The 57,671-nt window shown below is 63.8% G+C and carries 46 protein-coding genes (1 of these 46 running past the window's edge); 17 read left to right on the top strand and 29 right to left on the bottom strand.

Going from position 1 to position 57,671, the window contains the following annotated elements; all coding sequences use genetic code 11:
- The 5 genes in view from ACX3OZ_RS15255 to ACX3OZ_RS15235 are tightly spaced (each overlapping or abutting the next) and all read right to left on the bottom strand, a layout consistent with a single transcriptional unit that may run on beyond the window.
- Positions 1 to 222 carry the 5' end (the start) of a RidA family protein gene (locus tag ACX3OZ_RS15255; protein ID WP_459104822.1) on the bottom strand. 237 nt of this gene lie to the left of the window's left edge, so 222 of the gene's 459 nt are visible here — the first part of the coding sequence; the start codon lies at positions 220 to 222; its stop codon lies off the left edge, out of view.
- Positions 219 to 1,190, bottom strand: coding sequence for an NAD-dependent epimerase/dehydratase family protein (locus ACX3OZ_RS15250; RefSeq protein WP_459104821.1), 972 nt, complete (start codon positions 1,188 to 1,190; stop codon positions 219 to 221). Before ACX3OZ_RS15250 ends, ACX3OZ_RS15255 begins: the two co-directional genes overlap by 4 nt.
- Positions 1,174 to 2,175, bottom strand: a complete 1,002-nt coding sequence (locus ACX3OZ_RS15245; RefSeq protein WP_459104828.1) for an ABC transporter ATP-binding protein — start codon at positions 2,173 to 2,175, stop codon at positions 1,174 to 1,176. The genes ACX3OZ_RS15250 and ACX3OZ_RS15245 overlap by 17 nt, the downstream gene beginning before the upstream one ends.
- A complete protein-coding gene (locus ACX3OZ_RS15240; protein WP_459095574.1) occupies positions 2,175 to 3,206 on the bottom strand; it encodes an ABC transporter ATP-binding protein in 1,032 nt (343 codons plus the stop codon). Before ACX3OZ_RS15240 ends, ACX3OZ_RS15245 begins: the two co-directional genes overlap by 1 nt.
- Complete coding sequence (locus ACX3OZ_RS15235; protein WP_459095573.1) at positions 3,193 to 4,326, bottom strand: mandelate racemase/muconate lactonizing enzyme family protein; 1,134 nt, start codon at positions 4,324 to 4,326, stop codon at positions 3,193 to 3,195. Before ACX3OZ_RS15235 ends, ACX3OZ_RS15240 begins: the two co-directional genes overlap by 14 nt.
- Before the next feature lie 143 nt (positions 4,327 to 4,469).
- On the opposite strand from ACX3OZ_RS15235, the gene ACX3OZ_RS15230 reads away from it, so the two are divergent.
- From ACX3OZ_RS15230 to dxs, 5 genes are all read left to right on the top strand, one after another.
- Complete coding sequence (locus ACX3OZ_RS15230) at positions 4,470 to 5,345, top strand: alpha/beta hydrolase (protein WP_459095572.1); 876 nt, start codon at positions 4,470 to 4,472, stop codon at positions 5,343 to 5,345.
- Between the two features lie 39 nt (positions 5,346 to 5,384).
- Entirely contained in the window at positions 5,385 to 6,041 is a 657-nt protein-coding gene (locus ACX3OZ_RS15225) for a hypothetical protein (RefSeq protein ID WP_459095571.1), read from the top strand.
- Positions 6,042 to 6,205: 164 nt separating this feature from the next.
- Positions 6,206 to 7,906 (top strand): L,D-transpeptidase family protein, encoded by a 1,701-nt coding sequence (locus ACX3OZ_RS15220; RefSeq protein ID WP_459095570.1) that lies wholly within the window; start codon positions 6,206 to 6,208, stop codon positions 7,904 to 7,906.
- 205 nt (positions 7,907 to 8,111) lie between these two features.
- On the top strand, positions 8,112 to 9,797 hold the full coding sequence (locus ACX3OZ_RS15215; RefSeq protein WP_459104820.1) for a DUF882 domain-containing protein: 1,686 nt from the start codon (positions 8,112 to 8,114) through the stop codon (positions 9,795 to 9,797).
- A gap of 141 nt (positions 9,798 to 9,938) precedes the next feature.
- Positions 9,939 to 11,870, top strand: coding sequence for a 1-deoxy-D-xylulose-5-phosphate synthase (gene dxs, locus ACX3OZ_RS15210; RefSeq protein WP_459095568.1), 1,932 nt, complete (start codon positions 9,939 to 9,941; stop codon positions 11,868 to 11,870).
- Positions 11,871 to 11,951: 81 nt separating this feature from the next.
- On the opposite strand, the gene ACX3OZ_RS15205 is transcribed toward dxs, so the two are convergent.
- Together ACX3OZ_RS15205 and ACX3OZ_RS15200 are read right to left on the bottom strand one after the other, a co-directional pair.
- Entirely contained in the window at positions 11,952 to 13,508 is a 1,557-nt protein-coding gene (locus ACX3OZ_RS15205; RefSeq protein ID WP_459095567.1) for a sensor histidine kinase, read from the bottom strand.
- 202 nt (positions 13,509 to 13,710) lie between these two features.
- The gene (locus tag ACX3OZ_RS15200) at positions 13,711 to 13,974 is read right to left on the bottom strand and encodes a DUF2312 domain-containing protein (protein WP_459095566.1); all 264 of its coding nucleotides are present in this window, start codon (positions 13,972 to 13,974) and stop codon (positions 13,711 to 13,713) included.
- Between the two features lie 209 nt (positions 13,975 to 14,183).
- Here ACX3OZ_RS15200 and ACX3OZ_RS15195 point away from each other — a divergent pair, with 209 nt between their 5' ends.
- A complete protein-coding gene (locus tag ACX3OZ_RS15195; protein ID WP_459104819.1) occupies positions 14,184 to 14,714 on the top strand; it encodes a DUF1036 domain-containing protein in 531 nt (176 codons plus the stop codon).
- Positions 14,711 to 16,147 carry a pyruvate kinase gene (pyk, locus tag ACX3OZ_RS15190; protein WP_459095564.1) on the top strand — a complete coding sequence of 479 codons (1,437 nt, stop codon included), beginning with the start codon at positions 14,711 to 14,713 and terminating at the stop codon, positions 16,145 to 16,147. Before ACX3OZ_RS15195 ends, pyk begins: the two co-directional genes overlap by 4 nt.
- A 76-nt stretch (positions 16,148 to 16,223) precedes the next feature.
- Here pyk and ACX3OZ_RS15185 read toward each other — a convergent pair whose 3' ends face one another.
- Both ACX3OZ_RS15185 and ykgO read right to left on the bottom strand, forming a co-directional pair.
- Entirely contained in the window at positions 16,224 to 16,910 is a 687-nt protein-coding gene (locus ACX3OZ_RS15185; protein WP_459104818.1) for an outer membrane protein, read from the bottom strand.
- A 151-nt stretch (positions 16,911 to 17,061) separates the two neighbouring features.
- Positions 17,062 to 17,187 carry a type B 50S ribosomal protein L36 gene (ykgO, locus tag ACX3OZ_RS15180; protein WP_046139985.1) on the bottom strand — a complete coding sequence of 42 codons (126 nt, stop codon included), beginning with the start codon at positions 17,185 to 17,187 and terminating at the stop codon, positions 17,062 to 17,064.
- A gap of 214 nt (positions 17,188 to 17,401) precedes the next feature.
- Between ykgO and ACX3OZ_RS15175 the strand changes: the two genes are divergently transcribed.
- The gene (locus ACX3OZ_RS15175; RefSeq protein WP_459104817.1) at positions 17,402 to 17,917 is read left to right on the top strand and encodes a response regulator; all 516 of its coding nucleotides are present in this window, start codon (positions 17,402 to 17,404) and stop codon (positions 17,915 to 17,917) included.
- A 31-nt stretch (positions 17,918 to 17,948) separates the two neighbouring features.
- Here the strand turns inward: ACX3OZ_RS15175 and ACX3OZ_RS15170 are convergent, their stop codons facing one another.
- From ACX3OZ_RS15170 to ACX3OZ_RS15130, 9 genes are all read right to left on the bottom strand, one after another.
- On the bottom strand, positions 17,949 to 18,971 hold the full coding sequence (locus ACX3OZ_RS15170) for an ABC transporter ATP-binding protein (protein ID WP_459104816.1): 1,023 nt from the start codon (positions 18,969 to 18,971) through the stop codon (positions 17,949 to 17,951).
- Positions 18,971 to 19,954 carry an ABC transporter ATP-binding protein gene (locus tag ACX3OZ_RS15165; RefSeq protein WP_459104815.1) on the bottom strand — a complete coding sequence of 328 codons (984 nt, stop codon included), beginning with the start codon at positions 19,952 to 19,954 and terminating at the stop codon, positions 18,971 to 18,973. Before ACX3OZ_RS15165 ends, ACX3OZ_RS15170 begins: the two co-directional genes overlap by 1 nt.
- Positions 19,955 to 20,875: an ABC transporter permease gene (locus ACX3OZ_RS15160; RefSeq protein WP_459095559.1), complete on the bottom strand. Its 921-nt coding sequence runs from the start codon at positions 20,873 to 20,875 to the stop codon at positions 19,955 to 19,957.
- Positions 20,875 to 21,798 (bottom strand): ABC transporter permease, encoded by a 924-nt coding sequence (locus tag ACX3OZ_RS15155; protein WP_459095558.1) that lies wholly within the window; start codon positions 21,796 to 21,798, stop codon positions 20,875 to 20,877. The genes ACX3OZ_RS15160 and ACX3OZ_RS15155 overlap by 1 nt, the downstream gene beginning before the upstream one ends.
- A 108-nt stretch (positions 21,799 to 21,906) precedes the next feature.
- Positions 21,907 to 23,523: a peptide ABC transporter substrate-binding protein gene (locus ACX3OZ_RS15150; protein WP_459095557.1), complete on the bottom strand. Its 1,617-nt coding sequence runs from the start codon at positions 23,521 to 23,523 to the stop codon at positions 21,907 to 21,909.
- Between the two features lie 345 nt (positions 23,524 to 23,868).
- The gene (locus tag ACX3OZ_RS15145) at positions 23,869 to 24,030 is read right to left on the bottom strand and encodes a hypothetical protein (protein ID WP_459095556.1); all 162 of its coding nucleotides are present in this window, start codon (positions 24,028 to 24,030) and stop codon (positions 23,869 to 23,871) included.
- A complete protein-coding gene (locus ACX3OZ_RS15140; RefSeq protein WP_459095555.1) occupies positions 24,027 to 25,310 on the bottom strand; it encodes an acetyl-CoA C-acetyltransferase in 1,284 nt (427 codons plus the stop codon). Before ACX3OZ_RS15140 ends, ACX3OZ_RS15145 begins: the two co-directional genes overlap by 4 nt.
- Positions 25,311 to 25,312: 2 nt before the next feature.
- Positions 25,313 to 27,274, bottom strand: coding sequence for a 3-hydroxyacyl-CoA dehydrogenase NAD-binding domain-containing protein (locus ACX3OZ_RS15135; protein ID WP_459104814.1), 1,962 nt, complete (start codon positions 27,272 to 27,274; stop codon positions 25,313 to 25,315).
- A gap of 64 nt (positions 27,275 to 27,338) precedes the next feature.
- On the bottom strand, positions 27,339 to 29,807 hold the full coding sequence (locus ACX3OZ_RS15130; protein WP_459095553.1) for an acyl-CoA dehydrogenase: 2,469 nt from the start codon (positions 29,805 to 29,807) through the stop codon (positions 27,339 to 27,341).
- A gap of 345 nt (positions 29,808 to 30,152) precedes the next feature.
- Here ACX3OZ_RS15130 and ACX3OZ_RS15125 point away from each other — a divergent pair, with 345 nt between their 5' ends.
- Both ACX3OZ_RS15125 and ACX3OZ_RS15120 read left to right on the top strand, forming a co-directional pair.
- Positions 30,153 to 31,868: a long-chain-fatty-acid--CoA ligase gene (locus tag ACX3OZ_RS15125; RefSeq protein WP_459104813.1), complete on the top strand. Its 1,716-nt coding sequence runs from the start codon at positions 30,153 to 30,155 to the stop codon at positions 31,866 to 31,868.
- Complete coding sequence (locus ACX3OZ_RS15120) at positions 31,865 to 32,257, top strand: MerR family DNA-binding protein (RefSeq protein ID WP_459095551.1); 393 nt, start codon at positions 31,865 to 31,867, stop codon at positions 32,255 to 32,257. Before ACX3OZ_RS15125 ends, ACX3OZ_RS15120 begins: the two co-directional genes overlap by 4 nt.
- Here ACX3OZ_RS15120 and ACX3OZ_RS15115 read toward each other — a convergent pair.
- The 8 genes from ACX3OZ_RS15115 to ACX3OZ_RS15080 form a co-directional block, all read right to left on the bottom strand.
- Complete coding sequence (locus ACX3OZ_RS15115; protein WP_459095550.1) at positions 32,254 to 32,535, bottom strand: UvrB/UvrC motif-containing protein; 282 nt, start codon at positions 32,533 to 32,535, stop codon at positions 32,254 to 32,256. The genes ACX3OZ_RS15120 and ACX3OZ_RS15115 overlap by 4 nt on opposite strands.
- Before the next feature lie 134 nt (positions 32,536 to 32,669).
- Entirely contained in the window at positions 32,670 to 34,247 is a 1,578-nt protein-coding gene (locus tag ACX3OZ_RS15110) for a cisplatin damage response ATP-dependent DNA ligase (RefSeq protein WP_459095549.1), read from the bottom strand.
- Complete coding sequence (locus tag ACX3OZ_RS15105) at positions 34,244 to 35,242, bottom strand: ligase-associated DNA damage response exonuclease (RefSeq protein WP_459104812.1); 999 nt, start codon at positions 35,240 to 35,242, stop codon at positions 34,244 to 34,246. The genes ACX3OZ_RS15110 and ACX3OZ_RS15105 overlap by 4 nt, the downstream gene beginning before the upstream one ends.
- A gap of 129 nt (positions 35,243 to 35,371) precedes the next feature.
- Positions 35,372 to 38,281 carry an insulinase family protein gene (locus tag ACX3OZ_RS15100; protein WP_459104811.1) on the bottom strand — a complete coding sequence of 970 codons (2,910 nt, stop codon included), beginning with the start codon at positions 38,279 to 38,281 and terminating at the stop codon, positions 35,372 to 35,374.
- A 130-nt stretch (positions 38,282 to 38,411) separates the two neighbouring features.
- The gene (locus ACX3OZ_RS15095; RefSeq protein ID WP_459104810.1) at positions 38,412 to 39,386 is read right to left on the bottom strand and encodes an aldo/keto reductase; all 975 of its coding nucleotides are present in this window, start codon (positions 39,384 to 39,386) and stop codon (positions 38,412 to 38,414) included.
- Positions 39,387 to 39,493: 107 nt separating this feature from the next.
- Positions 39,494 to 40,195 (bottom strand): GntR family transcriptional regulator, encoded by a 702-nt coding sequence (locus ACX3OZ_RS15090; RefSeq protein WP_459095545.1) that lies wholly within the window; start codon positions 40,193 to 40,195, stop codon positions 39,494 to 39,496.
- Positions 40,196 to 40,277: 82 nt separating this feature from the next.
- Positions 40,278 to 41,579, bottom strand: coding sequence for a Gfo/Idh/MocA family protein (locus ACX3OZ_RS15085; RefSeq protein WP_459104809.1), 1,302 nt, complete (start codon positions 41,577 to 41,579; stop codon positions 40,278 to 40,280).
- 160 nt (positions 41,580 to 41,739) lie between these two features.
- On the bottom strand, positions 41,740 to 42,252 hold the full coding sequence (locus ACX3OZ_RS15080) for a hypothetical protein (RefSeq protein ID WP_459095543.1): 513 nt from the start codon (positions 42,250 to 42,252) through the stop codon (positions 41,740 to 41,742).
- Positions 42,253 to 42,452: 200 nt separating this feature from the next.
- On the opposite strand from ACX3OZ_RS15080, the gene ACX3OZ_RS15075 reads away from it, so the two are divergent.
- The 3 genes from ACX3OZ_RS15075 (at position 42,453) to ACX3OZ_RS15065 (ending at position 47,371) form a co-directional block, all read left to right on the top strand.
- A complete protein-coding gene (locus tag ACX3OZ_RS15075; RefSeq protein ID WP_459095542.1) occupies positions 42,453 to 43,160 on the top strand; it encodes an ABC transporter ATP-binding protein in 708 nt (235 codons plus the stop codon).
- Positions 43,160 to 45,703 carry an ABC transporter permease gene (locus tag ACX3OZ_RS15070; protein ID WP_459104808.1) on the top strand — a complete coding sequence of 848 codons (2,544 nt, stop codon included), beginning with the start codon at positions 43,160 to 43,162 and terminating at the stop codon, positions 45,701 to 45,703. Before ACX3OZ_RS15075 ends, ACX3OZ_RS15070 begins: the two co-directional genes overlap by 1 nt.
- Before the next feature lie 156 nt (positions 45,704 to 45,859).
- The gene (locus ACX3OZ_RS15065; RefSeq protein WP_459104807.1) at positions 45,860 to 47,371 is read left to right on the top strand and encodes a helicase HerA domain-containing protein; all 1,512 of its coding nucleotides are present in this window, start codon (positions 45,860 to 45,862) and stop codon (positions 47,369 to 47,371) included.
- A 69-nt stretch (positions 47,372 to 47,440) separates the two neighbouring features.
- Here ACX3OZ_RS15065 and ACX3OZ_RS15060 read toward each other — a convergent pair whose 3' ends face one another.
- The 3 genes from ACX3OZ_RS15060 to ACX3OZ_RS15050 all read right to left on the bottom strand — a co-directional run bounded on the left by ACX3OZ_RS15060 (position 47,441) and on the right by ACX3OZ_RS15050 (position 50,523).
- Positions 47,441 to 48,946, bottom strand: coding sequence for a tripartite tricarboxylate transporter permease (locus ACX3OZ_RS15060; protein WP_459095539.1), 1,506 nt, complete (start codon positions 48,944 to 48,946; stop codon positions 47,441 to 47,443).
- A 9-nt stretch (positions 48,947 to 48,955) separates the two neighbouring features.
- A complete protein-coding gene (locus tag ACX3OZ_RS15055; RefSeq protein ID WP_459095538.1) occupies positions 48,956 to 49,417 on the bottom strand; it encodes a tripartite tricarboxylate transporter TctB family protein in 462 nt (153 codons plus the stop codon).
- 125 nt (positions 49,418 to 49,542) lie between these two features.
- Entirely contained in the window at positions 49,543 to 50,523 is a 981-nt protein-coding gene (locus tag ACX3OZ_RS15050; RefSeq protein WP_459095537.1) for a tripartite tricarboxylate transporter substrate-binding protein, read from the bottom strand.
- Between the two features lie 186 nt (positions 50,524 to 50,709).
- Here ACX3OZ_RS15050 and ACX3OZ_RS15045 point away from each other — a divergent pair, with 186 nt between their 5' ends.
- The 4 genes from ACX3OZ_RS15045 to ACX3OZ_RS15030 form a co-directional block, all read left to right on the top strand.
- Complete coding sequence (locus ACX3OZ_RS15045; protein WP_459095536.1) at positions 50,710 to 52,572, top strand: sensor histidine kinase; 1,863 nt, start codon at positions 50,710 to 50,712, stop codon at positions 52,570 to 52,572.
- Positions 52,569 to 53,918, top strand: a complete 1,350-nt coding sequence (locus tag ACX3OZ_RS15040; protein WP_459095535.1) for a sigma-54-dependent transcriptional regulator — start codon at positions 52,569 to 52,571, stop codon at positions 53,916 to 53,918. Before ACX3OZ_RS15045 ends, ACX3OZ_RS15040 begins: the two co-directional genes overlap by 4 nt.
- A gap of 40 nt (positions 53,919 to 53,958) precedes the next feature.
- Positions 53,959 to 56,409 (top strand): ATP-dependent helicase HrpB, encoded by a 2,451-nt coding sequence (gene hrpB, locus ACX3OZ_RS15035; RefSeq protein ID WP_459095534.1) that lies wholly within the window; start codon positions 53,959 to 53,961, stop codon positions 56,407 to 56,409.
- A 323-nt stretch (positions 56,410 to 56,732) separates the two neighbouring features.
- Positions 56,733 to 57,671 (top strand): DUF6538 domain-containing protein (locus ACX3OZ_RS15030; RefSeq protein ID WP_459104806.1); only part of this gene is annotated, 939 nt, incomplete at its 3' end.

Here is a 57,671-nt window from a genome sequence, read left to right as displayed (position 1 = left end):
AGCCAGCCCCTGCAAAATGCAGATGCGTGCCTCGCCGCGGGCGGTTTCCAGATCCACCTCGGCACCGACCTTGCCGAACACTCGGACCTCGCCATCGACCTTGGGCATCTGGCCGCTGACATAGGCGACGCCGCGATGCAGCACGACGGGAACATAGTTGAACGAGGGCGCTGCCGCGTCAGGCAGCACGATCCCCAATTGCTTCAAACGGGCGTCGATCATGGCGTATGGTCTCCGTCGATTTGAGCTTGCAGCAGACCCTTGAGGTCATAGCGCGGGGTAAAACCGAAGCGCTGGCGGAAGCGCGTATCGTCCATCATCGGGAAGGTGTTTGCCGGCGGCACGATTTGGTGCTCCACCGCATAGCCGGGAACCAATGCCATGGCGGCGGCGCTGATCTCGCTCAGTGGGGCACTGAAGCCATTGATGTGGTAGATCGCCTCGAGCGGGGTGGTCGCGGTGAGGGCCAGCACGATGGCATCGGCCACGTCACTGACATGCATCAGGTCGATGGGCAGATCGTGGAACCGCACCGCGTGACGCGTGCCGGACTTGGCCTCTGCGATCACGCTGGCAATGGCGCTGGCCGCGCCCTGATACCACAGCCCAGGACCCAGCACGATCGGCAGGCGGATCGAGCTGGCGTCGAGCCCATGCCGGTCGCGATAATATTGGATCAGATCTTCGGACAGCACCTTGGTCAGGCCATAGATCGTCCGTGGACGCTTGACCCCGTCCTCACCAACGCGCGCCGTGGCGTAGCTGTCGGCGGGGCCGAAGACCACGCTTGAGCCGGTGGTGATAACCCGGTTGATCCCGACGGCATGGGCAGCTTCCAGCACATGGCGCAGCCCATCGACATTGATGGCCATGGCGCGGTCGGCATCGGCCTCGCCACCCTGCATCAGGCCCTTCTGGCCTTCGCCAAACGCGGCAGTGGTGACCACGGCGGTGGCGCCGCTGGCGCGCAATACGTCGATGATAGCGGCACGATCCTCCACCGAACCGGCGGTTTCATCAAAGCGGCCGTTCAAATCGGCCAACAAATCGGTTGCCATGGGCGGGCCGAAAACGTGCACGGCAATGCCGCGCGCCACCAGCGCCCGCACGATATGGGAGCCGACGAAACCGCGGCCGCCGATAACCAGAACACGCGGCGCTGCCGCTACGGTGTCAGAGTGCAATGTCATCGCGGATACATGCCTTGAAGTGGCCGGCGCTGACTTCGCGCAGGGCCGGAATGGTCTGGGCGCATTCGGCCAGCGCAAAGGGGCAACGGGTGCGGAACACGCAGCCGGATGGTGGTGCGATCGGGCTGGGAATTTCGCCGCTGAGGATAGGCCGGCGCTCCCCGGCATAGCCCGGCGCCGCCTGGAGCAGCGCCGCCGTATAGGGGTGGGCCGGATTGTCGTAGAGTTCTTCGGTCTTGGCGACTTCCATCACCCGGCCGAGGTAGAGCACCATCACCCGGTCAGTGATCACCTCGACCACGGACAGGTCGTGGCTGATGAACAGCAGCGCCAGCCCCAGTTCCCGTTGCAAATTCTGCATCAGGTTGAGCACTTCGGCCTGGATCGACACGTCGAGCGCCGAAACCGGTTCGTCGGCGACGATGAAACGCGGCGCCGAGGCGAGCGCCCGCGCAATCGCGATGCGCTGGCGCTGACCGCCGGAAAAAGCCCGCGGATAGCGCTTGATATGATCGGCCGAGAGCCCGACCTTTTCCAGCAGGGCGACGGCCTGTTCATCGGCCTCCCGACCCTTGAGGCCGCGATGCAGCCTGAGCGGCTCGAGCAGCGCATCGCCCACCGTCATGCGCGCATTCAGGCTGGCAAACGGGTCCTGAAAGATCATCTGCATATGACGGCGGAAATGGCGCAGCGCACCCTGATCGAGCGCCCCCAGATCCTGGCCATCAAAGATCACCTGGCCCGCAGTGGGTTCGATCAGGCGCAGCAGTAACCGGCCGACGGTGGATTTGCCGGAGCCCGACTCGCCGACCACACCCAACACCTCGCCCGGCGCGACCGTCAAATCGACATCGCTGACGGCCCGCACGGCGCGGGCCGGCGCACCCCAGCCACCAGAATTCACCGGGAAATGCTTACTAAGCCCGGAGACCGCAACCAGCGGGCGTTGCTCGGCCTGCAGGGCCTTGGGGTCTGATGCCGGCATCACGGTGCGATGTCCTTCCAGCGAATGCAGCGGGTAACGTGCTGGCCGTCCACAACTTCAAGTTCGGGTTCGCTCGCGACACAAATCGGCAAGGCATGGGCGCAGCGGCCATGAAAGCGGCAGCCGGCAGGCGGCGCCAGCGGATTGGGCATGGTGCCGGGAATAGGCTGCAGCGAGCGGCGATTGCCGGCGCCGTCGCGGCGCGAGGGAATGCAGTTGAGCAGGGCACGGGTATAGGGGTGGCGCGGCTGGGCCAGCACCTCGCGCACAGGACCTTCCTCCACCACCTGGCTGGCATACATCACCGCCACGCGATCGGCGATTTCGCTGACCAGCTTGAGGTCATGGGTGACGAAAATCATCGCCATGCGCCGCTCATGCTGTAGCGTGCGCAACAACTCAATGATCTGAGCCTGGATGGTCACGTCGAGTGCCGTGGTCGGCTCATCGGCGATCAGCAGGCGCGGATCGCAAGCCAACGCCACCGCGATCATCACGCGCTGACGCATGCCGCCGGACAATTCATGCGGATAGGCATCGACCCGCTCTTCCGGATCGGAAATCCCCACCTGCCGCAGCAGTTCAATGGCTTGCAGCCGCGCCTCGCGCTTGCCCAGCCGCTTGTGCACGCGCAGCGGCTCGGCTACCTGGTCACCGACGGTGAACACGGGGTTGAGGCTCGACATCGGATCCTGGAAGATCATGGCGATGTCGTGCCCGCGAATCCGGCTCATCGCCCGCTCGCTCAGGTTCAACAGATCGATATCGGTATTGTCGCGGCCATGAAAATGGATCGATCCACCCACCACGCGCGCCGTGGTGCGGGCCAGCAGACGCATGACGGTGAGGCCGGTGACGGACTTGCCCGACCCGGACTCCCCGACAATGGCCAGCGTCTCGCCTTCGCCAACGCTGAGCGTGACGCCGTTGACCGCCTTGATCACGCCGGCATCGGTAAAGAAATGCGTCTTGAGGTCAGTGACGCTCAAGACCGGCGTTGCAACGGGACGGATCGGATCAGGCTGCGGCATAGCGGAGCAGCGCCTCCTCATCGACCTCGATACCGAGGCCCGGGCCCTGCGGCACGGCGATGAAACCATTCTCGACCACGATGGGTTCGAGCAGCAATTCGGTGCGCAGCGGGTTGGCGCCGAGGTCGTATTCGAGAAGCACCGGCTTGGGGATATTGTCGGAATGCGGATAGACCGAGAGCGAGGCGATAAAATGCAGCCCCGCCGCCAGCCCGATAGCACCGCCCCACACATGCGGCGACAGCCTCAGGTGATGGGCATGCGCCAGCTCGGCAATCTTGCGCCCCTGCCAGAAGCCGCCGCACAGGCTCAAATCTGGCTGCAAAACATCGACACCGCCGGCATCGACCAAATTCTTGAAATCGAACACTGTATAGAGTGCTTCACCCGCCGCGATCGGCATACGTGACCGCGTGCGCAGTCGGCCATAGCCCGAAATATCGGAAGGGCTCAGCGGCTCCTCGATCCAGCCGAGGCGGTAAGGCGCGAGTCGCTCGATGCTCTCCAGCGCCAGATCATAGGTATAGTTGGAATTGATGTCGGCCAGCAGATCGACATCGGCCCCCAGAATGTCGCGCGCCATGGCGACGCGCTCTTCGTCGCTGTCCGGGCTCAGCCCGATCTTGATCTTGACCGCCTTGTGGCCTGCTTCCGCCATGGCTTCGATCTGCGGGCGGAAATCCTCGCGCGGCGTTTCGGTGATATAGCCGCCCGACGCATAGATCGGCACGCTGTCGATGCGCTGGCCACCGATCAGCTTGCACACCGGCAGGCCGAGCAGCTTGCCCATCGCATCCTTGGCGGCAATGTCGATGCCACTGATGCAGGCCATCATCGCGCCCTGCATGCCGAAGTGGTAATGCCGCGCCAAAATGCGGGAATAAGCGTGTTCGATATTGAACACGTCGATGCCGACCAGATAGGAGGCAAGGAAAGCCTCGTAGCCGCGATTGAAGGCCGGCGCACCCCAGGCCTCGCCATAGCCGACAATGCCGTTTTCCAGCGTCAGCCGAACCACGGTGGACTGGCGACCAGTGGCCAGCGACTTGGACATTCCATACGGCTTGGCGGCGCCGAGCGGCGCGCTCAAAGCCACGAACTGGATCGCTGATATCTTCACGCCGGCCCTCGCAGCCAAAAAGGATCAATTCCAGATCATATGTGAACCATTTTGCACCAGAAGCGCAAGTGGGTACTTTAAATCGTGACCAATTGGGGGCTATGGTGCCGCCCAATCTCTCCTCATTCATGCATGGGATGGTCATGAACAGCGTCAAGAAAATCTGGGAAACGCTCACGCCGGAAGAGCACGAGCATCAGTATAATCCGCAGCAGGCATTCCCCAATTTTGGTGAGTACCGCGCTCTGCGCGAGCCGGCCAACCAGCAGGCGACGCTCGAACTGACGGTGCATCGCGATCTGGCCTATGGCCCGCACAAGCTGCACACGCTCGATATCTATCCCGGCGACGGCGACGGCCCCCGGCCGGTGCATATCTATTATCACGGCGGCTATTGGCGGGCGCAGGACAAGGCCAATTATGCCTTTATCGCCGGTATGCTGGTGCGCCACGGCATCACCGCTGTGATCATGAATTACGAGCTTTGCCCTGATTCCACGCTGGATCAGGTAGCAGAATCGGCGCTGGCCGGGGCCGCATGGGTCTGTCGCAACATTGCCCAATATGGTGGCGACCCGCAGGCCATCAGCCTGTCCGGCCATTCCGCCGGCGCGCATCTGGTGGCTGAAATCCTGGCCGCCGATTGGCCGGCGCTCGGCATCGACCCGGCCTGCTTCGTCGGCGCGGTGGCAGTCAGTGGCATCTATGATCCCGCTCCGGCGGTGCTGACCAGCGTCAATGAGCAGCTCCGGCTGACGCCCGAGACCGTCGCCAATCGCAATGTCGAAACCCGCCCACCGCTGGTGCAGTGTCCGGTCGCCGTGCTGGTCGGTGGCAATGAGCCCTGGCAGTGGATCGACCAGAGCTTCCGCTATTCCCATCACCTGCACCGTCACGGCAATCAGCCGGAAGTGCAAGTTCTACCCAATTACAACCATTTCGACATTCTAATGCAGTTCATGCAACCAGAAAGCCCGATTGGTTCGGCCATGCTGCGGCTGGCGCAACCGCGCCGCTAATCCCCTGCCCGCGATTTTTGTACTGAAAAGACCTTTGCCATGACCCAGCTCGATCTCAGCCAAACCCGTCTCAGTGTCTATGACCTCGCGCTGGGTCCGGACGCCAGTTCCATCGCCGTCACCGGCACGGCCTTCGTCTATATCGCGTCCGGCACGGCGCAATTGGCCGATCAGGCCGGCTCTGCCGCCATCGAGGCCGATAATGGCCAGTTCGTCACCGGCGCCTTCACCATTGCCGGCAGCGGCACCGCTTGGCTCTACGAATTCGCCCCGGCCAGCCAGCCGGTCCTCGACGGCGCCGGCATCTGCCTGGTGATCTCGCGCCGTCTGCCACAGGCCTTCGACGGCAACCGCATTTTCCGGGCCGACCGCGTCGAATCCAATCCCGGCGCGCAGACGCCGCTGCATGGCCATCGCGGTCCCGGCATCCGTCGGCTGCTCAAAGGTCGGCTGCACGCCTTTATCGGCGAGGATGCTATCGACCGGCTCGATGCCGGCCATGCCTGGTTTGAAACCGGCACCGACTGGGTCATCGGCAAGAATATCCATGACAGCGCCAGCGCCTTTGTGCGCGTGATGATCCTGCCGGCTGAGTTGGCCGGCGGCACCTCATCCTTCGTGCCGGCCACGCCCGAGGAAGCCAGCAAGCCGCGCTCGGTCACCTACCGACTATTCGGGGAGCGCCCGTGCGATTGAGGCAACGGACAACGTTGCCCCCACACCACAAAGCCTGCTCACAACTTTGCGAGCGATTGCTCCCGTTAAGATTTGCACGCTAATGATTTTTCGCGCGGATCGGCCGCCGATTCCGCCTCAAGCGGGGCGGATGACCGTCATAGCGTTGCGTGCATGGAGCTCAGATGAACAAGATCGTGGTCTGCCTGGTCGCCGTCCTTTTCGGCGCTGGTGGTGCTTTGCCTGCTCTGGCGCAGGATGCCGTGAGCCTCGCGGCCAGCCCGGTCATCATCGCTCCCGCCCAGACCCCGCTCGGGCAAGTCATCAAGTCCGATCTCGGCGCTGCCTATTACAGCGCCACCAAGGACAGCACGGCCTATGCCGAAGCGCAGAAGCTGTATTTCTTCTATGGCAGCCGCCATTTCGAGCCCATCTGGCTCGATGAAGCGCCCAATGGCGACGTTGCCTTTTCCGGGCCCGCCCAGAAAATCCTCAAGCTGTTCGAAGCCGCCGCCAGTGAAGGCCTGCGCCCGCAGGATTATCTGACCCCGGCGCTCGATCCGGCCGGCGCCAAGGGCGATCCGCAAAAGCTTGCTGCGCTCGAAACTGCCTTCTCCGGCGCCGCCTTGCGCTATGCCACCCATCTCTACAATGGCCGCATCCGGCCACAGTCGATCAGCGAAAATTTCGATATCGCCGCCAAGCCGCTCGATACTGCGGCGCTGCTGGTGCAACTGGCGTCCAGCCCCGATCCGGTCGCGGTCCTCGCGGCGTTGGAGCCGAGCCATCCCGAATTTCTCGCTCTCAAGGCGGCACTGGCCAGTTTTGATGATCGCGACACCACGCGCCCGCTGCAGGTCGCCGCAGGCCCCACCCTCAAGCCCGGCATGAGCGATCCGCGCGTGCCGACTTTGCGCACCAGGCTGGGGCTCACCGCCACTGACGGCCTCACCTATGACGACGCGCTGGTCGCGGCCATGAAGACCTTCCAGGGCACGCTCGATCTCGATGTCGATGGCGTCATGGGCCCCGCGACCCTGGCCGCGCTCAATGGCGGCGTGCCGGTCACCCGCGCTGATATCATCGCCAATATGGAACGCTGGCGCTGGATGCCGCGCGAGCTGGGCGCTTTCAATGTGCTGGTCAATATCCCTGAATTCCGGCTGGCCATCAGCCGCGACGGGCAGGAGGAATTTTCCACTCGCGTTGTGGTCGGCACCCTCAAAAACCAGACCCCGATCTTCTCCGACAATATCCGCCACATCGTGGTGAACCCCTATTGGAACGTCCCCAGCTCGATCATCAAGGGCGAAGTAGCGCCCGCCGTGCTGCGCAATCCGGCCTATACCGACAACCAGAATATGGACTTGCTGTATAACGGAACCCCGGTCAGCCCCTGGCAGGTCGACTGGACCCAGGTCAGCGCCACAAATTTCCCCTTTCGCGTGCGCCAACGCCCCGGTCCAGGCAACGCGCTGGGGCAGATCAAATTCCTGTTCCCCAACAAACATGACGTCTATCTGCACGACACCCCGTCGAAGGGGCTGTTTTCGCGCTCCGCCCGCGCGCTCAGCCATGGCTGCGTGCGCGTGCAGGACCCGATGGCCTTTGCCGATGCCCTGACCGCCAACGAGACCAAGATCAGCCGCAGCTCGCTCGAAGCCATGTTCGGCCCCTCCGAGCGCTGGGTAAATCCCGAGCGGCAGATTCCGGTCCACCTGACCTATTTCACCCTGCGGGTAGAGGCCGATGGCGCGCTGAAATCCTATGGCGACATCTATGGCCACAACGCCAAGCTGATCGCCGCCATGGGCCTCGACCGCCCTGCCCTCGCTCCCGAAATCATCGCCGACGCCGCCCCGGTGGTCGACGAGCTGGCGCCGTAAGCGTCTTCACCCCTCCCTCAGGGCGAGGTGAGCCCTTAACCTCCGGTTTACAATTTCGCCTTGGTTGCGCCCGCTTTTGTCCGTAATACTCTTAGGGTGAGGGCTCCGGCGAATGGCCGATTGAGATCTCGTTAGCGTTAATCAATTCGACGATTTTTCGCGCTAACGTCTGACGATAGCTGGCAACAACCGGGCAGAGTTTGGCGTGACGGGGACTTTCTATTTGATCAGGCACCATATCGCGCGGCTCATCGCGGCCGCCCTTGTGAGCATCATCGTCATCCTGCCGCTGGCCATCGGGCCGGCCGCCGCCGCCAGTGAGCGCGCGCTCTACCTCTATTACACCCACACCAAGGAGACGGCCCGCATCGTCTTCAAGCGTAATGGGCAATATGTGCAGTCGGGCCTCAACGAACTGAACGTCTTCCTGCGCGATTGGCGCCGCAACGAACCCGCCAAGATGGACCCGCGCCTGTTTGACCTGATCTGGGAAGTCTACCAGGAGGTTGGCGGCAGCCAGCCGGTCAACGTCGTTTCGGCCTATCGCTCCCCCGCCACCAACGCCATGCTGGCCAAGACGTCGTCCGGTGTCGCCGACAATTCCCAGCATATGCGCGGCACCGCGATGGACTTCTTCATTCCGGGCGTATCGCTGCCCAAGCTGCGCGCTGCCGCCATGCGCCGGCAGGTCGGCGGCGTCGGCTATTACCCGACCTCGGGTAGCCCCTTCGTGCATCTGGACGTCGGTTCGGTCCGCGCCTGGCCGCGCATGACCCGCGCCCAGCTCAAGGATTTGTTCCCCGACGGCCGGACCATGCATGTTCCCACTGACGGCAAGCCGCTGTCGCAGGAAGGCTATCAGATCGCCATGGCCGAGTGGAAACGCTGCCACGCCTATCCCTGCAATGGCAGCACCAGCAGCTCGGGCACGCAGGTCGCCGATAGCAGCGGCAGCGGCAGCGGCCGCACGCTGATGGACATGTTCTTCGGCGGCGATGGCAAGCCTGCCGCCAAGCCGGCCGCCACCCCTGCGCCGGTGCAGATGGCCGCGATTGCCCCGCAGCAGGCCACTGCAATTGCCGCGCCCGTTCCGGCGCCGCGCCCCGCCTCATTGCTCGGCGACGCTCCGGCCGCCGTCGCGCCCATGCCTGTCGCCATTCCGTTTTCCACCACCGGCAGCGCGCCGCTCGATCCGTCCGAGCTGACCCCGGCAGCCCTGGTTCCCATGCCGGCTATGAAGTCGGCGGCGCTGCAGGATGCCACGGCCAAGGCCTTGCCCTCCGGCGACGCCGTCACCGCCATCGCCGCGCTCACGGCGCCAGTGCCGCAGCCGCGCCTGATCATGAGCGCGCCACCGCGTCCCGAAACCATGACTGCCTATCTGGCGCAGAACCCAGAGGCCCAGCGCGCGCTCGAAACCATCATCGACCGCGAGACCACCGCCGCCACCACGACACCCGCGCCATCCACGCGCAAGCTCGCTTTGCCGCCGCTCGTCGCTGCAACGGGCCTTCGCACCGCTTCGCTCGGCAATCAGCCGCCGGTCGGGGCCATGGCCAATCTGTTCAGCGGCACGTTTGGCGCCGCCCAACAGGACGCACCGGTTGCCGCCGCCCTGGCCGAGCATATTGCCCGCCGGCCGGTGCCCGGCACCATGCGCAGCCCGGATCTGATCGCGCCCGACCTCGAACATGTGGCCGACGTCTTTACCGACCCGGCTAATCTGAGTTCAGCGCATTTCGCCAACATCTGGGACCATGACGAGGCCGATTTCGACCCCACCGCAGAAATGGGCCGCTATGTGACCGTCATGGGCGTGGGCGACTTCCCCGCTAGCCTGTCCCACACGAGCTTCGTCACCACCGCGCCCGTCGCGTTGGCCTCGAACTAACACCTTCCCTAATTCGGGCGAGATGCTCGCCTAGCACGACCCCTGCCGCAGTTTGGCGCAGGGGTCCCGCCATTCTTGCAAAGCACTGGCAGCAAGCCTAAAGAATTGAGCTAGCGCCGTTTTTGGCAAAGGACCGCCCGCTTGGCCGACAAGCCTTCCACGCCCCTACTGGACACCATCCAGTCACCCGCCGATCTGCGCGCCCTGCCGCGTGAAAACCTGCGGCAGGTGGCCGATGAATTGCGCGCCGAAATGATCGACGCTGTCTCCGTCACCGGCGGCCATCTGGGCGCCGGCCTCGGCGTCGTCGAACTGACCGTGGCGCTGCATGCCGTGTTCGACACCCCGTATGACCGCATCATCTGGGATGTCGGCCACCAGGCCTATCCGCACAAGATTTTGACCGGCCGTCGCGACCGCATTCGCACCCTGCGCCAGAAGGATGGGCTCTCGGGCTTCACCCGCCGCGCCGAAAGCGAATATGACCCGTTCGGCGCCGGCCACTCCTCCACCTCGATTTCGGCCGGCCTGGGCATGGCCGTGGCCAGCGAGTTGCAAGACCAGCGCCGCAATGTCGTTGCCGTGATTGGCGATGGCGCCATGTCGGCCGGCATGGCCTATGAGGCGATGAACAATGCCGGCGCCATGGATGCGCGGCTGATCGTCATTCTCAACGATAACGACATGTCGATTGCCCCGCCCACCGGCGCGCTGTCGACCTATCTGGCGCATCTGGTTTCCAGCCCGGTCTATCGCGGCATGCGCGAAACCGCCAAGACGGTGACCAAGAAGCTGCCGGCGATCTTCTACGAACCGGCGCGCCGCACCGAAGAATTCGCCCGCTCCTTCTTCACTGGCGGTACGCTGTTCGAAGAGCTGGGCTTTTATTATGTCGGCCCCATTGATGGGCACAATCTCGATAGCCTGCTGCCCATCCTCGACAATGTGCGCGACGCCACCGAAGGCCCGATCCTGGTCCATGTCGTCACCAAAAAGGGCAAGGGCTATGGCCCGGCCGAGCACTCGGCCGACAAATATCATGGCGTGTCGAAATTCAACGTCATCACCGGGGCCCAGGCCAAGGCCGTCTCCAACGCGCCATCCTATACCAGCGTGTTTGCTGACAGCCTGATCGCCGAAGCCAATGACGATCCGCGCATCGTCGCCATCAACGCCGCCATGCCCTCGGGCACCGGGCTCGACAAATTCGCCGAAATTCACCCCAGCCGGGTGTTCGATGTCGGCATTGCCGAACAGCACGCCGTGACCTTTGCCGCGGGCCTGGCCAGCGAAGGCATGAAGCCGTTCGTCGCCATCTACTCCACCTTTCTGCAGCGCGCCTATGATCAGGTGGTGCATGACGTGGCCATCCAGCATCTGCCGGTGCGGTTCGCCATCGACCGCGCAGGCTATGTCGGCGCCGACGGCCCCACCCATGCCGGCAATTATGACAGCGCCTATCTCGGCGCCATTCCCGGCCTGGTACAGATGGCCGCCGCCGACGAAGCCGAATTGCGCCACATGGTGGCTACCGCCGCCGCCTATGATGACGGTCCCATCGCCTTCCGCTATCCTCGTGGCGACGGCATGGGCGTCGACCTGCCGGCGCGCGGCGAAAAACTCGCCATCGGCAAGGGCCGCATCGTCCGGCAGGGTTCTACTATCGCCATCCTCAGCTATGGCACGCGGCTGGGAGAAGTGCTCGCTGCTGCCGACCGGCTGGCCGCTCTGGGGCTCAACCCCACCGTCGCCGATGCCCGCTTCCTTAAACCGCTCGACGAGGAATTGATCGCCCGGCTGGCCAGCACCCATGACGTACTGCTGACCACCGAGGAAGGCTCCATCGGCGGCTTCGGCAGCCATGTCGCCACCTTCCTCGCCAGCAACGGCCTGCTCGACGGAAAACTGCGCTTCCGCCCGCTGATGATCCCCGATCGTTTCGTCGAACATGCCAGCCAGGCCGACATGTATGCCGATGCCGGCCTCGACCGCGCCGGCATTGTGGCGACGGCGCTGACGACGCTGGGTTATGACGAAGCCGCCATGGCGGCGGCCTTGGGTCGCAGCAGCTAAGACCCTAGTCTTCACAAAAACGCGATGTCATCCCGGTCTTTAGCCGGGGTGACATCGTCGGTGGGACTGGATGCGCGCCCCCTACCGATTCCGCGCCCCAGTCGACAGTGCGATATCCGCCTCGAACACCGTCCCCCCATCGTTGCGAAACGCATAGGTGCCGTCGATCTGGGCCACCACGCCCCGGATCAGCCGCATCCCCATGCTGTTCCCTTTGGCGCGCGCCGCATCCATGCCCTGGCCATTATCGCGCACCGCTAGCGCGGCACGGCCATTCTTGCTGTGACTGAGCGTAACGGTAATGACCGCATCCGCCCCGTCGCCGGGAAAGGCATATTTGCAGGCATTGGTCACCAGCTCGCTCAGCAGCAGCGCCAGTGGCGTCGCATGGTCGCGATCCACCGCGATATGCTCCAGCGCATAGCGCACGCTGGCCTGCGAGCCATAGGCGGCCATCACCTGCCCCACCACGGCGGGGATGAAATCATGGGCGTCGATGTCCTGATAGCGGTCATGCTGATAGATATGCTCATGCATCGCCGCCATCGCCGCGAACCGCCCCTGCAGATCGCGCTTGGCCGCGTCGGGCAAGTCCTGCATCCGCACCAGCGACTGCACCGACTGCAGATTATTCTTCACCCGGTGGTGGATTTCGCGGAACAGCATGGTGTTGGTCTCCACCGACGCCTGCAATTCCTTGGCCTGTCGCGCATCGCGATACAGCAGCCGCATGATCCAGGCGCAGCCCAGCAGCAGCGCCAGCATGATCGGGGTGACCATGAACAGCACGGCGCGGATCGCCCCATTGAAATTCGCCCAGGCCGCCTCCGAGCCGACAGCCGCCAGTGCGATGATATTGGTGCCGGGAATCCGGCGATAGCTTACGGTCCGCGCAACGCCATCGATGGGCGAGCTGGCCGACACATAGGTGCCGGTTTCGGCCCGCGCGAGATGCTCGGTGAACAGCGGCAATTGGCTGAGATCGATCGGTCCGTCCGATGGCGGATAGCGGGCAATCAGCTGGCCGTCATTGCGGATCAGGCTCACCGTCGAGGCCTGCTCGAAATCCAGCGTGCCCCACAGATCGCGCAACAAGGCTTCGGGGAACGACACCATGATCGCTCCGGCAAACATCCCGTTGCGCTCCACGCGCTTGCTGAACACGAAGATGCGGTCGCCGGTCAGCCGGCTGGTCAACAGGCTCGAGGTGTAAAACGGCGCGCCATCGCGCAATGCGGTGAAATAGCTGCGGTCGGCGACCGAGACCGACTGCGCCCCCGCCACCGTCGAATAGATCGTATTGGCGTCGGCATCGATAATGTAGACTTCCGTCAGCGACGGCAGCCCCTCCAGCACCGGCGCCAGGGAATCGGCGTCGCCCACCATGGTCGGCCCCAGCGCGGCATCGACCCGGCGCAGCGTCTGCTGCCCCACTTCGGCGATCCACATGGCATTGGTGGCCACGACCTGGGCGGCGGCGCTCGAACGCTCCACCAGCCGCTCTTCGGTCTGCTGCATGCCCACGGCCAGGAAATAACCACAGGTGCCGGTGAAGACCGCCAGGAACACCAGCATGAGCCCGATGGCTGCCGGAATAGCGGACACGGTCCGGCGCGCGCTCTTGGTCTGGTGCAGCATTTGACTCCCGACATGAGGACCGACACCGCCTGGTCCTCAGGCACAACGCAGTCGGGTCGCGCCAGTTGCACTCCAGACTCAGCCTAGGTCACGTAATGCGCCGGCACCCCTGACAAACAGTTCCGCCCGGCAGCGCAATGGCGGCCGGGCGGGACGAAGTGGAGTTCAACATTTCGTGGTCGCCGGCTAGACCGGCATAACCTCAATCGTCGGAGGGAGCGGCGACCATGCCGAGCGCGGCCATATAGAGCTCCAGAATCGCTTCCTGCTCGGCGCGCTCGTTGGCATCCTGCTTGCGGATCGTCACGATCTTGCGCAGGATTTTGGTGTCGAACCCATTGCCCTTGGCTTCGGCATAGATTTCCTTGATGTCGGCAGCGATGGCTGCCTTCTCTTCTTCCATGCGCTCGATGCGTTCGATGAACGCCCGCAACTGATCCTGGGCAACGCTATCTTCGACGGCCATGGCACATCCTTTCGTTTCGTGGCCCCGTTCAATCGCACTAGGCCCTGTGGTTCAAGCTCTTTGTCGGTCAATCCACATTGCGAAAAGCCGCATACCCGCAATTCCGTCAAATCGCGCCATTAGCCATTGACCATTGCGCGTCCATGGGCTCAAAGAAGGCACGTTTTCCGATGTTTCCCGGCACTAGATTGCATATAACCCGTCTCGGCATGACCCTGATCGGCGCGATGCTCGCAAGCCTCGCTTTTTTTGCCACGCCCGCTCGCGCCGACCTTCGCATCTGTAACGAAACGAGCAACCTCGTTTCGGTGTCGCTTGGCTATCGCGCCGAGCGCGGCTGGATGAGTGAAGGCTGGTGGCAGACCCCGCCGGGCGATTGCCGCGTGCTGTATCAGGGTGATCTGGAGCGTCGTTTTTATTACATCTTCGCGGTGGATGATATCGGCGGCGGGGCCTGGGACGGCTCAGTGTTCATGTGCACCCGCGACGAGACCTTCACCATATTCGGGGTTGAGGATTGCCTTGCACGCGGATATGAGCGCACCGGTTTCTTTGAAATCGATACCCAGAACCGCACCGACTGGACGCTGCAGCTGACCGATGGCGTCGGCGGCCCCGCCGTGGTGGGTCCCAATGGCAGTGAAGACCTTGAAGACCCCACCTTCCTTGTCGATCCCGACGACGTCACCATTGACGCCCCGCAGGACGACATAAATACGCAAGAAACGGACACACCATGAGACGGATGAGACGCGCAAAGATCATCGCCACCCTCGGGCCTGCGAGCCATGAGGAAAAGATGATCGAGGAACTGGCCAAGGCCGGCGCGGACGTGTTCCGCATCAATATGAGCCATGCCAGCCACGAAGTGATGCGCACCACGGTCGAGCGCATTCGCAATGTGGAGAAGCGCCTCAATCATCCGCTCGGCATTCTGGTCGATTTGCAGGGCCCCAAGCTGCGCGTGTGGAAATTTGCCGATGGCGCGGTCAATCTGGTCGCCGGGCAGAAATTCACCCTCGACAGCAATGATGCGCCGGGAACCGCCGAGCGGGTTTACCTGCCGCACCCCGAAATCATCGAAAGCGTCTCGGTCGGCGACCGGCTGCTGCTCGATGACGGCAAGCTGGCCCTCAAGGCCACCAAGGTCGGCAATGGCGCCATCGAGACCGAAGTGGTCTATGGCGGCAAGCTCAGCGACAAGAAGGGCGTGTCCCTGCCCGACACGTTGCTGCCCACCGGCGCGCTGACTGAAAAGGACCATGCCGACCTGCTGGCCGGCCTCGCCGCCGAAGCCGACTGGATTGCTCTGAGCTTCGTGCAGCGCCCCGAAGACATCATCGACGTCCGCAAGATCGTCCAGGGTCGCGCTGGCGTCATGGCCAAGATCGAAAAGCCGCAGGCCATCGATCGTCTCGAAGAAATCATCAAGCTGTGTGACGCCATCATGGTCGCCCGTGGCGATCTGGGCGTCGAACTGCCGCTCGAAACCGTGCCGGGCCTGCAGAAGCGCATGATCCGCATGGCGCGCCGCTATGGCAAGCCGGTGGTGGTCGCCACCCAGATGCTCGAATCGATGATCACTGCGCCGGTCCCGACTCGCGCCGAGGTCTCGGACGTCTCCATCGCCGTGTTCGAAGGCGCCGACGCCATCATGCTGTCGGCCGAATCGGCTTCCGGACAGTATCCGGTCGAAGCCGTCGCCACCATGAACAAGGTGGCCGTGGCCGTCGAAGGCGATGCCAACTATCGCGGCATCATTCGCGCCGCGCAGACCGAGCCGGAGGCCACCGCCGCTGACGCCATTTCGGCTGCCACCCGTCAGGTCGCCGAGACACTCGATCTGGCCGCCATCGTCACCTACACCGCCTCGGGCTCCACCGGCATCCGCGCCGCCCGCGAGCGCCCGAGCAAGCCGATTATCGTGCTGTCGCCCAATATGCGCACCATCCGCCGCATGTCGGTGGTCTGGGGCGTGCACTGCGTGCAGACCGAGGACGCCGTATCGCTGGAAGACATGGTCGATCGCGCCTGTGTCATCGCCTATCAGGAAGGCTTTGCCCGCCCCGGCGACCGCATCGCCATCACTGCCGGCATTCCGCTGGGCACGCCCGGCGCCACCAATATGCTGCGCATCGCCTTCGTCCGCCAGGACGGCGCCGGCTCCAGCTGAGCCGCCTCAGAGCGCAAAAACCAAAAAGCCCACGGCATTGCGCCGTGGGCTTTTTCTTTGAGTAGTGCCCTGCCGCCTAGAAGTGGAAGTTCACGCCCACTTTGACCGCATGCACCACCGGCGACACGGTGTAGCTCTGGATGGTCCCCAGCGTCCCGATCGGGGCGGTGCGGCTGCCCAAATTGGCAAAGCTGTATTCGGCCTTGACCGAGATCGCCTCGGTAACGGCCATTTCAACGCCGCCGCCGAGCGTCCAGCCAACGAAAGTATCGCTGAACGTGCTGGTCGTGCCTGGGAAAGTCGGGGTGATGGTCCCCTTGCCGCCGGCGATAGCCAGGCCGCCGGTGGCGAAGAGCAGCACATTGTCCATGGCAAAGCCGGCCCGCCCGCGCAAGCTGCCCATCCAGTCCACGCTGGCATTGCAGCTATAGGCTGGCGCCCCGATACAGGCTGCAGTGCCGCTCATTCCCGACCAGAGCACATCGCCTTCAAGGCCGAGCACGAAGGCGTCATACTGCACATTACCGCCCAGCGTGATGCCGAGCAGGCCGCCACTGACCGGCGTATCGGTGATCACCCCGGTGACATCGCCAACCGAGCGGGTCGTGCCACTGCCATAGCCGCCCGCCAGACCGGCATAAAAGCCATTCCAGTCAAAGCCGGCATCGGTGTAACTATACGGCGTATCAATTATTAGATCGGCAGCGAGTGCCGGAGTAACCAGCGTTGCTATTGTCGCCACCACGCCCAAAGTCTTGCGCATCCCCAATCCCTTTCATCTGCAATAGAATGACGATGAAGAATTATGGTTAACGACCCGCTAAGCCGTTATGGCCTCACCGTCGTCCTGGCGCGAGCAGGCACAAAAAAGCCCGCTGACGCGGGCTTTTTCAGATTAGCAGGTGCAGGCACTCTTAGCCCTGGCGGGCTTTGAAGCGCTTGTCGACCTTGTTGATGATGTAAACCCGGCCGCGACGGCGGACGAGCTTGTTCGCGCGGTGGCGAGTCATCAGCGCCTTCAGCGAGTTGCGGACTTTCATCTATGTATCCTCGGATCGAACAAAAGAGGCGCCAAGCGCCCGGAAACTTGGGGGCATACATAGGGAAAACGGCTTTGCCTGTCAACGCGCAACACCCAGTGAATTTGCCTTCCGACGTCGCTTTTCCCCGGTCTCGGTGCCGCGCCGCCATTAACGCCCTATACGCAAAGCTAAGCTACTGTGCCTATTGCCGATTATGAGGCAGGCAAACGCCATGGCCAACGAAGAAATCACCAAACACGGCGTGCTGGTCGCCGACCATTCCGCGCATATGGCCGCTCTCGTCGCCGTAATGCTACGCGGCCTGGGCCGCCGCGACATCCGCGAGGCCTATGATGCCAACCGGGCCATGGCCGAGCTCAATCGCCGAGTCTTTGACGTGCTGGTCATCGACGATGCCCTTGATGGCCTCGACGGCGTCGCCTTCACCAAAAAGCTGCGCGCCAATACCGACAGCCAGAATCGCCACATCCCTATCATCATGATGAGCGCCGCACCCGACGCGAAGCGCATTGCCGAGGCCCGCGACGCCGGCGTCACCGAATTCCTGCGCAAACCTTTCGCCGCCAACCACCTGCAGACCCGCCTGCTCAGCATCGAGGCCCATCCGCGCGACTTCATCGACGCCGCCGCTTACCAAGGCCCCGACCGCCGCCGTAAGGTGTTGGATGTGGGGGACAACGATCGGCGCGAAGTGATGGCGCCCCCCCTCCCCCGAGGGGAAAGGTGACGCAGACTGCAAGCACCCGAGGCGAAGCCTCCTAGCCGCCGAGCACTGCCTCGCCCGGCACCTCGATTTCGCGCCAGCGGTGGCAGGCTACCAGCCGACCATCTTCGATCATTTCCAGCGGTGGACGCTTTTCGGCACAATAGGGTTTGGCGAAACGGCAGCGGGTGCGGAAGGTGCAGCCCGAGGGCGGGTTGATCGGCGAGGGAATTTCCCCCTTCAGCGCATCGATATTGCGCTGCCGCGCCAGCTTGGGGTCGGGAATCGGCACCGCCGTCAGCAGTGCCCGCGTATAGGGATGCTTGGGATCGTCGTAGATCTCGTCGCCTATCGCCAGTTCGACGATGCGCCCGAGATACAGCACCAGAATACGGTCCGACACATGCCGCACGACCGAGAGATTGTGCGAGATGAAGATCAGCGTCAGCCCGAACTCATCCTTGAGTTCAGCCAGCAGGTTCAGAATCTGCGCCTGGATCGACACGTCCAGCGCCGAGACCGGCTCGTCGCAGACGATCAGCTTGGGTTCGGTGATCAGCGCCCGGGCAATGCCGATGCGCTGCGCCTGCCCGCCCGAAAATTCGTGCGGATAGCGGTTGATCATCTCGGGCAGCAGCCCGACCGATTCCATGGTCTTGAGCACGCGCGCGCGCCGCTCTTCGCCATTCATTTCCGGCCGCAGCGCCCGCAGCGGATCGGCAATGATCTCCCCCACCGTCAGCCGTGGATTGAGCGAGGCCAGCGGATCCTGAAAAATGATCTGCAGATCGGCGCGGCGTAGCCGCATTTCCTCGGCCGGCAGGCGGGTCAGATCCTGCCCCAGCCACAGCACCTGTCCCTCATCGGGCGCCAGCAATTGCAGGATGCAGCGGCCGAGCGTGGACTTGCCACAGCCGCTTTCCCCCACAATGCCCAGCGTCTCGCCCTGGCGGATGGTGAAGTTGATATTCTCCAGCGCCGTCAGCGTCAGCCGGCGGCTGAACAAGCCAGCCCCGGCGAGCGAGAAGGTCTTCTTGAGGTCCTTGATTTCGAGCAGATTGATCGGGGTCTGGTCCATCAGGCGACCTTTCCATAGGCCATCGGCCCTTCGTAGAAACAGGCCTTTTCCCGGTCGCCGCCGATAGTGGTCAGCGGCGGCCGCTCCACCAGGCACCGGTCAAAGGCAAAGGCGCAGCGCGGATTGAAGGCGCAGCCCTTGGGCAGGTTTTCCAAGCTGGGGGGCAGGCCCTGGATCGGATCGAGCCGCGCCTGGCGCTTGGCGATGTGCGGGGTCGAATGCAGCAGGCCCAGCGTATAGGGATGGCGCGGATCGTAGAACAGATCGTCGACCGCCCCCTTCTCCACCGCGCGCCCGCCATACATCACCATCATCCGGTCGGCGACGCCGGCCACCACGCCCAGATCGTGGGTGATCAGCACCAGAGACGTCCCGAAATCCTCGGTCAGCGTCTTGAACAGATCGAGCATCTGCGCCTGCACCGTCACGTCGAGTGCCGTGGTCGGCTCGTCGGCGATCAGGATTTTGGGCTGGCACAGCAGCGCCATGGCAATCATCACGCGCTGCCGCATGCCCCCCGAAAGCTCGTGCGGATAGGCATTGGCGCGCTTGACCGGTTCGGGGATCCCGACCCGCTCCAGCATCTCGATCGAGGTCTTGACCGCCTTGGCCTTGTCGAATCCACGATGCTTGACCAGCACTTCGGCCAACTGCGTCTTGACCTTCAGCGTCGGGTTCAGCGACGTCATCGGGTCCTGGAAAATCATCGCGATATCCTTGCCGCGATACTTATCCAATTGCCCCGTCGGCATGCCGATGAGGTTGATGTCGCCCATCATGGCGCGACCCGCGGCCCGGCCATTCTTGGCCAGCAGGCCCATGATGGCGAGGAAAGCCTGGCTCTTGCCCGAGCCTGATTCGCCAACCACCGCCAGGGTCTCGCCTTCGGCGAGGGTGAAGTTCATTTCGCGCACGGCATGCACTTCGCTCTGGTGCAGCTCGAACGTGACCGACATGTCTTCGACTTTGAGGACTTGTTTCATCTATCGATCCTTGGGGTCCAGCGCGTCACGCAACCCGTCACCAATATAGGTCAGGCAGAGCAAGAGGCTCACCAGAACCACGGCCGGCCCGATCAGCATCCAGGGCAGTGTTTCAGCCACCGGCGAACCGAACGAGATCAGCGTGCCCAGCGAGGTCTGCGGCTCCTGCACACCCAGGCCTAGATAGGACAGGAAGCTCTCGGTCAGGATGATTTCGGGAACCGTCAGCGTGGCATAGATCACCACCGGCCCAGTCAGATTGGGCACGATGTGGCGGAAGATGATGGTCAGCGGCTTGGCGCCTCCGGCCTTGGCCGCCTCGACGAATTCGCGCTGCTTGATCGACAGCGTCTGCCCGCGCACGATACGCGCCATGGTCAGCCATTCGAGGCACCCGATGCCGACAAACAGCAGCACCGGATTGCGCCCGAAAATCACCACCAGGATGATGACGAACAGGATGTAGGGCAGCGCATACATGATGTCGACGAAGCGCATCATCATGGCGTCGACCTTGCCGCCGAAATAGCCGGCGATCGCGCCATAGATGACGCCGATGATCACCGAGACCAGCGTGGCGACGCCGGCCACGATCAGGCTCATCTGCGTGCCCTGCATGATGCGGGCCAGCATGTCGCGGCCATTCTGGTCGGTGCCGGCAAAGTGCCCGGCCTCGAAATTGGGCGGCTTGCGGATGCCGCTCCAGTCGATCTTGTCATAGGTCCAGGGCAGCAGATATGGCCCCACAAACGCAAACAGGATGATGAAGCCGACCACGAAGATCGACAGCACCGCCGCCTTATTGCGGCGCAGGCGCCGCACCGCGTCCTGGGTCAGCGAACGCCCCTTGGGGGCGTCGAGCGTTTCGAGCTTGCGCGCATACTCGGTGAGGAGCGCGTCCTTGCCAGTAATACCGGCCATCAGCTGTACCTCACCTTGGGATCGAGCCATGCATAGATGATATCGACCAGTAGGTTCACCGCCAGGATGACGAACATGTAGAGAATGGTCGTTCCCAGCACGAGACCGTAGTCGCGGTTGAGCGCAGCGCTGATGAAATAGCGACCGATGCCCGGCAGCGCGAAGATCTGTTCCACCACCAGCGAGCCGGTAAGCAGATAGCTGAGGCCCGGTCCGAGATAGGACACCACCGGCAGCAGCGCCGGTTTGATGGCGTGGCGCGCCAGGATCAGGCGTTGGCCGAGGCCCTTGGATTTGGCGGTGCGCACATAATTGGTGCTCAGCACCTCGATCATCGAGCCGCGCATCAGCCGTGCCGTCCGCCCCGCATGGGGCAGCACCAGCACGGTGATCGGCAACACCAGATGGGGGATCGAGCCGTGCAACCAGCCACCGGCCGGCAGCCAGCCGAGATAGACGCCAAAGAGCAGTTGCAACACCGAGGCCATCAGGAAGTTGGGCACCACCAGCCCCACCACCACGATCATCACCAGCACATAGTCCGGCCAGGTGTTCTGGTTGACCGCCGACAGCGCGCCGGCCACCAGCCCCACCACCGTGCCGATGACGAAGGCCGACAGGCCCAGTGTCAGCGTGAAGGGCAGGCCAATCCACAGCATCTCAGCCACGGTGAAGTCGTTATAGACCATCGACGGCCCGAAATCGCCCTGCAGCAGCCGACCGACATAGATGAAATATTGCTGGATCAGCGGCAGGTCGAGATTGTAGTGCGCCCGTAGATTGGCCAGCGTGATCGGTGGCAGCGCGCGTTCCCCGTCAAAGGGACCGCCGGGCGCCAGCCGCAGAATGAAGAAACAGGCAGTCACGGCAATCAGCGCGATCGGGATGGCCGACAGCACGCGCCGCGTAACATATCCAAACATGGGTCCGGACCTTTCACATCCACCGCGCTGCGGCATCGCGCGTCGACTGGCGGATAAATAAACGGCGTCGCCCCTCCCAAGGGGCGACGCCGCGTGGTTTTACAAAGACTACTCGGCCTTGGTCAGCCAACGCGTGCGGTGAACGTCCGACGCATTGTTGACGAAGCCGGTGACCTTGGGGGACACGACGTTCTGGGCGATGTACCAGTAGATCGGGAACGCGGCAGTTTCATCCATCGCGATCTTTTCGGCACTGCCGAGCATCTGGGCGCGAGCGGCCAGATCCTGTTCGGTGGTGGCCTGATCCATCAGCGCATCGAACTCGGGGTTGGAGTAACGACCGTAGTTGTTGCCCCAGTTCATGGCGCCGTCCTGCGTGATGCCGGTGCGCAGCAGGTCGAGCGTGTTGGACGGGTCCGAATAGTCGAGCAGCCAGCCAGCGCGGCCAACCTCGAAGTCGCCGGCGCGCAGGCTATCGTAGTGCACGGCGGTTTCGGAGTTGAACAGCTCGGTCTTCACGCCAATCTGCTCCCACATCGAGCTGATCGCCACGGCGATGCGCTGGTGGTTATCATTGGTGTTGTACTTGAGCTGAACCGGCAGCGGGTTAGCCGAGGTATAGCCAAGGCCTTCCATGATCGTCTTGGCTTCGGCAACGCGCTCCTCATAGGAGAGGCCGATCCAGGACGGCTGATAAACCGGCACGCCTTCGTAGTTGGCAGTGCCTTCCGGCACCCAGCCATAGGCCGGCAGTTCGCCAGTGCCCAGCACGTCGGGGCCGATCACGTCGCGATTGATCGACATCGACAGCGCCTTGCGCACGTCGGCATTGTCGAACGGCGCCTTTTCCTGGTTGATCACGTAGTAGTAGATGCCCAGGAACGGGGCGAAGTAATCCTGGCCAGGCAGGTTGGTCTTGATCCACTCGGCCTGGTCGGACGGAATGTCGGTCAGGATGTCATATTCACCGGCGCGATAGCGCGACAGGGCGGCGGCCAGATCTTCCTGCACGAAGTAGTTCACTTCGTCGATCTGCACATTGGCGGCATCCCAGTAGGTCTCGGACTTGACCGACTTGATGACGCTGCCCGGCACCCATTCCACCGGAGTGTAGGGACCGTTGGAGACGATATTGGCGACCTTGGTCCATTCCGTGCCGACCTTGTCGATCACATGCTTGGGAACCGGATAGGCGGTGTAGTGGGTCAGCGCCTGCAGGAAGAACGGGGTCGGGCCTTCCAGCGTGATTTCGACAGTCTTGTCGTCGAGCGCCTTGACGCCCAGTTCGCTGAAATCGGTCACGGTGCCTTCGGCGATTTCCGAAGCATTCAGGATCGGGAACTGCAGATAGGCATAGTCCGAAGCGGTCTTGGGATCGAACAGGCGCTGGAAGGCGAACACGAAGTCGCCGGCCGTTACCGGAACGCCATCCGACCACTGAATGCCGTCGCGCAGCTTGAAGGTGTAAACCAGGCCATCATCGGAGATGGTGTAGCTCTCGGCCTGGCCGGGAATGAACTGGGCGTCGGCGTCTTCAGCCATCAGCCCTTCGATATAGTCGCCGATGATGCGGTTTTCCCAGTCACCCGATGCCTGATGCGGATCGATCGAGCCGGGTTCGGAGCCATTCATCACGTTGAGCGTCACTGCCGAGGCCGTGCTGCTCATCAGCAGCGCCATTGCGCCGGCGGTCGCTACCGCGGTCAGGGTTTGCTTGAGTTTCATTATCGTCCCATCTCCTTGTGGAAGTCCTGAAATTCGTCTTTTTTCCCGCAGTCATACTGCTGCGGATTTTATGGTCTCGTGGCCGGCGGTTTGACCGCTCGATCAAGATTGCTGGACGGTATTACGCTATTCCGTCCACTGACAAGCAAAACATTGACCTAAGCGTCAAGGTCCGCCCAATTATTAACACACTGTACACCCCGCCAGCGCGGCGCGGCGGCGACGATATGGATAGCGAGGTACTGACGTACCCCATCTCGAGACGAATCCCGGCTCAAGTCCGTGATGACACCGCATTTTGGATACTGGAGTTAAGCAACAGGCCCCGGAGGGAGCGCGCCGCTGTCAAGCGCCGAGCATCCCGGCCTGTTGCAACCCGTAGATCACCACCCCAACCACGACCAGCCCCACCCACGGCACCCAGCCGGGCACGCCTGGTTCTTTCTTCGGCTGTTGCGGGTCCGGCTTTTTCTCGATCGGGCGGAATTTGACGACGTTATCGCTCATGCGGCACTTTCAACCAATGCAGCGACACCCATGCCGCCGGCAGTACAGACGCTGAGCAAAGCGCGTTTTCCCGGCTCCGTCGAGAGCAGTTTGGCGGTGAGCCCCAGAATACGCGCGCCAGTGGCGGCAAACGGGTGCCCATAGGCCAGGCTCGAGCCCTTGACGTTGATCCTGGCCGGGTCGACCGGGCCCAGCACAGCATCGCGCCCCAGCACATTTCTGCAGTATTCCGCATCATTCCAGGCTTTCAGCGTGCACAGGACCTGCGCCGCAAACGCCTCATGCAGCTCGAAATAGTCGATATCGGCAAAGCCCAGATTGCGTCGCGCCAGCATTTCGCTGACGGCAATGGTCGGGGCCATCAGTAGCCCCTCGCCATGGGCGAAATCATTGCCCGCCACCCGGCCAGTGGTGAGATAGGCCAGGATCGGCAGGCCGCGCGCCCGCGCCCAGTCTTCGCTCGCCAGCAGCACCGAGGATGCGCCATCGGTCAGCGGCGTCGAATTGCCCGCCGTCAACGTGCCGCGGCCGCTCGCCTTGTCGAAAGCCGGCTTCAGCGTCGCCATCTTTTCGATATTGGCGTCGGCCCGCACATTGTTGTCGCGCACCAGACCGGCGCATTGCACCAGCAGATCGTCATGGAAGCCCTCATCATAGGCTGCTGCCGCATTGCGGTGACTAGCCACCGCCAGCGCATCCTGCGCCTCGCGACCAATGCCCCATTCGCGCGCCATCAACTCGCAATGCTGGCCCATCGACATGCCCGTGCGCGGCTCGTTGACCGAGGGCGCCACCGGGGTCAGTTCGCCAAATGAGAAGCCCTTGAACGCCTTGAATTTCTCGCCGGCGCTGCGCGCCTTGTTCACCTCCAGCAGCCGGTGCTGAAACTTGTTGCCGAACACGATCGGGCTATCGCTGACCGTGTCCGACCCCGCCGCAATGCCGCTGTCAATCTCGCCCGAGGCGATCTTGCCGGCCAGCATCAGCGCCGCCTGCAGGCTGGTGCCACAGGCGATCTGCATGGTCGTGCCGGGCGTGCGCGGAGAAAACCCCGCATCCAGCACCGCCTCGCGCGCCAGATTGAAGTCGCGGCTATGGTTGATCACCGCGCCCGCCACCACCTCGTCGATCTTTTCGCCCTTGAGGCCAAATTTGTCCGCCAGCCCGCCCAGCACGGTGCCGAGCAGCGACAGATTGGTTTCCTCGACATAGGCGGTATTGCCCCGCGCAAACGGAATGCGCGCCGACCCGACAATGGCGACCCTGCGAAGTTCAGTCATCTCTATGCCTTCCCATCCTTGCGCGCCTTGAGCGGTCCGCCGAGGAACGGCGCAAATCCGGTGCCCAAAATCACCCCGATATCGGCCAACCCATCATTGGCGACCACGCCCTCGGCCAATACCACCTCAGTCATATCCACCAGCGGCTTCACCAGTTCCCGGCCCAGCCCGCCCAGATCAGCATGCGCCGGGGTCTCGCCCTTTTGCGCCTTACCATCGACCCATTTGTAAAAGCCCTCGCCAGTCTTGCGGCCGAGCTTTCCGTCCTTGACCAGCATGGCGAATTTGCTCTCGATCGGCACCGCATGGCCCAGCTCGGTCGCCACCGATTTTCCGACATCGAGCCCAACCGTATCCATCAGCTCGATCGGCCCCATCGGCATGCCGAACGCCACTGCCGCCGCGTCGAGCAGTTCCTTGCTTTCGCCGGCTTCCACCCGCTGCACCGCGCCCAGCATGTAGGGCATCAGCACCCGGTTCACGAGGAAACCCGGCGCCGATTTCACCACCACCGGCGACTTGCCGATGGCCAGCGCAAAAGCTGCGCCCTTGCCGATCTGCTCGTCAGTATTGAAGCTCGAGCGGATCACCTCCACCAGCGGCAGCTGCGCCACGGGATTGAAGAAATGCAGCCCGATCAGCCGCGCCGGATCTTTCAGCACCTCGGCAATCCGCTCCAGTTCGATGGAGCTGGTATTGGTGGCCAGGATCGCACCCGGCTTGAGCTGGTCTTCCAGCCCGCCAAAGATCGATTGCTTGACCTCGAGCTTTTCCACCACCGCTTCGATGATCACATCGGCACGGCCGACGCCCTTGCCACTCGGGTCGGCTTCCAGCCGCAGCACGGCCGCATCGACCAGATGCTTTTTCTTCAGCCATTTCTTGAACAGCTTCTTGGCGCGATCCAGCGCCGGCTGGATGCGCTCCACGTCGAGATCCTGCAGCGTTACGCTCATGCCGCGCAGCGCGCACCAGGCGGCGATATCGCCGCCCATCACCCCGGCCCCGATCACATGCACCCGGGCAAATTTTTGCCCCTTGGCGCCCTGCTTTTTCAACGCCTCCGAAGCAAAGAACACCCGGCGCAGATTGGTCGCAGTGTCGCTACCCATCAGCGGCACGAAGCCGGCAATCTCGCCGCGGATCATCGCCTGCCAGTCATTGCCATGCTGCTCGAACAGATCGATCAGCGCGAACGGCGCCGGGTAATGCTCGGGCCTCGCCTTCTTTTTGGTCTCGTCGCGCATCTTGTTGGCGACATAACTCCGCAACGGCCCCATCGCCATCACCCGCTTGACCATCGGCGCCGGCACCGACTTGCGCTTCTGCAACACCGCCTTGCGCGCTTCCCAATGCAGCATGTCGCGGTGGCGCACCAGCTTGTCGATGAGGTTCAGGCCGCGCGCCGCCCCGGCCTTGAGCATCCGCCCGGTCAGCATGATTTGCATGGCATCGACCGGTCCGGCCTGGCGGATGCTCCGCCCGGTGCCGCCAAAGCCCGGGAACAGCCCCAGATTGACCTCGGGAAAGCCGATGCGGATCTTGTCGTTGTTGACGGCGATCCGGTAGTGGCACGCCAGCGCCAGCTCCAGCCCGCCACCAAGGCAGAAGCCATGGATGCCGGCCACCATCGGAATTTTCAACTTTTCTATGCGGGCGAACAGCGCATGGGTGCGCTTCAGCGCTTCCGGCAGCACCGAGAAATCGCTCATCGCATCGAATTCGCTGACATCGGCCCCGGCGATAAAGCCGCTATCCTTGCCGCTAAGCAGCACCACGCCGATCAGTTCACCGGTCTGCGCCAGTTCCTCGACGCGTCCGATCAGGGTTTCCAGCTCCATGATCGCTTCGCGGCTCAGCACATTCACCGGGGCGCCCGGCGTGTTGATGGTGAGCCAGCCGATATTCTCGATATCGCGGTGGAAGCTCCAATGCTTGGTTTCAGGCATTTGCGGCTGGATCATGCTTGCTCCTCGAATTCCTCATCACCGGACCGCCTCCCTCCCCGCGAGAGGGAGGGCTGGCGGGCTACTCCGCCGCCGCCCGGTCCTTACCCTCGACCAGTTCATCCATGGCGAAATCATCCACCTTCACCACGCGGTCGGTCGCCTCGTCGGCCGCCCGCATGATGCCGCCTTCATTGGCATTGAGCACCCCCGCCGCCACCGCGTCGTCAATCGCATCGCGATCCAGCCGACGCTCGATGACGCCCTTGCGGGCCGCCTTGACGAAGCGTGCCTCGATTTCCTCGGCCTCGGTCACCTTGATGAAGGCATCTTCCAGCACGCCGGTAATGTCATTGGGGTCAAACGAGATATAGGCCCCCGTGGTCAGCCGGTCGCGGAACGCGCCGGGCCGCAGCACCGCGCGCACGAAGCGGTAATTCACCCGATCGCTGGCCGGTTGGGCATGCCGCCCCAGCGGGAAGCACAGCACCCGCATCGCCCAGGCAAACACCGGATTGGGGAAATTGGCGAACACCTCGCCAAAGCTCTTTTCCATCGCGGCGATCCGGTCGGCCATGATGGCGTCGACCAGTTCCTTGTCCTCGGCCAGCTGGCCCTCATCTTCAAACCGCCGCAGCGTCGCCGACATCAGATAGAGGTCGCTCAGGATATCGGCCATGCGGCCCGAAATCTTCTGCTTGCGCTTGAGCGCCCCGCCCAGGAACACCGTGGTCCAATCCGCCACCAGCGCGAAATCCTGCGCATAGCGGTGCAGCCGGCGATACCACTGGGCCATCGGCCCCTGATTGGGCGTGCTGGCAAACGCACCATTGCTCAGCCCATGCAGCAGGCTAGCCACGATATTGCGCAGCATGAATTTGGTGTGCCCGCCGAAGGCCAGGTCGAACTGGTCGAGCCCTTGCTTGCGATCCTTGTTCTGCGCCGCGTCCACTTCCTTGAGCAGATAGGGATGTGCCCGCAGCACGCCCTGGGCAAAGGTCATCAGCGTACGGGTCAGGATATTGGCCCCTTCCACCGTGATCGCCACCGGCAGCGCCATATAGGCGCCGAACAGATAATTGCCCGGGCCGTCCTGAATGGCGCGGCCGCCATGAATGTCGAAAGCGTCGTCCATACTGTCGCGCATGGCTTCGGTCGTGGTGTATTTTAGCAGGCCGGCAATCACTGCCGGGCGCTGGCCTTCATCCACCATCGAGGCGGTCAGGCTACGCGCGGCTTCAAAGGTGTAAGCGCGCTTGACCATCTCGCCCAGCGGCTCGGCCACGCCTTCCATGATACCGACCGGAATGCCGAACTGCCGCCGCACCCGCGCATAGGCCGAGGTGGTGCGCAGCGTCTGCTTGATCGAAATGGAACCGATAGCCGGCAGCGAAATGGCGCGCCCAGTGGACAGGCATTCCATCAGCATGCGCCAGCCCTGGCCGGCAAATTCGGTGCCGCCGATGAGAAATTCCATCGGAATAAACACATCCGTGCCGCGCACCGGGCCATTCATAAAGGCCTGCCGCGCCGGATAGTGCCGGCGGCCGATTTCCATGCCGGGATGGTCATGTGGCACCAACGCCAGCGTGATGCCGATTTCCTTGCCGCGACCCAGCAGATTATCCGGGTCCTGCAGAATGAAGGCCAGCCCCACCAGCGTGGCGATCGGCGCCAGGGTGATGTAGCGCTTGTCAAAACTCAGCTTCACGCCGAGCACTTCGGCGCCCTGATACATCCCCTTGGTCACGGTGCCATAGTCGCGCATGCCGCCGGCGTCCGACCCTGAATGCACGCCCGTCAGTGCAAAGCAGGGCACTTCCTGCCCGCGCGCCAACCGGCCCAGATATTTTTCCTTTTGGCTCGGCGTGCCATAGCGCTCCAGCAATTCGCCCGGCCCGAGCGAATTGGGCACCATCACGGTGATGCCGGTCGCCACCGAACGGCTGGCGATCTTGGAGACGATCATCGACTGCGCCTGCGCCGAAAAGCCCAGGCCGCCATGCTCCTTGGCAATCAGCATGCCGAGGAAGCCTTCGTCCTTGAGGTACTGCCACAGCTCAGGCGAGAGGTCCGCGCGATTATTGCGGATGTCCCAGTCGTCGATCATCTGGCAGGCAGTTTCGGTCTGGTTGTCCAGAAACGCCTGCTCCTCCGCTGTCAGCGTCAGCGGGCGGATCGAGGTCAGCTTGGTCCAGTCCGGACGACCCGAAAACAGCTCGGCGTCCCAGCCAACCGTGCCGGCGTCCAGCGCTTCCTGCTCGGTGCGGCTGACCTTGGGCAGGATGGTTTTGACCGCACCATAGATCGGCGTGGTCAGCAGCGGCTTGCGGATGGCGGTAACACTGAGCAACAGCAAGATCGCGCCGGGCAGCAGCGCCAGCACCCAACCCACAATGTCGGTGGCCATGGCAAAGCCGGCGTCATTGGTGCCGAAGCGCGACAGGATGCCGATGACCAGCACCACCACGCCCCAGTCGCGCAGCGAGGATTCCCGCATCGCCAACACGGCAAACGCCACCAGTGCAATCAAGATCAGCGCAAAGGTCACTTCATGCCCTCCTTGGTGTCGCTCATGCCACCACGGGCCGAGCGCCTCATCCCAGAACCTGTGACCAGAGGCCGAATCGTTCGACTTGATCGCTGGGCCGCCGCGCCGGGATCATAGCGCGACCCGCCCATATTTGTTGAGCGCAGTCTAGCAAGCTTTACCTATACGTCAACCAACTGTCCATTACGTCGGATTCACCGATCTCCGTGATGTGCTGTCCCCTCAACGCATCAGTTGCTCGGAAGTTCGGGCAGTCGTTTGACGCTAACGTAAAGCCATGAAATATTCGTCACAGACAAAGGGCGACAAAGCCCGCACGCCGAACCCGGCACCCCGGAGGAATCCATGGCCACGACGCTCGACACCGCCGCCGCTCCGCTCCGCCCCTGGATCGCCAGCTATCCCGACGGCATTGTCTGGGACACCCCGATCGATACGCGGCCGGTGCATGAGCAGGTGCTGGCCGCCTGCGCCCGCAATCCCTCCGCCGTGGCGCTGGATTTTCTTGGGCACACCACCAGTTTCGGCGACCTCGCCAAGAAGATCATCGCCTTTGCCGGCGCGCTGCAGCGCCAGTTTGGCGTCAAGAAGGGCACGCGGGTCGCCATCATGCTGCCCAATACGCCCTTCTATCCCATCGCCTATTACGCCGTGCTCCGCGCCGGCGGCATCGTCGTCAACTGCAACCCGCTCTATACCGTGCACGAGTTGAGCCACATCACCTCCAATGCCGGCGCCGATGTGATGATCACGCTCGATCTGCAGTCGATCTACGAAAAGGCCGAAAAACTGGTCGAGGCCGGCCACATCAAATCCCTGGTGGTGTGTCACTTCCCCGACGCGCTGCCGCTGCTGAAGAAATTCCTGTTTTCGGTGGCCAAGCGCAAGGATCTGGCCCGCCTCGGCGCCTCGCCGGTCCGCAGCCAGGTGACCCTGTTTCACGACATGATCGCGCGCCATGAAACGCCCGACGCCGTGGTCATCGACTCGCTCAACGATATCGCCGTGCAGCAATATACCGGCGGCACCACCGGTGTGCCCAAGGGCGCCTTGCTCTCTCACGCCAATATCGCCGCCAATATGAGCCAGATCGACAAATGGGGTGATGGGCTGTTCTACCCGCCTTCCAAGGTCATCACCGTGCTGCCGTTTTTCCACATCTTCGCCATGACGGTGTGCATGAATGTGCCGCTCTGCAACGGCACCCAGGTGGTGATGCTGCCGCGCTTCGAGCTCAAGGCCTTGCTCAACGTCTTCGCCCGCACCCGCGCCAACGTGCTGCCCGCCGTGCCCACCTTGCTCAATGCGGTTGCCCGCGCCGGCCATGTCACCGCCGAGCAGTTGGCGAGTCTGGAAGTCGCCATTTCCGGCGGCGCCGCCCTGCCCGATGAAGTGCGCAACGCCTTCGCCCACAAATCCAAGGCCATCCTGGCCGAGGGCTATGGCCTGACCGAAGCCTCCCCGGTGGTCTGCTGCGCCTCGCTACGCTCCCCCTCCAAGCCGATGTCCATCGGCCTGCCGCTCCCCGCCACCGATATCCGCTTTGTCGATATCGACAGCGGCAAGGTGGTCAGCATCGGCGAAGATGGCGAATTGCAGGTCAAGGGCCCCCAGGTCATGGTTGGCTATTTCGACGACGCCGCCGCCACTGAGGCCGCCTTCATGGATGGCTGGCTGCGCACCGGCGACGTCGGCCATATGGACGAAGACGGCTATGTCTTCCTCGTTGACCGCATCAAGGATCTGATCATCTGCTCGGGCTTTAACGTCTATCCGCGCACCATCGAGGAAGCGCTGATGACCCATGAGGCGGTCGAGGAAACCAACGTCATCGGCGTGCCAGACGAATATCGCGGCGAGGCGCCCGTCGCCTATGTCAAACTCAAGCCCGGCCAGTCCGTGACCGAGGAGGCGCTGAAGAAATTCCTCGCCGAGCGCCTCAACAAGATTGAAATGCCCAAGGAAATCATCTTCAAGGACGCCCTCCCCAAGACGCTGATCGGCAAGCTCTCCAAGAAAGAGCTGCGCGAGGAATACGCCCAGACAAGAGCCAAACCGTGAACCGCCCCGAAGCCGAAAACCGCGACCTGTTCGCCATTGCCGACCTCGCCAAGGAGTTCGGCATCTCGACGCGCGCCATCCGCTTCTACGAAGCCAAGGGCCTGCTGTCGCCCGAACGAGTCGGCGCCACCCGCGTCTTTCGCCGGCGCGACCGCGCCCGGCTGATCCTGATCCTGCGCGGCAAGCGCCTCGGCTTTTCGCTGCGCGACATCTCCGACTATCTCAGCCTCTACGACGCCAACCGCAGCCAGCAGGTCCACCTGCTGATCGGCAAGGTCGACGAGCGCCTGGCCTCCCTCGAAGCCCAGCTCGAAGACCTCCAGACCACCATTTCGGAATTGAAAGAGATCAAGAAGCTGGCCGATGAGCGGCTGGTGAAAGCGGGCTAGCGCTTCCGCCCTTTTGTCATAAAATCCGGCTTTTTCGGCTTCACCCAGCCCTTGGGCGGCTGCCGCACCGGCACCTGCGTGCCCAGCCCCATCGCCCCCGGCGGCGGCTGGCTGACGGTCACGGTATCCGGATCACCCTCCTGCACCGGGGCCTCGCCCCGGATCCGCGCTATCTCGTTGCGCAGACGCGTGGCCTCCTCAAAATCCATGGCGTCGGCCGCAGCCTGCATCTGCTTGTCCAGCGTCAGCAGCCGCTCATGAATGCTCCGTGATGACATCATGCCTCCTGTATTTGGTGGGATTCTCGATCTCACCCCACCGTCATCACCGGGCTTGTCCCGGTGATCCAACCTGCGGGTTGACCAAAGCACCGCATGGATTGCCGGGACAAGCCCGCAATGACGTGGGGGCGTTAAGTGGCCGCCACAAACACCGCCATATCCTCCAGCGTCGCCGCCTCGCTCGCCGGCTTGTCCCATCTTATCCGGCTAATCCGCGGAAACCGCAGCGCCACCCCCGACTTATGCCGTGCACTCACCTGCGCCGAGTCAAACGCCACCTCGAATACCAATTCCTTTTTCACCTCGCGCACCGGCCCAAAGGCCTGCACCGTATTGGCCCGGATCCACTTATCCAGCAGCTTTAGTTCCTCATCGGTAAAGCCGAAATACGCCTTGCCGATGGGCACGATCTCGTTGCCCTTCCACACACCGAATGTGTAGTCCGAATAGAACGAGCTGCGCTTGCCGTGCCCGCGCTGCGCATACATCAGCACCGCATCCACCACATTCGGATCGCGCTTCCATTTGAACCAGAACCCCTTGGGCCGCCCCGGCACATAGGGCGAGGTCTTGAGCTTGAGCATCACCCCCTCATGCCCATGCTCATCCGCCCCTTGCCGCCGCAACCGCGCCAACGCGTCCCAATCGGCAAACGGCAGCACCTCGGACAGATCCAGCCGCGTCTGGGGATTGGCCAACAGCCACGCCTCCAGCCGCGCCCGCCGCTCGGTCCAGGGCAACACCCGCACATCCTCGCGCCCGTCAAACAGCATGTCATAGAGCCGGATAAAGGCCGGGCTCTCCTTGAGATGTTTTGCCGACGCCACCTTCTTGTTCAGCCGCTGCTGCAAATCATTGAACGAGCCCGGCTCAAAATCTTTGCCCACCAGCAATTCGCCATCCAGCACCGCAATGCCCTGCACATTGTCCACAATGTCGGGAAACGCCGCCGCGATATCATCCCCCGTCCGCGAAAACAGCGACACCGTCCCCCCGCCCAGCACCAGCTGCACCCGGATGCCGTCCCATTTCCACTCCGCCGAAAAATCCCCGGGATTGAGCCGACTCAGATCTTTTTCCTCATCAATCGGATTGCTCAGCATCAGTGGATGAAACCGCGCCGACTGATCGATATCGGGCCGCGCGGCCTTCCCATCCAGCCAGGCAAACAGCTCCAAATAGGGCAGTTTGATGCCGTGCCAGACCTCCTCGATTTCCTGCACCGGCACGCCACTCATCTCGCTCAGCGCCGTCTTGGCCAGCCGCGCTGACACCCCGATGCGCAGCGCTCCCGTTGCCAGCTTCACCAGCGCCCAACGCTCATTGATCCCCGCCTGCGTCAGCAGCCCGGCGATCAGCTTCGGCAATTCGCTCTTGGAGGTGGTGTTGAACAGCTCGATCAGATCGGTCAGCGACGGCAGATCGCCCATCGCGCCATGATGCGGCCAGATCAGCGCGATGGTCTCGCCCAGATCGCCGACATAGTCGTAGCTCATGGCGAACAGCGTCTCGTCCACCTCGGCCAGCACAATCTCCTTGAGCAGCGCCGGCTTCACATTGCGGAAACTCAGCGCCCCGGTGAGCACCGCCAGCGCATAACCACGATCGGGGTCCGGCACCTCGCGAAAATACTGCGTCAGCGCCGTCAGCTTGCGGGTGCGCGATGGCGTCAGCGCCAGCAGCTCCAGCAATTGGGCAAAGCGCTTCATGCCTCCTCCCCGCCGTCGTCCTCGAAGCCCTGGATATTGAGCGGCTCAGCTTGAAGCCCCTGCGTCCGGCACCAGTAGACCAGCGCATCCTCACGGCCATGCGTCACCCACACGGTTTCCGCCTGGGTTTCCTTGACGGTCTGCAGCAGTTCGCCCCAGTCGCAATGGTCCGAAATTACCAGTGGCAATTCCACCAGCGCCTGCCTGGCCCGTTGCTTGACGCTCATCCAGCCCGACGCCTGGCAGGTCACCGGATCGGGAAAGCGTCGGCTCCAGCGGTCGCGAATGGCCGAGGGCGGCGCGATGACGATCTGCCCGGCAAACGCCGCCTTGGGCACATCCAGCGCCGGCCGCAACTCGCCGAGCGACACGCCGAGTTCCTCATACAGCGCACAGAGCCGCAGCATCGCCCCATGCAGATAAATCGGCTGGTCCCACCCGACGTCGCGCAGCAGCGCGATCACCCGCTGCGCCTTGCCCAGCGCATAGCACCCCACCAGATGCGCCCGCTCCGGCTGGTCGGCCACCGACTGCAACAGCCGCGCAATTTCGACGCTGGGATGGGGATGCTGGAACACCGGCAAGCCAAATGTCGCCTCGGTCACCAGCAGGTCGCATTGCACCAATTGATAGGGCTGCGCCGCGCGGTCGGCGAGCCGCTTATAGTCGCCGGTGACCACCACGCGCTGCCCGGCCTGCTCCACCAGCACCTGTGCCGAACCCAGAATATGCCCGGCCGGCACCAGCGTTATGGTGACATCATCAATGCGCAGCGGCACGCCAAATTCCAGCGGCTCGAACCGCCCGGCGCAATCCGCGCCATAGCGTGTCTGCATGATGGCAATGGTATCCGGCGTCGCCAGCACTGCCCCATGCCCGGCCCGCGCATGATCGGCATGGCCATGGGTAATAATCGCCCGCTCCCGCGGCACCGCCGGATCGATATAGGCATCAATCGCCCGAATATGCAGCTGATGATCAAGGATCTGGGCCATGGCCCAGACTAACGCAGTTCAGCGCAAGTGGTTCGAAAATGGATCACCAAAACAAGCCCGGTGATGACGCTGGGGAGAGATCGTGCCACAGCGTCATTGCCCGGCCTGTCCGGGCAATCCATCTTTCCCTCACATCACCTTGGTCACATCCAGCAGCCCCGGCCGCTCCGCATTGGCCGCCGTGATCGCCGCCTCGCCGCCCAGCACCACTACATGCCCCTGCCGCGCCACCGCGTCCACGGCCTCGGCCAGCCGCTTGAAATCGGCCTCGGTGGTGCTCAAAATCTCGTCGCGCCGCTGCTGGCGGATCGCGTCTGTCGTCCCGGTCAGCTGCCGCCACATCGAGGAATAGCCCTTGGCATCGGGGAATTCATAACCATCCACATCCCCGATCACCCCGATGATCGAGCGCGTCAGATCATTGGCGCCGATCCCGGCATTGAGCGCCTTGCTAGCCCCGTCATAGGCATCCAGCGTCTTGAGCAAATTCGGATCGCGGTACGACAGGAACGAGAAATTCCCGCTGGTCAGGTCAAACCGGCTCGAGCCGCCATAGGCCCCGCCCTGCACCCGGATTTTGTCCCACAGATAGGTGGTATTCAAAAACTTCAGCACCACGCTCGATGCCCCGGTCAGCTCAAACCCGAGCGCCCGCAAATTGGCGCCCTTGCCGACATAATTGACCTGCGCCGGAATGATCAGCCCCTCCGACTTCGGCGCAAATTTCACGCTCCAGTCGGCCAGCCCCACCTCCGCATTCGGCAGCCGCCCAAGGAACCCGGCAAGCTCCCCCTGTGCCCGCTCCCGCAGCGCCCCATCGGCGGTCACATTGACCACCATTCGCCCACGATTGAACAGCCGGTCGCGGATGGTTTTCAGCGTCGCCGCCACCCCGTCCCAATCGCTATCGATCCGCGTCACCAACCCGCGCAGGAATTGCAGATAGCTCACCCCGCCCAATTGCTCGGCAATCCAGCTCGCCTCGGTCAGCCCGGATTTCAGCCGCATATCTACAATGGCATTGCCGCTTGGCACCAGCCGCGCTTCGAAGCCGGCCTTTTCTTCCAGCGCCATCTGGCGGAAGCGCTCGCGATTATCCAGCTGCGCATCGAGCAACACGTCGCCCATGATGGCGAGCATTTCCTCAAGCTTGTCCGGCACCGCCTTGCCCGAGAGGAAGAACCACGCAGCACTCCCCTCGCCGCCCTGCAGCGTCGACAGGCCCCGATGCTGGGCAATGCCGCCCGTCGACCGCCCGATGCGCTGCGTCAGCGACACGAAATCTTCCTTGCTGGTCCCGGTCTGCAACAGAGCCCGCCCGAACAGTGGCAGATAAGGCAACAGGCCCTTATCCAGCACATGCAGATCGAACCCCAGATCGAGATAGACGATCCCCAGCGTCGGTAGTTCGTGATTGAACAGCCGCGCCCCGCCCAGCGTGCCGATATCGATTGGCACCGTGCGACTTTCGCGCGGCAGATCGCCCAGCGTCAGCGTCGGAATCTTGGCCAGTTCGGCCGGATCATCCACCTCTTCCTGCAGCGCCTTGAGCCGAACGGTTTCGGCCACCGTCGCCTCCAGCGCCGCCCCATCCAGCCCCTGCCGCACCCCGGCCAACATCGCCACCTCGTCGGCCACCTCGCGCGCCCCCTGCTCCGGGTCGGCGCTCAGGGTCACGGTGGTGCGGTGCGTATTGTCGAGGAAAAGACGGCGGATTTCGGCTTCGAAATGCCCCGCAGCAGCCTGCTGCTTCAGCGTCGTCAACGCCTCTTCGAAATGCAGCGCCGCCAGCGGATCGCCGTCATGCAGCCAGACCCCCAGCGCGTTGAACATGTAGATCATGCCGCGCGGGTACGAGCCGGTATTGTTCTCGCGCAACGAGAACTCAAACGTATTGGCCGCCGCCTCCAGCTGATCCGCAGCAAAGCCAGTCTCGGCAATCTCGCCCAGCGTCTTGAGGATCAGCGACTCGACTTTTTCGGCGTCGGCCGGGTCGATCCCCTTCATACCAAAGCTGGCCATCGGCTGGCGCAGCCCGGCGCCGATGCCGCCGCCGGTCATGCCCTCGCCCAGCCCCGATTCTGTCAGCGCCTTGCGCAATGGCGCCGCCGGATTGCCAGCCAGCAGATAGCTCAGCATGCCATGGCTCAGCACTTCGGCGCGGTCGGCGGGCGGATCGAGCATCCAGTTGACCGACACCATGCCGTCGCGCACCTTGCCCGCTTCCTTGGTGCCGGCGTAGGTGGCGACGATGCTGCGCGGCGCATTGAAGCGCGGCTGCAATTTCACTTCGGCATCCACCGGCGCCCGCTCGAACTGGCTGAAATACGCATCCAGAATCGCCAGCCGCTCTCCGGCATCATCATCGCCCGAGAAGAACGCTCGCGTATTGGACGGGTGATAATAGGTCTGGTGGAACGCTTTGAACTGCTGGTAGCTCAGCGCCGGAATTGCCTTAGGGTCGCCGCCCGAGCTTTTGCCATAGGTCACATCGGGATAGAGCGAGCGCTGCGACAGGTCGCGCATCACCGCATCGGGCGAGGAAAACACGCCCTTCATCTCGTTGAACACCACGCCCTTATACACCAGCGGGCTGGCGGTGTTCTCCAGCTCGTAATGCCAGCCTTCCTGCCGGAACGTATCCTCGGTGATCAGCGGGAAAAACACCGCATCGAGATACACGTCCACCAGATTATAAAAATCCTTCAGATTCTGGCTGGCCACCGGATAGGCGGTCTTGTCCGGAAAGGTCATGGCGTTGAGGAAGGTGTTCAGGCTTCCCTTGATCAGCTCCACAAACGGCTTGCGCACCGGATATTTCCGGCTCCCGCACAGCACCGAGTGTTCCAGAATATGGGCAATGCCGGTCGAGTCGCTCGGCGGCGTCTTGAAGGTGATGCCAAACACCTTGTTCTCGTCGTCATTGACCAGGCTCAGCACCTCGGCCCCGGTCTTTTTATGCCGGAACAATTGCGCCCGCGAATTCACCTCCGCGATCTGTTCGTCGCGGATGAGGTCGAAGGCTTCGTGCTGGGACATGGAGATAACTCGGCAGGTTCTAGTGTTCGGCACAAGGTAGGGATGCTTGGCCGGATGCGCTAGGGGCGATGCAAGCTCTCCCACGCACTGAGCAGTCCCCCGCCCCTGAGGGGCGAGGTGAAGAAATACCTCAAACCCCGCCGCGGATTTCAGGCTTTACTGCCGTGGAATACCATTGGGCCAGCTCGCCCATCAGCGCCGGGAACAGGCTCTTATGCTCGCTCGCCGCCACATTGTCGGCCAGCTGTTCCGGCTTGCTCACCCCGGCGATGATGGTGCTGACCTGTGGATGATCCAAAATCCAGCGCAGCGCGAACTGGCTCATTGCCATGCCCTCGGGCGCCAATCCGCGCAATTCGTTCACCAGCTCCACCCCGCGCTCGAAGCGCAGGCCGGAAAAGGTCTCACCCACCGAAAAGGACTGCCCATCGGCATTGTAATTGCGGTGATCGGAGGCATCGAAGCGCGTATTGCGATCATACTTGCCGCTCAGCAGCCCGCTCGCCAGCGGCAGCCGCACGATAATGCCGACATCGCGCTCCGCCGCCTTGGGCAGCAAAACCGTGGCGGCATCCTGACGGAACAGATTGAAAATGATCTGCAGCGTGGCGCAGCCTGGCTGCTCGAGGCACAACAACCCCTCGTCAATGGTCTCGACGCTGGCGCCCCAATGCCTCACCAGTCCTTCGGCCTGCAACTCATCCATCCAGCCGAAAATCGCCCCATCTTCCAGCACCGCCGGCGGCACGCAATGCAATTGCGCCAGATCGAGCGTCGCTACCCCCAGCCGCTGGGCGGACGCCTGAAGGCTCGCCCGCACCCCATCCTTGGAATAATGATCGGGATAGAGCGTACCCGAGCGTCCCAATTTGGTCGCCACATGCACGCCCGGCCCCTTGCCATGGCTGCCGATGCGGCTTTCGCTCAAGCCACCGCCATAGACGTCGGCCGTGTCCCAGAAACTCACCCCTGCCGCATTGGCCGCGTCGAGAATCGCCGAGGCGGTGTCATCCCCCACCGGGCCAAAATCCCCACCCAGCTGCCAGCAGCCCAGCCCGATTTCGGAGACCTCGTAGCCCGTCTTGCCCAAGCGCCGTGTTTTCATCTGTGCGTTCCTGTTGCCATGCTGCGCCGTCCCAAAACAGCGCCCCCCGCCGATGCGGGGGTAACGGGATGGGCCGGAACAAGTTCAGTCGGACCAGCCTGCTGACCCTATTCGAAAAAATCCGGATGCTCGGCGATGGTCTGGTTGAGCAGCACCTCGGCGCGCGCCAGATGCGCCCGCATTGCCAGTTCGGCCGCCGCCGGATCGGCCTTGGCTACGGCGGCGACAATGGCCTTGTGCTCGTCAATGGCCCGCTGTGACGACGAGGCGCCCAGCGTCAGATAGCGCACCCGGTCGAGCTGCATCTTGTGGTCGTCGATCAGCTGCCAAGCATATTCCACGCCCGCCAGCCGCGACAGCGTGCGGTGAAACAGTTCGTCCAGCGTATGAAAGCGCCGGCTGTCATTGGCCGAAGAGGCGGCTTCCTGGTCGGCGATCAGGCTCTGCAGCACGCCCGCTGCGTCATCACCCGGATGCGCCGCCACCCGGCGGATGATTTCTACCTCGATGGATTCGCGGATGAAGCGCGATTGCCGCACGCCTTCGGGCGAGATTTTCTTGACCACGGTGGCCCGCTTGGGCCGGATCAGCAGCAAGCCCTGCTGCGCCAGGCGGATAAACGCCTCGCGCACTGGCTGGCGCGACACGCCATAGCGGCCGGCAATATCACTCTCGGAAATCACATCACCGGGCTTGAGCACCATGGTGACGATATCGTCGCGTAGCGCGCCAACGACGCGCATCGCCATGGTCTCCTCACCTGCTTCCAGCACGCCCGCCGCCACCTTACTGTTTCCTTCCACGACCATGAGCGTATTTTCGCCGGTAAGTCACGCTCGCTGCCGAATTACCCACGGCTCATTCAGCGCCGCGGGTGGGGGCTTTCGCCCCCTATAGTTCGATCCCGGCCTCTTTCAGCATCGCGTCGATATAGATCCGCTCGCCATTGCGCGCGATCGACTGGTTGGCGGCAATGCCCGTCAGGATCGACCATGCCCCCGACACCTGGTCCGACGCCCGGCCATATTCGTCGGCCGGCATATTCTGCGGGTCAAACAGATAGCCCAGCATGATCGGGTCGGCACCGCCATGGCTGCCCTTGCCTTCCCACACTTCGATCTGCTGCGGCAGGCCCCCGGCCAGATGCAGCTCGGTGGTCACATTATGCCGCTCTTCCTTGTCGCGCTCGCCGCCGGCAAACACGCCATGCACTTCGATATGCTTGTGGGTCAGCTCGCCCTTGGTGCCGTGGAATTTCACCTCCAGCCCTTCCCAGGGCGAATAGGCCACCAGCGTATAATTCAGCGAAGCGCCCGAGGCATATTGCGCCTGCACCTGCATGGTGTCCTCGATGGTGATGTCATCGGCAAACACGCATTTGTCGCGCCAATAGCCGTCATCGCCCTCGCTGTCGAGATACAGCGCCTTAAGCGGTTCGTCCTTTTCGAGGTCCATGAAGAAATCACATTTGGCGGCCACCGGGCAGGTATGGCAGCGCTCGCCATGGCCTTCCAGCCCCAGCTTGATCGCCATTTCCGGGGTGTAGAAATCCAGCTTGCCGACCGCCGATACGCTTTTCGGGGTCGAGCCGGCCCACCAGTTGAGCAGGTCGAAATGGTGGGTGGATTTATGCACCAGAAGCCCGCCCGACTTGTCCTTGTAGCGGTGCCAGCGGCGGAAATAGTCGGCGCCATGCACCCGGTCGAGATACCAGCGGAAGTCGATGGCGGTAATCTCGCCGATCACCCCGCTCATCAGCATGTCCTTGAGCTGGGTCCGTGCCGGCGAATACCGATAGTTGAAGGTCACCGTCACCGACTTGCCGCTCTCGCGCTGCGCATCGAGAATGCGCTTGAGCTTGGCGATATCGATGGTCATCGGCTTTTCGGTCATCACATTGCGGCCCGCCTTGAGCGCGCGCACAATGTATTCGTCATGCAGATAATCCGGCGTGGTGACGATCACCGTATCGGGCTGCTGCTCCTCGAGCATCCGGTCGAAATCCTCGGCCAGATAGGTGGCGATGCCATTGCCACCCTTATTGGGCACCTTATGCGCTGACAGGGCCAGCCGGCTCTGGTTGATGTCGCAGAGCGCTACCAGTTCGGCGCTGTCGGCATGGGTTTTGGCTACGGCTTCACGGAACATCTGGTGACGCCCGCCGGTCCCGACGATGGCGAATTTCTTGGTCATGTCTAATGGAATCTTGCTGCTGGAAAGGGCCTCACGGCCCGGTGCTATCTTCCATACAAGATTGATCATCTCGCTGCGCGTGTCAATGCCGCCGTGCTCCTCGCACAGCGTCGTTCCGGCGAAACCCCGCCGCCGGAACCGCCTGACAAAGCTGAAAAACCTACTGGCTGAACGGCACTGATGCGGTCAGCACATTGCCCGAATTGTTGAACTCGACCTCGAAATCCACGGTGATCTTCCCCTCGACCAGCAGAATGCGGGACCCGATTCGCACATCGCTGCCGCCTCGGTCCTTCTGCTGCTCGCGCAGGTCGAAGCTGATCTGCCCGCCGCGTTCGCGCCCGATGGCGAGGCCGGTAAAGCCGGCATTCGAGCTCATCGCCGCTTCATAGCGGGCTTCGGCGTCATTATAGGCGATGGTGCCGCTGATCGAGAGCGTGGCGTCCACCAGCGTACAACGCCCGGTATAGTTCACCTTGCTCTGATTGCCCTTGGCGATGGCCAGCCGGCAGCGGAACGGCTCAGCCTTGCTGCCGCCGACCAACGCGCCTTCACCGCGCCAATCCCCAATATAGGAGGTCAGCAACGCCAGTTGCGGTTCAGCGGCCTGTGCCGGCAGCCCAACCAGCTGGGTCGCCAGCAGCGCGGCGCCAATCGTCAACATCTTCTTCATCGGGAATGCCCCTCCACCGCCTTGAATCAGCAGATTCTGTTTATGTCTGCCAGTGCTGAGATACCGAAGCCAATAAGAATCTGCCACACCTGACGCCGATGTTACCAATTCGCTACCGAATGGCCGGTAGAAATATTGAAATTCGCGGATTTGCCCCGCGCTCAGGATGACCTGAACGCGTCGAAATGGAAATGGTTGTCGTGAAGTCCTCGCAAGCACCGATTATTGATGCCCGCAATGTAGACTACAGCCTGGAGATTGCCGGCCGCCCGCTGCACATCCTCCGGCGGGTCAGCCTGCGGGTCGAACCGGCCGAGGTAGTCGCCATCGTCGGCCCTTCGGGCAGCGGCAAAACCTCGCTGCTGATGCTGCTGGCCGGCCTCGAGCGCGCCAGCGCCGGGCAGGTCATGGTGCATGGCTCGGAGCTGGGCGGCCTCTCCGAGGATGATCTGGCCCGCTTCCGCCGCCGCACCATGGGCATCGTGTTCCAGAGCTTTCACCTGATTCCCTCGCTTTCGGCCCTCGACAATGTCGGCCTCGCCCTCGAAATCGCGTCGCCCAAACTGTCCCAGGCCCAGATCCGCGAGCAGGCAGCCGCTGCGCTCGACGCTGTCGGGCTCGGCAAGCGGCTCGACCATCGCCCTTCGGCCCTGTCGGGTGGCGAGCAGCAGCGCGTTGGCCTGGCCCGCGCCATGGTCGCCAATCCGCCCTTGCTGCTGGCCGACGAGCCCACCGGCAATCTCGACCAGACCACCGGCGCGCTGGTCGTCGACCTGATGTTCGATCTCGCCCGCAAGCAGGGCACCGCCGTCGTGCTCATCACCCATGATCCCCATCTGGCCGCCCGCGCCGACCGCATGCTGACCATGACGGCGGGTCAACTGGTCGAAACCCCGGTGACCGTCTGATGCGCGCCATCTGGGCCGCCATCCGCATTGGCCTGTTGGATATGCGCGGCGATCTGCGCCGCTTCCTGCTGCTCGTGGTCTGCCTTGCCGTTGGCACTGCGCTGATTGCCGGCGTCAATTCAGTCGGCGCCAGCATCACCCGCGCCATTGATGACGGCGCCGCCGAATTGATGGGCGGCGACCTCGAGCTCTCCCGCGCCGACCGGTTGGCCACGTCCGAAGAACTCGCCACCATCGCCGGCTTCGGCACCATTTCCAGCGTCATCGATACCAATCTGCGCGCCGAGAGCTCCATCGGCGATGCCTTTGTCGATCTCTCCGCCGTTGGCCCCACCTATCCTTTGCTCAGCCGCGTCATCAGCCCGCAGCTGAGCAAAGGCGCCAGCCTCGCCGAATTGCTCGCGCCGCACGACGACATCCCCGGAGCACTGGTCGATCCGCTGCTGCTCGACCAGCTCGGCATCACCGTTGGCGACAGCTTCAATCTCGGCGGCACCCAGTTCGAAGCGCGCGGCACGCTGACCAAGCTGCCCGACAGCGCCGTGCGCGGCTTCCGCCTTGGCCTCACCGCGCTGATCACCACCGAGGGCTTCGCCAAGGTCTCCGACCGCTCCTCCCCGCTGCCCGGGCTGGGCACCTGGTATCGCTACAAACTGCTGCTCAATGACCGTGACGCCGATGCCGGCAAGCCCGCATTGGAGGCCCTGGCCGATAGCGGCTGGACCGTGCGGTCTGCCCGCGACGGGCTGGGCGATATGGTGCGCTATTACGACCTGTTCATGCGCTTCCTCGTTATCGTCGGCCTCGGCTCGCTGCTCATCGGCGGCGTCAGCGTCTGGACTGGCATGCAGGCCTATATCGCCGAACGTGCCAGCGTCATTGCCATCCTGCGCAGCATGGGCGCCGGCCGCAGCCGCATCTTCCTGCATTTCTTCGCCCAGGTGGCGGCGCTGGCCGCTGTCGGCGTCGGCATTGGCCTCGTCATCGGTGGCGGCGGCGCCTTCCTCGTGCTGCCCACCATTGGCGGCGCCGTCGGCATCGACCTCGTCCCCGCCCTCCATCTCCAGCCGCTGCTGGTGGCCGCTGCCGCCGGACTGGTCACCGCCTTCGCCTTTGCCTATCTGCCGTTACAGCAGGCCCAGGCCATCCGCCCGGTGCTGCTGTTCCGCTCCAAGGGCCTGTCGGCCCCGCCCATCGACTGGCGCGCTTTGCTGTTCTCCTGGCAGTTGCTGCCGCTGATCGCCGCCGCCATCGCCTTTTTTGTCCTGGCCTGGCTGATGACCGGCGATGCCGTGTTGGTCGCCGCCTTCGGCCTTGCCGCCGCCGCTTCGGCCATTCTGTTCGAGCTGTTCATCCGCGCCATCCAGTTCGCGCTGGACCGCCTCCCCGCGCCGCGCAACCGGATTTTCCGCCACGCTCTGCGCGCCATTTCCGGCTCCGGCCAGAACGCGGCCTCGGTGGTGGTGTCGGCCGGGATGGCGCTTGCCATGCTGATTGTCGTTCTGGTGCTGCAAGCCAATCTGCGCCAGGAATTTCTCGGTGCCTCGGCCTTCGACGTGCCCACGCTGGTCGCTTCCGACCTGTTCTCCGACGAAGTCGAAACCCTCACCACCATGGCCGGCGCCGACGCCGAAATCACCAGCTTCGTCGCCACCCCCATGCTGCGCGGCGCCCTGACCGAAATCGCCGGCGCCCCCGCCGAAACCGCCCGCACCCGTGGCCCCGAAGCCACGTTCCTCTTGGCTGGCGAAGTGCCCCTCACCTTCCGCGCCGAGCTGCCCGCTTCCTCGCGGCCGGTTGCCGGCGCGTGGTGGCCATCCGACTATGCCGGACCCGGCCTCGTCTCCCTGCATCAAAGCCTGCGCTCCGGCCTCGGCGTTGATCTGGGCGATACACTCACCTTCACCATTTTCGGCGAAGCCGTGACCGTCACCATCGCCAGCTTCCGCGATTATTCCTGGCAGGGCGGCATCGACTTCCTCGCCACCTTCTCGCCCGGCGTCATCGAGCAATATCCAACCACCCTGTTCGCTGCCGTCACCGCTGCGCCCGGCCATGAAGAAGCCGTGACGCGCCTGCTCGCCAGCGAACTTCCTGACATCCGCTTTATCGCCATCGGCGACACCCTCAAGCAGATCACCGACGCCCTGAGCCAACTCTCCTTCGCCGCCGTGCTGGTCGGTGGCCTCGCCGTCGGCAATGGCCTGCTGGTCCTCGTCGGCAGCCTCGCCACCGGCCGCCGCCAGCGCGAAGCCGACACGGTGATCACCAAGGTGCTGGGCGCGACCCGCTTCGAACTGCTGGCCACGGCGTTCCTGCAATATCTGATCCTGGCCACCCTCGCCGTGCTGCCCGCCATTGCCCTGGGCATTGGCCTGGGGTGGCTGGTCAGCATGTTGCTGCTCAACGTCGAATTCACCATCGGCAGCGACGCTTTGGCCGTGGTCCTGCTCGCCGCCATCGCCATCACCGCGTGCCTCGGCGCCCTGACCATCCTCCGCGCCGCCTCGGCACGGCCGGCACGATTGCTGCGGGATTTGTGAGGCGAATACCGGTTGGGGACAAAAGCGCCCACACCCCAACCGGAGCCTTCCCCAATTCCCCGAATCGCCATCGTCGGTGCTAACAGTCGGTTACCCAACTCGAACCCTCGCGTGACTCCCGACTGACCGGGACGTATCCCGCCAATCGGAGACCGGATGAAGGTAGCAATCGACATGGGCGTCACCACGGGCGCCGCGCCCGCGACGCTCGATCTCGAAGAGCTGCTGGCCACGCGCCTGTTGGTGCAGGGCAATTCCGGCTCAGGCAAATCGCATCTATTGCGCCGCCTGCTCGAGCAATCGGCCCCCTGGGTGCAGCAATGTATTGTCGATCCCGAAGGCGATTTCACCACGCTGTCGGAGCGTTTCGGGCATCTGGTGGTCGACGCCACCCGCACCGAGGCCGAGCTGACCCGCATCGCCGCCCGCGTGCGCCAGCACCGCGTTTCGGTGGTGCTCAACCTTGAAGGCCTGGACGTCGAGCAGCAGATGCGCGCCGCCGCTGCCTTCCTCGGCGGCATGTTCGATGCCGACCGCGATTATTGGTATCCCGTCCTCGTCGTCGTCGACGAAGCCCAGCTGTTTGCCCCGGCCGTTGCCGGCGAAGTCTCCGATGAAGCTCGCAAGCTCTCGCTCGGCGCCATGACAAATCTGATGTGCCGTGGCCGCAAGCGTGGCTTGGCCGGCGTCATCGCCACCCAGCGCCTAGCCAAGCTGGCCAAGAACGTCGCCGCCGAAGCCTCCAACTTCCTGATGGGCCGTACTTTTCTCGATATCGACATGGCCCGCGCCGCTGACCTTCTGGGCATGGAAAAGCGTCAGGCCGAACAGTTCCGCGATCTGGCACGCGGCCATTTCGTCGCCCTCGGACCGGCCATTTCGCGCCGGCCGCTGCCGATCACCATCGGCGACGTGGAAACCTCGGCGCGCTCCACCAGCCCCAAGCTGACGCCGCTGCCCGACGCCCCGCTCGATGCTGCCGACCTGATCTTCACCGCCGATCCCGACGAGCTGACACGCCCCATCGTGCGCCGCCCGCCGCCGCCCGCGCCGCCCTCGACCAATGAATTGCTGGCCCAGCTGACCCGCGCCCGTCCGCAGGCGGAAGAAGCCCCGCAATCGCTATTCCCCGAGATCGACGAGGCCGAGCGCGAGGCGCAGATCGACGCCATCATGGTCGAATTGCTCGGCGACCCCGACGCCAGTTTCCGCACCGTCGCGGTGCTGTATCAGGATTTCCTGGTGCGCTGCCGCATCCGCCGCGTGCTCGGCGAGCCGCCGGCTTTGCCCGCCTTCAAGCGCAAGCTGGCCGTCGCCCGCGTCGCCCCCGATGCCGAAACCGCCGGCAGCGATGCCTGGCAACAGGCGCTGAGCCTCTCCGAAACCCTGACCGATGACGTGCAGGGCGTGTTCCTGGTGCTGGCGCAGGCCGCCGTCACCAACGCCCCCTGCCCCTCCGACGCCACCCTGGCCCGGCTCTACGGCACCCACTCGGCCAGCCGCGCCCGGCGCCTGCTGACCTGGTTCGAGGAACGCGGCCTGCTGGTCGTCCGCCTCGACTTCCGCAACAACCGCGTCGTCGCCTTCCCCGATTTCGGCGCCGAAACCGCCCCCGGCGACCCCAATGGCCCCGACGCCATGGTCGATTTGCGCGGCGCAGCCGAATAAGCCGCTAAGCGCTCCCATTCACCATGTCGTCCCGGCTCAAGGCCGCGGTGGACCGCGTTTGTTGAGGGACTAGTCCTCCTCGACAAACACCTCATTGCGCTTGCGCCGAATGCTGGGCAGCACGGCAATCAGCACGGCCAGCAATGCCAGCCCCAGCAAGGTCGCCGAGATCGGCCTGGTGACGAAAATCATCGGATCGCCGCGCGAGATGATCATCGCCCGCCGCAGATGCTCTTCCAGCAGCGGCCCCAGCACGAAGCCGAGCAGCAGCGGCGCCGGCTCGCAGCCGAAGCGGATCAGCACATAGCCGACCACCCCGAAAAAGCCGATGGCATAGACGTCATAGATATTCTGGTTGATCGAGAAACAGCCGATACAGGCGAACAGCACGATGGCCGGGAACAGCGCCCGATAGGGGATCGAGAGCATCTTTACCCACAGCCCGATCAGCGGCAGGTTGAGCAGCACCAGCAGGATATTGCCGATCCACATCGAGGCGATGATGCCCCAGAACAGCGCCGGCTGGTCGTTGATCACATTGGGACCGGGGGTGATGCCCTGGAGGATAAACGCCCCCACCATCAGCGCCATCACCGGATGCGCCGGAATGCCCAAAGTCAGCAGCGGAATAAAGCTGGTCTGCGCCGCCGCGTTATTGGCCGATTCCGGCCCGGCCACGCCCTCGATGGCGCCATGTCCGAATTGCTCCGGCGTTTTGCTCAGCCGCTTTTCGGCGGAGTAAGAGGCAAAGGACGAGAGGATATGTCCCCCGCCCGGCAACACGCCGAGCAGCGAACCAATCACGGTGCCGCGCACCACCGGCCCGATAATGCGTTTGAAATCATCCTTGGTCAGCCAGAGATTTTTGACGGCTTTGACCATCACGTTGCGGCCGCGCTCATCTTCGAGATTGCGCAGGATTTCGGCAACACCGAACACGCCCACCGCCACCGAGACGAAGTTCAGCCCGGAATAGAGTTCGCGGACGCCGAAGGTGAAACGCGGCTGGCCGGTATAGATATCCTGGCCCACCATACCGAGCAGCAACCCGAGCACGATCATGCCCAGCGCCTTGAGAATCGAGCCATGCGCCAGCGCAATCGACACCAGCAGCCCCAGCACAATCAGCGCGAAATATTCCGGCGCCCCGAAATTGAGCGCCGCTCGGGCAAGGGGCGGGGCGAAAAAGGCCAGCAGCAAAGTCGCCACCGTGCCGGCAAAAAACGAGCCCAGCGCCGCCGTGGCCAGCGCCGGACCGGCGCGGCCTTGCTTGGCCATCTGGTAGCCATCGATGGCCGTCACCGCCGAGGAGCTTTCACCCGGCAGGTTGATCAGGATCGCCGTGGTCGAGCCGCCATATTGCGCGCCGTAATAAATGCCGGCGAGCATGATCAGCGCCCCGGCCGGCGACAGCGAAAAGGTAATCGGCAGCAGCATGGCGATGGTCGCCGTCGGCCCGATGCCGGGCAGGACGCCGACCAGCGTGCCCAGCAGCACGCCGATGAAGCAGTAGAGAATATTGATCGGGTCGAGAGCGACCGAAAAGCCCAGGCTGAGGGAAGCAATGATATCCATGATTGTCTCCTACAGACCCAGCCAGGGGCCGAACCACGGCACGCTCATGCCCAGGCCGATGACGAAAATAAGCGTGCACAGCACGGTGAGCGTCACCGCCAGCAGCAGCGAAAACACGATGGAATTCAGCTTGCTCGACAGCGCCGCCGCAAAGCTCGAAATCATCACCACCGGCACAAAGCCTAGGCCCCGAATTGTTGCGGCGAAAAAGATGATGACGCCGATGATCAGCGCCATGCCGCGCCAGGGTGGCGCCAGCAACTCGTCGGGATCAGGCTTTTTCCAGCCACCCGCCGCCACGCCCAGTCCCAGCGCCGCCAGCACGCTGCCCAGCAGCAGCGGCATGAAGCCGGGGCCCATGCGAAAGGCGGTGCCCACTTCATAATTCAGCGCTTCCAGCGCGAAATACGCCCCCGCCGCGACGAACAAGCCGCCCGACACAAGGTCCTTGGTCGAAAAACTGGTGGCCATGGCCGCCCTCCCTCAATGTTCCGGCAGTTTGCTCCACCCACCAAAATCCCGGGGTTGCTCCCCGGAGGTCACGGCCCGCAGCATGCTCCGCGGGCCGTGTCGGTGAATGAAGGCGTCAGGCGCGCTTAGTCGGCATAGACGCCGGCAGCGTCGATCACGCCCTTCCACAGGGCGATCTGGCTCGACAGCGTCTCAGCCAGAGCGGCTGGCGTCGCGTTTTCCTTCGACTCCGGATAGGTGCCCAGTTCAGCAAAACGGGCGCCCACGGTCGGATCAGCCAATGCGGCCTGCAGGGCCACGGTCAGCTTGTCGATGATGGCCTGGTCGGTGCCGGCCGGCGCATAAAGCCCATGCCAGATGCCCACTTCCAGATCGAGCCCACCTTCCTTGGCCGTCGGCACGTCAGGCAGTGCGGCGATGCGCTCGGGCGTCGTCGTCGCATAGGCTTTGATTTCGCCGCTCAGGATCTGGTTGGTGGTGTTGGTGGTCTGGTCGCACATCATGTCCACCTGGCCGCCGAGTAGATCGGTCAGCGCCGGGCCGGTACCCTGATACGGCACGGTGGTCATCGGTGTATCCACCGCTTCCATCAGCAGCATGCCGCAGAGCTGGCTGGCCGCACCAATACCGGCATTGGCATAGGTGATGTCTTCGCCATGTTCCTTGATGTAGTCGATCAGCTCAGCCGTCGAGGTCGGCGGGAAGTCCTTGCGGGCGACCAGCACCATCGGCACTTCGGTCACCAGCCCGATCGGCGCGAAATCGGCGATCGGATCATAGGGCAGGCTGCGATAGAGCGACGGCGCGGTCGACATGCCGATATGATGCAGCAGCAGCGTATAGCCGTCATTGGCCGCATCGGCGACCTGACCGGCTCCCAGCGTACCGCCGGCCCCGCCAACATTCTGCACCACGACTTGCTGACCCAGATTGGCGCTCATCGCCTGTGCCACGAGACGCGTCACCGTATCGGTGGGACCGCCGGCCGAGAACGGCACGACGATGGTCACCGGCTTGGTGGGATAATCCTGCGCCATGGCCGAACCGGCAAAGCTCAGGCTGGCCAGCAGGGCACCGGCGACCCAAGTGATTGCGGTTTTTTGCATTGTTTTTCCTCCCGAAAATGTGAGGCGACGGCTCCCCGCCATCCCTCACGCCGTTAACTAGCAAGCCGCGTGCCAAGCGAAATTAGCAAGGCAAATATGCAGAATTGGCACATCGTGATAGACCATTCGGCAAAATCTTGCCGAAGCCATGGCCGAAGTTCGGCAAAATTTTGCCAAGGAGCCCATTTGAGCAGCCGCCTGTCCCTGCGAGACCTGTTGCAGCGCGGCCCCCTGGTGCTGGCGGGCGGCGCGCTGACCATCATCATCATCACCGGCTGGGCCGCTTTCGAGCTGTCGCTGGCCAACGCGCTCGCCAATGCCTCGGGCCAGGCCAACCGCCGTCTGGCGCTGTTCGACCGCACGCTTGAGGCCATCATCGAGCGCTTCCATTACTTGCCCTCCAGCCTGACCCTCGCCGCCGAAGTTGGAGCCATTCTCGCCGACCCCGGCAATGCCGAGCTGCGCGAGGATGCCAATGGCTTCCTCTCCAAGCTCAACAATACCGCCGGCGCCAGCGAGCTGTTCATCATGTCGCGCGATGGCGGCGTCGTTGCCGCCTCCAACTGGTGGGCCTATGACAGCCTGGTGGGGCAGAATTTCTCCTATCGCCCCTATTTCGATGAAGCCATGCATGATGGCGACGCCAAATTCTACGCCGTGGGCATCGCCACCAGCGTCGCCGGCTATTTCCTGTCGCAGCGCGTCGACGGCCCCGAAGGGCCGCTTGGCGTCGCCGTGGCCAAGATCAATCTGGGCGAGATCGAAGCCAACTGGTGGCGCTCCGGCGAGCTGATCGGCATTGTCGACACCAACAATGTCACCATCCTCTCCACCCGACCCGACTGGCGCTATCGCCCGCTGACCCCGATCAGCCCCGCCGCGGCCAATCGCATCGCCGGCGAGAAACGCTATGGCGAAACCGGCGTCGGCAGCGAGCCGGTGGCCGCCGATATCTGGCCCTCGCGCGGCACCCGCTTTGCCTATGTCGCCGGCAGCGATCCCGAAACCGCGGGCCTCTTCCTGCTCGATGAGTTGCGCCTCCCCACCCATCAGTGGCGCATCGTTTCCTTCACCCCCACCGGCCCGCTGTTTCGCAGCGCCTGGACCGCCGCGCTGGCGGCCGCCCTCGCCGCCGCCGCGCTGCTGCTCATCGTCGCCTTGCTGGTGCAGCGCCGCCGCATCGTCGGCCAGCGCCTGGCCGAACATGAGCGCCTCGAACAGCGCGTCGCCGAGCGCACCGAAGATCTGCACATCACCAATGAGGCGCTGCGCGAGGAAATCGCCGACCGCATCCGCGCCGAAACCGCCCAGCGCGAGGCCCAGCATGGCTTGGTGCAGGCCGCCAAGATGGCCAGCCTCGGCCAAGCGCTGGCCGGGGTTGCCCATGAGGTCAGCCAGCCGGTCGCGGCGCTGACCACCCATATCGCCAGCGCCAAGCTGATCGCCGCCCGCCACAGCGACACCGATATCGGCGGCATTCTGGCCACCATGGACAAGGTGGTCGATCGCCTCGCCGCCCTCACCGGGCACCTCAAGACCTTCGCCCGCAAGGAAACCCGCGTCGAGCTGCAGGCCGACCCTGCTGCCGTCATCACCAATGCACTCGATCTGGTCGATCACAAGCTGCGCGCCTTCGGCATCGACGTCGAGTATCACCGCCATCGCGGCCAGATCGCCGTGGTCGGCAATCCCATCCACCTCGAACAGGTGCTGATCAACCTCTTCGCCAATGCTGCCGACGCCATGGAACACAGCGCTATCCGCGTGCTGTCCATCGGCCTGCGAAAATCCGCACGCAGCGTCGAAATCGCCATTTCCGACACCGGCTCGGGCATCGCCGCGAGTGAACTCGCCAATCTGTTCGACCCGTTCTACTCCACCAAGGAAGCCGGTCGCGGTCTCGGGCTCGGCCTCTCCATCTCCTACGGGCTGGTGCGCGACATTGGCGGCGCCATCACCGTACAAAGCCGCCCCGGCCAGGGCAGCACCTTCACTGTCCGCCTGCCCCTCGCCGCCCAGCCCGCATCGACCAAAGAAGTGTCCGCATGACCGACCCGACTGTCCTGATCGTCGACGACGAAGAAATGGTGCGCACTGCGCTCGAGCAATGGCTGTGCCTCTCCGGCTTTGCCACCCATGTCGCCAGCAACGCCACCGAAGCGCTGGCGATGCTCGATGACATCCGCCCCCAGGTCGTCCTCACCGATGTGCGCATGCCGGGCCTGTCCGGTCTCGACCTGCTGCGCAGCGTGCGCGAGCGGGCCTTGGCATCGGAGGTCATCCTGATCACCGGCCATGGCGACGTGCCGATGGCGGTGGAAGCCATGCGGGCCGGCGCCTTTGATTTCCTGCAAAAGCCCTATGTGCCCGACCAATTGGTGAAGACCCTGCGCCGCGCCGCCGAACAGGCCAGCCTCAAGCGCGAAGTCGCCGAATTGCGCCGTCAGCTCGATGGCGGCGAAACCGAACTGGCCACCCGCATCGTCGGCTCCTCCCGGGTCATGGAAGATTTGCGCCACGCCGTGCGCGAACTGGCCGCCATACCCACCGATGTCATCGTGCTGGGCGAAACCGGCACCGGCAAGGAGGTCGTGGCGCGGTGCCTGCATGATTTTTCCGCCCGCGCCAAAGGCCCCTTCGTCGCCGTCAACTGCGCCGCCATTCCGGCCGAGCTGATCGAATCCGAGCTGTTCGGCCATGAGGCCGGGGCCTTCACCTCGGCCCGCGACAAGCGCATTGGCAAGTTCGAATTCGCCAATGGCGGCACGTTGCTGCTCGACGAAATCGAATCCATGCCGCTGCTGGCCCAGGCCAAGGTGCTGCGCGTCATTCAGGAGCGGCTGGTCGAGCGCGTCGGCTCCAACCGCCAGATCCCGCTCGATGTCCGCATCATCGCCGCCTCCAAGGTCGATCTGGCGGCCGAAAGCGAAGCCGGCCGCTTCCGCGCCGATCTGTATTATCGCCTGCATATGGCAACCATCCACCTCGCCCCCTTGCGGGATCGCGGCGAGGATAGCGTGTTGTTATTCCACTATTTTCTTGGGCAAGCCGCCGCCCGCTTCAACAAGCCGGTGCCGGTGCTGCACCCCGCAGACATCAATGCGCTACTGGTCCACAACTGGCCCGGCAATGTCCGCGAGCTCAAGGCCGCCGCCGACCGCTTCGCCCTCGGCCTCGACGCCACCGGTCGTTCGCTCGACACTATTCTCGGCCCCAAGGCCCGCCCCATCCCCTCCACCGCCAGCCTCGCCGACCGCATGGCGGCCTATGAACGCCATATCATCGAAGCCGAACTGGCCCGCCACGGCGATAGCATCGCCGCCGTCGTCGACGCCCTGCAAGTGCCGCGGCGAACGTTGAGCGAGAAGATGGCGCGGCTGGGGGTCAGGCGCTAACGCCCTTGCCCTATCCCCCACCTTCCGCCACACACACCCCATGTCCCTACCGCCCCTTCCTATTGATGATGCCCTGCCGGCCCTGCACGCAGCGCTGGCGGCCGGCCCCTATGCCGTGCTGGTCGCGCCGCCGGGCGCCGGCAAGACCACCCGCGTGCCGCTGGCGCTGCTTGACGCCGCCTGGCGCGGTGATCGCCGCATCATCATGCTCGAACCGCGCCGCCTGGCCGCCCGCGCCGCAGCGGGCCAGATGGCGCGGCTGCTGGGCGAGGAGGTGGGCCAGACCATCGGCTATCGTGTTCGTATGGATAGCAAAATCTCTGCCAGGACCCGGGTTGAGATCGTCACCGAGGGCGTGTTCACGCGGATGGTGCTCGACGATCCTGAGCTGAGCGGCACCGCTGTCGTGCTGTTTGATGAGTTTCACGAGCGCAGTCTGGATGGCGATCTGGGGTTGGCGCTGACCCTGGATGCGGCGGCGTTGCGCCCCGATTTGCGGGTGCTGGTAATGTCGGCAACCATCGATGGCGGCAGGGTTTCCCGGCTGCTCGGCGATGCGCCGGTGATCGAAAGCCAGGGCCGCACCTTCCCGGTGGAAACCTTCTATAGCGCGCCCGATCCGCTGCAGCGGCTGGAGGATCAGGTCACCAGCGCTGTGCTCACGGCCCTGCGCGAGCATGAGGGTTCGGCGCTGGTGTTCCTGCCGGGACAGGGAGAAATCAGCAGAATTGCTGAAAAGCTCGCCAGCCGCGTTGCGGCCAATATCGACATCGCCCCGCTCTATGGCCAGCTCACCCCGGCCGAGCAGGACCGCGCCATTCGGCCGGCCGAGCCGGGTCGCCGCAAAATCGTCCTGGCCACCTCGATTGCCGAAACTTCGCTGACCATTGATGGCGTTCGCATCGTCATCGATAGCGGCTTTCGCCGCATCCCGGCCTATGAGCCGGGTACCGGGCTGACCACGCTGGAAACCCGCCGCGTCTCGCGCGCCGGGGCCGATCAACGGCGCGGTCGTGCCGGTCGAACCAGTCCCGGCGTCGCCATAAGGCTATGGCATGAGGGGCAGACGGCGGCACTGGAAGCCTTTGATACGCCTGAGATTTTGGCGGCGGACCTCGCCGGCTTTGCCCTCGATCTGGCCAGCTGGGGCGTGACCGATCCAGCCGCTTTGCCCTTCCTCGATCCGCCGCCCGCCCCGGCCTGGAGCGAAGCCATTGTGCTGCTCAAATCGCTCGACGCGCTCGATGACGCCGGCCATTTGACTGCTGACGGCAAAGCCCTGGCGCGCCTGCCGCTGCATCCGCGCCTGGCCCATATGGTGGTGGCCGCCGCCGCCGATGACGATGCCGGCACCGCCGCAAAACTGGCCGTATTGATCGGCGAACGCGGGCTGGGCGGCAACAGCATCGACCTCAGCCAGCGCCTCGACCGCTTCAAAACCGACCGGGGCCAACAAGCAAAGGCTGCCAGCATGCTGGCACTTCGCTGGCGGAATGCTGCTGGTGGCGGCGACGGCGGCAATCTATCCGCCGGGCATCACCTCGCCCGCGCCTATCCCGACCGGGTGGCGCAGGCTGCTGGCGCGCGCGGCCGGTTCCGACTCGCCAATGGTCGACAGGCCAGTCTCGACGCAACCGAGGCGCTGGCCGCCGCTCCCTTCCTCGTTGTCACCGATATCACCGGCGCCGCCGCCACCAGTCGCATCCGCGCCGCCGCACCGCTCGAGCGCGAGGATATCGAAACGCTGTTTGCCCACCGCATCACCGGCGAAACCGTGCTGGCCTTCGACGAGCCCTCGGGAAGCGTCCGCGCCCGCCGGGTCCGCCGGCTTGGCGCGCTACGCCTCGCCGATGAACCGGCCGCTGTGGAAGATGCCGAGGCCGCCGCCTTGCTGCTGGCTGAGGCTGCCGCCCGCCGTGGGCTCGACCTGCTGCCGTGGAGCCGCGACCAGAAGGCGTGGCGCGCCCGCGCCAATTTCCTGCGCTTCACCCTGGGCGACGAGTGGCCCGACCTCACCGCCGAGGCGCTGGCACCGAGTGTTGCCGACTGGCTGGCCCCCGCGTTGTTCGGACTGACCAAACTGTCTGAAATCACCGGCGAGGCGTTGCGCACCGCGCTCGACCTGCTGCTGCCTTATGGGCGGCGCCAGGATATCGAGGCGCTGCTGCCGAGCCATTTCACCGCCCCCACCGGCAATGCGGTGCCGATCGACTATTCGGCCGAAGGCGGCCCGGCCATCGAGATCCGCGTCCAGGAATTGTTCGGCCTGACGCGCCACCCCACCATCGCCAATGGCCGCATCCGCCTGCTGCTGGTGCTGCTGTCGCCAGCCCATCGTCCGATCCAGACCACCCGCGATCTGGTCGGGTTCTGGAGCGGTTCGTGGGCGGACGTCGCCAAGGACCTCAAGGGGCGCTACCCACGCCACCCCTGGCCCGACGAGCCCGCCAAAGCCAAGCCCACCGCCCGCGCCAAGCCACGGGGCACTTAGCTTCCCTCTCCCCTTGAGGGAGAGGGGTTCTGCGCTCGCCCATGCTTTGAGCTCACGAAAGCGACCCCTCATCCGCCCCTTCGGGGCACCTTCTCCCTCAAGGGGAGACGGCATGACAAGGCGGAAGCGAAGAAACAGGTCAAGACCCAGCTGTCAAAATGCATCATATGACCAACGTCATATTGCGCCAAACAACTGATACCGCTATATTTTCTTCATTCTTTTGCCCGTCCCATTCGTGGTCACCATCAATGCTTTGCGTGCCGCAGCTGCGCTTGTAACAGACGCAGCTGTCCACCATAGTGCATAACATGGATGACGCAATGAAACTCCCGCCCTACGTCGTGCGCCGCGGCACGGTGCTGCAATATGTCCGCCGGATCCCCGGTGATCTGGCACATGCCTATCCCATCCAGCGCATTCAACGCACGCTGGCCACCACCAATGCGTCGGAAGCCTATGCCGCGGCGGCGCGCATCACCACCGAACTCGACGCCCAGTTCGCCGCGCTGCGCCGCGACAAGGGCTTTGCCATTGGGATCATTCATGTCGATAGCTGGACTTGGCCGGATTGGGAACAACTGGCCGCATGGTTCAAGGCAACGCTGATCGAGGATGACCTCAAAGGGCTGCTCATGGGCCAAAAGGGCCATGCGGTCGCCGGCAAGCCGGAGCAACCTGTCGATCTCCGTCTGGCCTATCCCGATGCGCCAGCCCTGATCCAGCACGACAACCGGCTCAAGGACATGACCGTCGGCGAGTATGCCAGCGAGCGCTGCGCCTTCGTGCAATCAATCGTACGCCGGCTCGGGGTCCCAGTGTCGCAAGCCAATCCGTATTTTGCCCGTTTCATGGCCGCGGCCCTGGCCGCAGAAATCAGGTTTCTGGATGTCGCGCTGCGCTTTCGTATGGGGCAGGACGTGCAGCATGCCCATCCCGATACGGTGGCCGGTCCGTGGCAGGCCGAGATCGCCAGCAACACCGATGCGCAGGTGGCCCGGATTATGGGCTCGGCCAATGCCCGGCAGGCGACCGCCGGGAAATCTTTGTCTGATTGCCGCGCCGCTTATGCTGCCGAACGGATCCGGACCAACAAGCCGGCGACCAGCAAGCAATTGGACGACATGGATAAGACCATGGCCTGTTCCAGGCGCTGGCCGGGGTCAGCGATGTCGGTCTGGTGCAGCGCCGGCATATCATATCGTTTCGCGACCAGATGTATGACAGCGGCCGCTACGCCACCGCTTCAGTCAATAAGCGCA

Source organism: Devosia sp. A369 (genome assembly GCF_054489345.1).
The sequence above is the reverse complement of the archived record's forward strand: the minus strand, read 5'-3'. Positions and strand labels throughout refer to the sequence as shown.

Excerpts from the sequence above, each read along its gene's own strand:
- ACX3OZ_RS15250 (WP_459104821.1), bottom strand. The coding sequence starts at position 1,190 with ATGACATTGCACTCTGACACCGTAGCGGCAGCGCCGCGTGTTCTGGTT.
- ACX3OZ_RS15245 (WP_459104828.1), bottom strand. The coding sequence starts at position 2,175 with ATGCCGGCATCAGACCCCAAGGCCCTGCAGGCCGAGCAACGCCCGCTG.
- ACX3OZ_RS15240 (WP_459095574.1), bottom strand. The coding sequence starts at position 3,206 with ATGCCGCAGCCTGATCCGATCCGTCCCGTTGCAACGCCGGTCTTGAGC.
- ACX3OZ_RS15230 (WP_459095572.1), top strand. The coding sequence starts at position 4,470 with ATGAACAGCGTCAAGAAAATCTGGGAAACGCTCACGCCGGAAGAGCAC.
- ACX3OZ_RS15225 (WP_459095571.1), top strand. The coding sequence starts at position 5,385 with ATGACCCAGCTCGATCTCAGCCAAACCCGTCTCAGTGTCTATGACCTC.
- ACX3OZ_RS15220 (WP_459095570.1), top strand. The coding sequence starts at position 6,206 with ATGAACAAGATCGTGGTCTGCCTGGTCGCCGTCCTTTTCGGCGCTGGT.
- ACX3OZ_RS15205 (WP_459095567.1), bottom strand. The coding sequence starts at position 13,508 with ATGCTGCACCAGACCAAGAGCGCGCGCCGGACCGTGTCCGCTATTCCG.
- ACX3OZ_RS15200 (WP_459095566.1), bottom strand. The coding sequence starts at position 13,974 with ATGGCCGTCGAAGATAGCGTTGCCCAGGATCAGTTGCGGGCGTTCATC.
- ACX3OZ_RS15195 (WP_459104819.1), top strand. The coding sequence starts at position 14,184 with ATGACCCTGATCGGCGCGATGCTCGCAAGCCTCGCTTTTTTTGCCACG.
- pyk (WP_459095564.1), top strand. The coding sequence starts at position 14,711 with ATGAGACGGATGAGACGCGCAAAGATCATCGCCACCCTCGGGCCTGCG.
- ACX3OZ_RS15185 (WP_459104818.1), bottom strand. The coding sequence starts at position 16,910 with ATGCGCAAGACTTTGGGCGTGGTGGCGACAATAGCAACGCTGGTTACT.
- ykgO (WP_046139985.1), bottom strand. The coding sequence starts at position 17,187 with ATGAAAGTCCGCAACTCGCTGAAGGCGCTGATGACTCGCCACCGCGCG.
- ACX3OZ_RS15175 (WP_459104817.1), top strand. The coding sequence starts at position 17,402 with ATGGCCAACGAAGAAATCACCAAACACGGCGTGCTGGTCGCCGACCAT.
- ACX3OZ_RS15170 (WP_459104816.1), bottom strand. The coding sequence starts at position 18,971 with ATGGACCAGACCCCGATCAATCTGCTCGAAATCAAGGACCTCAAGAAG.
- ACX3OZ_RS15165 (WP_459104815.1), bottom strand. The coding sequence starts at position 19,954 with ATGAAACAAGTCCTCAAAGTCGAAGACATGTCGGTCACGTTCGAGCTG.
- ACX3OZ_RS15160 (WP_459095559.1), bottom strand. The coding sequence starts at position 20,875 with ATGGCCGGTATTACTGGCAAGGACGCGCTCCTCACCGAGTATGCGCGC.
- ACX3OZ_RS15155 (WP_459095558.1), bottom strand. The coding sequence starts at position 21,798 with ATGTTTGGATATGTTACGCGGCGCGTGCTGTCGGCCATCCCGATCGCG.
- ACX3OZ_RS15150 (WP_459095557.1), bottom strand. The coding sequence starts at position 23,523 with ATGAAACTCAAGCAAACCCTGACCGCGGTAGCGACCGCCGGCGCAATG.
- ACX3OZ_RS15145 (WP_459095556.1), bottom strand. The coding sequence starts at position 24,030 with ATGAGCGATAACGTCGTCAAATTCCGCCCGATCGAGAAAAAGCCGGAC.
- ACX3OZ_RS15140 (WP_459095555.1), bottom strand. The coding sequence starts at position 25,310 with ATGACTGAACTTCGCAGGGTCGCCATTGTCGGGTCGGCGCGCATTCCG.
- ACX3OZ_RS15135 (WP_459104814.1), bottom strand. The coding sequence starts at position 27,274 with ATGATCCAGCCGCAAATGCCTGAAACCAAGCATTGGAGCTTCCACCGC.
- ACX3OZ_RS15125 (WP_459104813.1), top strand. The coding sequence starts at position 30,153 with ATGGCCACGACGCTCGACACCGCCGCCGCTCCGCTCCGCCCCTGGATC.
- ACX3OZ_RS15115 (WP_459095550.1), bottom strand. The coding sequence starts at position 32,535 with ATGTCATCACGGAGCATTCATGAGCGGCTGCTGACGCTGGACAAGCAG.
- ACX3OZ_RS15110 (WP_459095549.1), bottom strand. The coding sequence starts at position 34,247 with ATGAAGCGCTTTGCCCAATTGCTGGAGCTGCTGGCGCTGACGCCATCG.
- ACX3OZ_RS15105 (WP_459104812.1), bottom strand. The coding sequence starts at position 35,242 with ATGGCCCAGATCCTTGATCATCAGCTGCATATTCGGGCGATTGATGCC.
- ACX3OZ_RS15100 (WP_459104811.1), bottom strand. The coding sequence starts at position 38,281 with ATGTCCCAGCACGAAGCCTTCGACCTCATCCGCGACGAACAGATCGCG.
- ACX3OZ_RS15095 (WP_459104810.1), bottom strand. The coding sequence starts at position 39,386 with ATGAAAACACGGCGCTTGGGCAAGACGGGCTACGAGGTCTCCGAAATC.
- ACX3OZ_RS15090 (WP_459095545.1), bottom strand. The coding sequence starts at position 40,195 with ATGGTCGTGGAAGGAAACAGTAAGGTGGCGGCGGGCGTGCTGGAAGCA.
- ACX3OZ_RS15085 (WP_459104809.1), bottom strand. The coding sequence starts at position 41,579 with ATGACCAAGAAATTCGCCATCGTCGGGACCGGCGGGCGTCACCAGATG.
- ACX3OZ_RS15080 (WP_459095543.1), bottom strand. The coding sequence starts at position 42,252 with ATGAAGAAGATGTTGACGATTGGCGCCGCGCTGCTGGCGACCCAGCTG.
- ACX3OZ_RS15070 (WP_459104808.1), top strand. The coding sequence starts at position 43,160 with ATGCGCGCCATCTGGGCCGCCATCCGCATTGGCCTGTTGGATATGCGC.
- ACX3OZ_RS15065 (WP_459104807.1), top strand. The coding sequence starts at position 45,860 with ATGAAGGTAGCAATCGACATGGGCGTCACCACGGGCGCCGCGCCCGCG.
- ACX3OZ_RS15060 (WP_459095539.1), bottom strand. The coding sequence starts at position 48,946 with ATGGATATCATTGCTTCCCTCAGCCTGGGCTTTTCGGTCGCTCTCGAC.
- ACX3OZ_RS15055 (WP_459095538.1), bottom strand. The coding sequence starts at position 49,417 with ATGGCCACCAGTTTTTCGACCAAGGACCTTGTGTCGGGCGGCTTGTTC.
- ACX3OZ_RS15050 (WP_459095537.1), bottom strand. The coding sequence starts at position 50,523 with ATGCAAAAAACCGCAATCACTTGGGTCGCCGGTGCCCTGCTGGCCAGC.
- ACX3OZ_RS15040 (WP_459095535.1), top strand. The coding sequence starts at position 52,569 with ATGACCGACCCGACTGTCCTGATCGTCGACGACGAAGAAATGGTGCGC.
- hrpB (WP_459095534.1), top strand. The coding sequence starts at position 53,959 with ATGTCCCTACCGCCCCTTCCTATTGATGATGCCCTGCCGGCCCTGCAC.